Here is a 57,671-nt window from a genome sequence, read left to right on the forward strand (position 1 = left end):
GGAAAATGAAACAGCAGGTGATGCGCGAACTCCCGCCAACCCACCTCGCTCAGGAAAACCTGCGCCCCGCGATTCGGCGGAAAAACGCCGCTGCCCTTCGTTGTCGCCTTCACCGCCGCCCAGATCTGGCGCGGGCCGATGTCCCCGAAATGCAAATGCGCCGACAGCGCCGAGGTCCCCAGCACATCGGGCCGGTTGCGCCGGTCGGCATAGTCATCCATCGCCCCGGCCGTGAATTGCTTCAACCGGGACATCGCCCCCGCTTCACCCGGCGCCGCGGCTGCCGCAAATCCCCCGTCCCACGGGATCTTCGGGAGCAACCCGAGGGCCCCCAGTTCCAAGGAGCGCGGCCATGACATCGGGCTCGGCAGGTCCCCGCCTCGCAGCTTCACGGGTTCCTCCACGGCCAAGGTCAGGCAATGCTTCCAGAAGGGCGTGAAGACCTGGAACGGGGCCCCCGCCTTGTTCCGGATCGTGTGCGGCTCGAACAGCAGGGCCGAGTTGAAACTCAGGGCTTCGACGTCGAGCCCCGCTTTCAAACCCTTGTCCCGCGCAATCACCGCTGGCTCGTACCGCCGGTTCCAGTAAACCGCGTCCGCCCCCGTGGCCTTGATCAAATCGCGCAGCACCGCCCCGCTCTCACCGCGAGCCAGCACCAGGCGCGATCCGCGCGACCGCAGCGCCTGATCCAGCGCTGCCAACGAGTGATGCAACCACCACCGGGACGCGCCACCCATCGGCCACCGCCCCTCGCCGGCGTCATCCAAAATATACACCGGAATCACCGGACGCCCCCGCGTCACCGCCGCCGCCAGCGCTGGGTTGTCCTGCACCCGCAGATCCTGCCGGAACCACACAAGCGTGGCCGGCTGGGGGGTGGACGTTGCAGCGGAGGTCATTGTCTGTAAAACGATTGGGGCAACGCGCCGGACGCAATTAATGTCACGTGAGTGCACCTTCCCCAATTTGTGGGCAGCCCGCTCGCGGGCGCTTGACCGGGACGCGCCTCCCGATCGCCAAACTGTAGGGCGGGGTCGCCGAACCCCGCCTTTGTTCGATCGCGGTATCACCCTCAAGTCGGGGTTCGGCGACCCCACCCTACACCCCGATCACAGCGCGTTCGTGTAAAGCTCCTCGTACGCGGCGACCGCCGTCTTCCACGAAAAATCCCGGCGCATCGCCCGGCGCTGGACGTCCGCATACTTCACCGGATCCGCATAGAGCGCGAGCGCCCGCCGCAACGCCTGGTTGAAGGCTTCCTGCGTGGGCGGGAACATGATACCCGTGCCCGCCTCCGGCGAGGCGTCCACATCCACCACCGTGTCCACCAACCCGCCCACCCGCGACACCAGCGGCACCGTGCCGTAGGTCTGGCTGTACATCTGGTTGAGCCCGCAGGGCTCGAACAGCGAGGGCATCAGGAAAAAATCCGACCCCGCCTCGACCAGGTGGCTCATCGCCTCGTCTAGGCGCACACACACCGCGATCTTGCCGGGATGCCGTGCCGCCAGCGCGCGCACCGCGTCCTCGTAGCGTCGCTCTCCGCCGCCGAGCACCACCAGGCGACAATCCTCCGTGGCAAAAAAATCCTCGGCCCCGAGCAGCAGGTCGAGGCCCTTGCTCACGGTAAAGCGGCAGACCATGCCGAACACCGGCCCCTTGAACCCGCCGTTCGCTGGCGCGGCCACCGGCAGCCCGGGATTCGTGTTGCCGGCGCGGCGCTTGGCCGCCGGCGGCTTCGGACTCCACCCGAATTCCTGCAGCAGCCGCTCCCGGCACAGGGCCTTGCCGGCCATGTTCTCGACGCTGAACTGCGCCGGCAGGCTGGCATCCGTCGCGGGATTCCACACCGCCGTGTCGATGCCATTGATGAAACCGTGCAGGTCCGCGAGGCGCGTGCCGATCACCCCGTCCATGCCGTTGCCAAACTCCGGGGTCTGGATCTCCTGCGCGTAACGCGGGCTCACCGTGGTCACCAGGTCGGCGAAAACGATCCCGGCCTTCATCATACACATCTGGTCGTAGTACTCGAGGCCGTCGATCGACAGCAGCTCCTCCGGCAGGTTGGCCAGCGCGAAGGACTTCCGTGGAAAGATGCCCTGGTACGCGATGTTGTGGATCGTGAACACCGTCTTGAGCGCGAGCGTCGTGCCGTAGCGTTGCTCGGCGTCGCGCAGGAACAGCGGCAGCATGCCCGTCTGCCAGTCATGACAGTGGACGATGTCGGCCTTGAAATCCGTCAGGCGCAGCAGCTCGGTCACGGCTTTCTGGAAGTAAATGAAGCGCGCGTCGTTGTCGTCATAGTCCCGCTCGCCCGTCCAGTACGGCAGCTTGCGGTCGAAGAATTCCTCCCGCCCGATGAAATAGATCGTCAGCCCCGCCCGCGGGCTGAGCGTGTACACATCACCGGGCAGAAACGAGTCGCCCATCTCGATCTTGAGCCGGTGCGACAGCTCGGCCCCCTTGAAATGCGGGCCGTCCAACACCGAGCGGTAACCCGGCATGAAGAGCGCCACCTCATGACCGCGTTCGGCCAGTACTCCGGTCAGCGCCGCCACCATGTCGGCCAGGCCGCCGGTCTTGAGGTAGGGAAACACTTCGCTGGCGGCGTGGGCAATTCGCATGTTGCAACCCTACAACCCCATGCGCACGGTGCGACTAGAAAAATGCTGCTTTTGCTCCCGTCCGTTCATCAGCACGCTTCTGCTCCGGCCGACTGGCCCCGGCTTTTCTTGAGCATCGGCAACCGATGCCGTGCAGTTCGGTCAATGAGGGAGGGGCTTTGCGCCCCGACCCGAACCACGTGCCGGCCGCGCCCTGTCTAACTCACCTTTTTTCCCTTTTACCCACGCCCGCTGGCATCCCTGCCGCCATGAAAAACCATTCCGAAAGACTCTTCGCCCACCTCTCCCGCAAGCAATACGTCCCCGTCCCCGCCGCGGTCATCGCCAAGGAGTGGAAACTCGACAAGAAGCGCCGCGTCGCCTTCTTCGCCGAGATCGCCCAGCTCGTGCGCTCCGGCCAGCTCACGCTCATCAAGAACGACCGCGTCTGCCTGCCCAAGGTCGCCGACCTCGTGACCGGCACGATCAACTTCCGCCAGAAGGGCTCCGCCATGGTCGCCCCCGAGGTCCGCGTCACCGAGCCCCGCAAGCCGGCCATCTACATCGACGCCGCCGACACCGGCACCGCCCTCCAGGGCGACAAGGTCGTCGTCCGCCTCCGCTCCCCGCGCGAGCGCGACTTCCCGTTCTTCCTGAAACCCGGCGAGCAGGCCGGCCGCGTCATCGAGATCATCGAGCGCGGCGCGGCCACCCTCACCGGCACGCTCCACCGCGGCCGCACCTATTTCTACGTCACCCCCGACGATCCCCGCATCCCCCACGACATCATCGTGCCCGACCCCGCCGCCGCCGGTCTCAAGCCGCCCGCCCTGGTCGGCGACAAGGTCGTCGTGAAACTCAACGAGTGGAAGGAGCGCCACCAGGCCCCCGACGGCGAGGTCACCCAGCGTCTCGGCCGCGCCTTCGAGCCCCGCGCGGAACTCGCCGCGATCTACCACAAATACAATCTGGCGACTTCCTTCCCCGATCCCGTCGTCCGCGAAGCCGCCGCCATCCTGCCCGAGGTCCAGCCCTCCGACCTCGCCGGCCGCCGCGACTTCCGCGATATCCCGACGTTCACCATCGACCCCGACGACGCCAAGGATTTCGACGACGCCCTCTCCATCGAATACCTCGACCACGGCGAGATCCGTGTCGGCGTGCACATTGCCGATGTCAGCCACTACGTGAAGCCAGGCACTGCCCTCGACAAGGAGGCCCAGCTCCGCGGCAACTCCACCTACCTCGTCGGCACCGTCGTACCCATGCTGCCGGAGAAACTCTCCAACGGCCTCTGCTCCCTCGTCGAGGCCAAGGACCGCCTGACCAAGGCCGCGATCTTCACGTTCAACCGCCACGGCGCCATCAAGACCGTCGAGTTCGCCAACACCGTCATCCGCAGCCGCAAGCGCCTGACCTACAAGCAGGCCTACGCCCTCATGTTCGAGGACGACCTGAACAAAATCCGCCAACTCCCCCTGCCCGGCGCCCACCAGACCGGCTCCACCGGCCGCGCGCTCAACGAACTTTCCCACACCGAGCTGACCGACCTCCAGACCTGGGTCCGCCAACTCTGGGCCATCGGCTCGAAAATCCGCCAGGCCCGCATGGCCGACGGATCCCTCGACCTCGACATGCCCGAGACCAAGATCTTCGTCGACGCCGAGGGCTACGCCGACCGCATCGAGAAGATCGAGAACGACGAGAGCCACCAGCTCATCGAGGAATACATGCTTCTCGCCAACGAGGCCGTCGCCCGCCTCACCCGCACCAACCGCCTGCCCTCGCTCTACCGCGTGCACGACGACCCCGACGAGGCCCGCCTCGGCGAACTCCGCCAGTTCCTCATGACGTTCAACGTGAAGTCCGGCGACCTCATGAACCGCGACGAGGTCGTGCGCCTGCTCGCCACCCTCAAGCACCACCCGCAGGGCTTCGTCCTCCGCACCCAGCTCCTCCGCTCCATGCGCAAGGCCTGCTACCGGCCCAGCCACGACGGCCACTACGGCCTGAACAAGAAGGACTACACCCACTTCACCTCTCCCATCCGCCGCTATGCCGACCTTGTCGTGCACCGCGTCCTCGGTGCCTGGCTCGCCAAGCAGCCCGGCTACCGCGCCACACACACCGATCAGCTCGCCGAGCACCTCAGCCTCACCGAGATCAATAGCACCGAGGCCGAGCGCGATTCCGTGAAGGTGAAGCTCATGGAGTACTTCGACCGCGAGGCCGAGCGGAAGAAAAAGACCGTCTTCAACGCCATCATCACCGACGTCCGCAACCACGGCTTCTTCATCGAGCTCTCCGACGCCGGCGCCTTTGGCATGGTGCCCATCTCCTCCCTCCGCGACGACTTCTACGTCCTCAACGGCCCCGGCACCGCCTTCATCGGCCGCAAAACCAAGCGCAAGTTCGAGCTCGGCCATACCATCCAGGTCATCGTCGCCAAGGTCGACCGCCAGAAACGCCTCATCGACTTCACGGTCCCGTAAACTCCCTGTGGGCCAGCTCGCTCGCTCGCACTCTTCGCGGTTAACTCCTGCCATGGATGCATTTTGCTCGGGGTGACTCAGGTCCAGCCGAGGTAAAATCCACCACGCCCGGAACCGCCCCCAGTTTTTGTTTGAGCTTCATCCCGGCGGGAGTATTTCGTTCATGGCAACGATGCCTAAGCCTGTTGCCAAAACCACGAGCGATTCGGAGTATTACCTGCCCGCCGAGCGCTTCTTCCCCGCCAATCTGCCGAGCGCGCTGACCTTCGACGACGTCTCGCTCGCCACGCTCTACTCCGAGGTCCTGCCCAAGGATACCGATCTCTCGACATCCCTCTCCGAGCGCCTGCCCCTGCAGATCCCGATCATCTCGTCCGACATGGACACCGTCACCGAGTCGCGCATGGCCATCGCCATGGCCCTCAACGGCGGTCTTGGCCTCATCCACTACAATCTCCCGGCCAAGGAACAGATCAAGGAGGTCGCCCGCGTGAAGCACCACGTCCACGGCCTCATCCAGGACCCGATGACGGTGAAACCCACCGCCACCATCGCCGATGTCCTCGAGATGATCGATCTCCGCCGCTTCGACTTCCGCACCTTCCCCGTCGTCGACGAGGCCGGCAAGCTCGTCGGCCTGCTCCCCGGCAACGTCGTCCGCGAGCGTTACAAGGCCCTCAAGGTCGCCGCCGTGATGACCCCGCGCAAACAGCTCCTCACCGTCGAGGAGAAGCGCATCGCCAACGACCCCATCAAGGTCGCCGACCGCTTCTTCACGGAGAACATCGGCATCCACAAGATCCTCGTCGTCGATGCCGCCGACCGCCTCCGCGGCCTCATCACCAGCTCCGACGTCGAACGCATCACCGGCGAGGCCAAGTCCCGCCGCAAGCCCGCCCGCGACGCCCATTTCCGCCTCGTCGTCGGCGCCGCCATCTCCCCGGTCCGCACGCCCGACGGCAAGCTCGACCGCGACCGCATCATCGCCCACGTCGGCGAGCTCATGCAGGAGGCCGTCGACGCCGTCGCCATCTCCACCGCCCACGGCCACACGGCCGGGGTCGGTGACATGGTGAAACTCATCCGCGGCGAATTCAAGGATCTGACCATCATCGCCGGCAACGTCACCAGCGGCGAGGGCGTGGAGTTCCTCGCCCGCTGTGGCGCCGATGCCATCAAGGTCGGCCAGGGCCCCGGCTCGATCTGCACCACCCGCATCGTCGCGGGCGTCGGCATCCCGCAGCTCACCGCCCTGCACGCCGCCGGCCGCGGCGCGGCGAAGAAGGGAGTCCGCCTCATCGCCGACGGCGGCATCACCAAGTCGGGCGACATCGTCAAGGCCCTCACCCTCGCCGACACCGTCATCCTCGGCGGCCTCCTCGCCGGCTGCCGTGAGGCCCCGGGCGAGATCATGGAAATCTCGGGCAAACTCTACAAACAGTACCGCGGCATGGGCTCCCACGCCGCCATGAAGGCCGGCTCCGCCGCCCGCTACGGCCACGACAAAAATGACGCCGTCCGCAAGGTCGCCGCCGAGGGCATCGAGGCCCTCAAGGAAGTCTCCGGCTCGGTCGACGACGTCCTCGGCGCCCTCATCGGTGGCGTGCAGAGTGGTATGGGCTACCTCGGGGCGAAGAACCTGCCCGAGCTGCGCCAGAAGGCCCGCTACATCCGCGTGACGCCCGCCGGCCAGAAGGAAGCCTCGCCGCACGACGTGATCGAGGTCGCCACCCGCAGCGGCGGCTGAGCCGGGATTGGACGGTAGGGCGGGGTCTCCGCACCCCGCCTGCACGGCGCTGGCCGTCCGCCGCCGGGTTCGCATTTGCCAAACTTGCGCCTTCGCGTTGTTTTAACGCAACCAAGTCCGCGCGCCCTTTTCTCACCTCCCCATGAAGTGTAGCCGATTATCCCTCCTGCTGGTGGTACTCACGCTGCCGGGATTATTTTCCTTGGCCCGGGGCACGACCATCATCGCCCCCGATTTCGACCAGCTCGTCAACTCGGCCGACTACGTGGTCCGCGCCACCGTCAAGTCCGTCACCTCGGAGTGGCGGCAGAACCCCGACAACCCCCGGAAGCCCTACATCGGCACCCAGGTCGAACTCGAGGTCCTGGAGGTCATCAGCGGCACCCCGCCTTCGCCGCTCATCCTCGACCTCGTGGGCGGTCGCATCGGCGACAAGCAGCTCGTGGTCGACGGCGCGCCCCGCTTTGAGCCTGGTCAGGAAAGCATCCTCTTCATCCAGGGCAACGGACGCCAGATTGTGCCGCTGGTCGGCATGAAACACGGCCACTACCCCGTGCGCCGCGATCCGCGCACCGGCGACAACCAGGTCATGCGCAGCGGCGGCAAATTCCTCTACCACGAGGCCGAGGTCGCCCTGCCCACGGCGGCCGCCAGCGCCGCCCCCGCCCGCGACCCGCGCGCCCGGCCGCTCAACACATCCGAGTTCGCCACCCGCATCCGCTCCCATGTCAAGCCGCACGACCGTGAGCGCCATCAGTAACCCACTGCGCCGCGCCGCCCTGCCCCTCTTGCTGCTAAGCGCGGTCTCGGCCGCACTGGCCTTCACCTTTACGCTGAACAAAACCAGCCCGCCCCCCAACGGCACCGGGCTGCCCTTGAAATGGCCCGCCGGCACCATCCGGCTCCGCCTGCTCCTCGGTGACGCCGCCACCCTCGCCGATGGCTCCAGCTACAATCAGAGTGCCCGCGCCGCCGCGCTCACCTGGAACGCGGTACTCGGCTCCGCCCAGTTCCAGACCGAGACCGCCACCGGCAACCCGGTCGCCGACAACGAGGTCAACGAGCTCGCATTCGGCTCCACGATTTACGGACGCGACTTCGGCGGCACCACCCTCGCCGTCACCACCGGCTACAGCACCGGCAACGAGCGCATCGAGGCCGATATCATCTTCAACACCCGCTACTCCTGGGATTCGTACCGCGGCAACGCCCGCTTCAACGGGAACACCCTTCTGCCCGACATCCAGCGCGTCGCCCTGCACGAACTGGGTCATGTGCTTGGCCTCGACCATCCCGATGAGGCCGGCCAGTCCGTCCCCGCGATCATGAACAGCACCATCGACAATCGCGATCAGTTGGCGAGCGACGACACCGAGGGCGCTCAATCCCTCTACGGTCCACCGGGCGCCCCCGCCAACGACAACTTCAGCAACGCCATCGTCCTCCGCCTCGGCAACACGCGCACGCTTGCCGTCAAGGGCTACAACACCAACGCCACCAAGGAAACCGGCGAACCAAGCCATGCCGATGATGGCGGCACGAATCCCAAGCCCAATCCCGGTGGTCGCTCCGTCTGGTGGCGCTGGACCTCGCCCGCCGCTGGCGGGGTCACGCTCGACACCCGCGGCAGCTACTTCGACTCCCTCCTCGGCGTTTACACCGGCACCAGCCTCGGCAGTCTGACCCGCATCGCCAGCAGTGACGACATCAACCCCGGCGTGGTCCAGGCCAGCACCGTCACGTTTAACGCCACCGCGGGCACCACCTACCAGATCGCCGTGGACGGTTTCAACAATGACGACGGCCTCGGCGCGGACAACGCCGGCATCACCCTGAACCTCACCTTTGACGGCGAGCTTGGCTCCGCCCCCGGCATCACCACCCACCCCGCCGACGCCACGGTCACCCGCGGCGGATCCGTGTCGTTTTCCGTCACCGCCACCGGTACCGCCCCGTTGGCCTACCAGTGGTTCTTCGGAGACAGCCCCATCGACGGCGCGACCAGCGCGACCTACTCGCTTTCCAACGTCACCGCGTCCCAGGCTGGAGCCTACCGCGTGACCGTGAGCAACGCCACTGGCCTCGTCACCAGCAACACGGCCACACTCACGGTTAACACCCCCGCACCCGCCCCGGCCCCGCCCGGCGGCGGAGGAGGCGGTGGCGGCGCCCCCAGTCTGGCCTTTATCGCCCTGCTCGCCGCCCTCGGAATCACACGGTTTTGCCTAAGTCGCCATTCGGGACCCTGCCGCTGAGTCCATGTCCGGCTCGCCCGCAAAAACTCCGGTCGCAGAACTCCAGACTCAGGTCCTTCTCCGCCCCGCCACCTTTCTCTTCGCGCTGCTGGCCCTTGTCGTGCAACTCGTGCCCGCCTGGCGGGCCGGCCTGCTGTATGACCGGCCGGCGCTCGCCGCCGGCGAACTCTGGCGGCTTTGGACCGGCCATCTCGTGCATTTCGGCTGGCCCCACTTTCTCGTCGACGCCGGTCTGCTGCTCATCGTCGGCTGGTTTGCGGAGTCGCGCCACCCCGCCTTTACGCGCCTTGGCCTGTGGCTGATGCCCGCCTTCGTCTCCGGCTGCCTGTACGCCTTCGAGCCGGCCATGCTCCGCTACGGTGGACTGAGCGCCTTGAACCTCGGGCTGCTCGTCTACGTGGCCGCGCAGGGCTGGCGCCGCGACTGGACCGACTGGTTCTGGCCCGCCGTCCTGCTCGCCTACGTCGCGGAACTGTTTTTCGAGCATTACCGCGGGGGCACCGGCGGCGGCACCATCCGCTTCGACGACCCTGGCATCCGCGTCGCCACCGGCGCCCACCTCGCCAGCGCCGCCTACGCCCTCCTCGCCCTCGGCGCCTCGCGCCTCCGGCCCCGGCGCACCCTGTAGCCGCGGTCGCTCACCCCGGTCCGGCGCGCCACGCCGCCCTGCCTCACCAACCCAAGGTTAGCAACCCCGGCCGGAAGCGGCCATAGTCATCCCTGCGCCTCCCTGCGCCACCGCATGACTCAATTTGCCGTTGCCGCCCTGTCCTCCGTCCTCTGTTCTGCGATCTCCGACTCCCGAACACCGTAATCCGACCCGATGCCCCTCTCTCCTTTCCGCAGCCAGCTCATCGCCGATGTCGGCATCTCCTTCGGTGACGAAGGCAAAGGCCGCCTCATCCCCGAGGTCATCGAGGAGCTCCGCCCCACCCCGGCCTCGGTCTCCGTCGTCTTCAAGGTCAACGGCGGCTCCAACTCCGGCCACACCGCCGGTGGCCTGAAGCTAAATCTCCTGCCCGCGGGCGTCGTCGCCCAGGCCGTCCCCCACCTCGGCATCGGCGCGGGCGTCGTCGCCGATCCCCGCAAGTTCCTCTGGGAAGGCCGGCCGCTGGAGCAGAAGGGTTACGCCATCTTCTCCCGCCTCGTCATCGACGAGCGCACCCTGGTCACGGACCTCAGCCACCGCCTCCTCGACCTCGCCTGGGAGGATTACCGCGTCAACGTGCTCCAGGAGGAGGCCCGCGGCTCCACCGGCCGCGGCATCACCCCGGCCTACCAGGACGAAACCGGCCAGTGGCAGATCACCTTCGCCGATTTCCTCGGCGGCCCGAATTTCTTCGCCCGCAAGCTCGCCGCCCGCGCCGAGCGCGCCTGCCGCACCATCCAGCACGTCTGCCGCGTCAACGGGGACACGTGGAACAGCTTCTTCGCCAAGCTCACCGCCGCCGAGACCAAGGCTAACGCCGAGGCGGTCCAGCTCGGCCTGTTCGAGGCGGCCGAATTCGACTTTCACCAGTTCATGGGGCCCACCCCGTTCACCCTGAACATCCCCCAGCTGACCGCGGTCTACTGGGAGGCTGGCCAGGCCCTCCGCGCCAATATCGGCGAGCTGCGCGAGCTGGTGCTCCGCGAACTCGCCGCCGGCCACAGCATCATCGGCGAATTCGGCCAGTCCTACTGGCTCGACAAACGCCACGGCTACTCGCCCAACGTCACCGCCTCCCACACGTTCACACCTGAGTTCTTCGAGAGCGCCGGCATCCCCGTGCAGCCGATCCACACCTTCGGCGTCGCCAAGGCCTACGACACCAAGGTCGGCACCCACACCTTCCTCACGCAGATGCCGGACGACCTCCCGCTCTGCCAGAGCCTCAAGAAGCTGGAATTCGGCGTCACCACCGGCCGCCAGCGCATGGTCGGCTGGTACGACGCCGTCGAGAAGGGCGACGCCCTGCGCTACGGCGGCTACCAGGACCTGATGATCAACAAAATCGACGCCCTCTCCGGCGCGACCGAGTTGCAGATCTGCACCGCCTACGCCGACGCCAGCGGCAAACGCTACGGCCACGTCCCCCGCAACGAGGCCCTGCGCAAGACCCTTCATCCCGTCTACTCGAAGCATGCCGGCTGGGCCGAGGACATCTCCGGCGTCCGCCACTTCGCCGACCTGCCCCGGAATGCGCAGCGTTACACCGCCGCCATGGTCCGCAGCCTCATCGCCGTCGCTTATCCGGACAAACTCCCCGCCGTCCTCCCCAACCTCCGCTACCTCGGCGTCGGCCCCGACCCCTCCCAAATCATCAAGGACGTCCCGGCCACCACCGAGCTCCTGTCGTTGGCCTGACCGGTCGCGTCCGGCGACGCAGCTGCCTCATCCCGTGAACGAATACATTGTACTGATCCAGGACAACGAGAAGTCCGCCGCCGTCCCGGAGTCGTGGGATCGTTTCTTTCAGGCCGCCCGGGCCAGCGGCCTGTTTCAGGGCGGTAGCGAAATCGGCCGGCGCGAGATAGTCGGCGACCCGCAGACCGCCCTTTCGACGAAGCACGTCGTGGGGTACATGCGTTTTGACGCCCCGGACAAATCCCGCCTCCTGGATCTGCTCCAGCTTCATCCGGTCGTGCTCGCGGGTGGTTCCATCGAGCTGTGCGAACTGCCCCGTTCATGAAAAATCCCGGGCCCGCCCTTGGCGTGCGGCCACCGCCGGGCTGATGCCGCGACCACCTCGCCCATGCCCCGCATCGAACTTGAGCTCCTGATCCGCGCGCCGATCCAGATCGTGTTCGATCTGGCCCGCAGCATCGACGCCCATCAGGCCAGCCAATCGCAACACGCCGAGCGCGCCGTGGCGGGCCGGACCACCGGCTTGATCCAACTCGGCGAATCCGTCACGTGGGAAGCGGTGCACCTCGGGGTGCGCCAGCGGCTCACCAGCCGGATCGTGGCGATGACGGCCCCGCTTCACTTTCGCGATTCCATGGTGGCCGGGGCGTTTCGACGCTTCGATCATGATCACCTCTTCGCCACCGTGCCGGGTGGCACGCGGATGAGCGATGTCTTCGATTACACTGCCCCGCTCGGGCGGCTCGGGCGCCTCGCCGACCGGCTCTTCCTGCAGCGCTACATGACGCGGCTGCTGGCGGCGCGCAACCAGACCCTGAAGCAACTGGCCGAGAGCGGCGACTTCGCCCGCTACCTCCCGCCGCCGTCCAGCGGCAAAATCTGAAGGGTGGCCCGCTTCATCTTGTAGCCGCTCGGGGAGGCGGACCACCCACCCTCACCCAGTCATCAGGGATTGACTGATAAAGCCTATTAGCCCTCCAACGCCTTCATGGCCGTCCTGACACAAGGGTTGTATGCCGGGGGGCTTCGTTGCAAACTTCCGCCATGTGCCCCGGCCCGCCATGAGCAAACCTGACTCCACCGGCCTCCGGCCCACGGCGGCTTTCAAGTTTCGCCCGCGCTTCCTCGCGCTGCTGCAACAAGGCTACACCCGCCAGCAGGCGGTGACCGATGTGTTCTCCGGCATGACCGTGGGGCTCATTGCCCTGCCCCTCGCGCTCGCCCTGGGGGTGGCCAGCATCCCGGCGGGTGTCCTGACGCCGTTTCCCGCCCCGGCGATCGGTATCTTCACCGCCATCATCGGCGGTTTCATTGTCTCCCTGCTCGGCGGCAGCCGCGTCCAGATATCCGGCCCGACCGCCGCCTTCGTCACCGTCATTCTGCTCGTGGTGGAGAAACATGGCTATGACGGCCTGCTCCTCGCCACCGTTATGGCCGGCATCATCCTCGTCCTCATGGGGGCCAGCGGCCTGGGCACGCTGATCAAATTCATTCCCTACCCGGTCACCAGCGGCTTCACCACCGGCATCGCCGTGGCCATCATGCTCGGCCAGGCGCCCCAGTTTCTCGGCCTGCGCGGCGCGGAGGCCGTCCCGAGCGAGTTCGGGGAAAAAATCCCCTGGATCTTCGCCCATCTCCCGGCGCTCAACCTGCCGACCCTGCTCATCGCCACCAGTTGCGCGCTCTTCATCCACCTCTGGCCCAAATACCGGGCCCGCCTCCACGCCGAGCGCATCCCCGGCGCCATCATTGCCATGGTTGTGTCGGCCGTCGCCGTCCTCTGGCTCGGCTGGGCGCAGTCCGCCGGCGTGGCCACAATCGGCACCCAGTTCGGCCCCGACGCCATCCCGCACGGCCTGCCCCCCTTCGTCTGGCCGGAAATCAGCCTCAGCCGCATCCGCGACCTCATCGGTCCCGCCACCACCATCGCCGTGCTCGGCGCCATCGAGTCGCTGCTCTCCGCCGTCGTCGCCGACGGCCTCATCAACGACCGGCACGATTCCAACACCGAGCTCATCGCCCAGGGTGTGGCCAACATCGTCTGCCCGTTCTTCTGCGGCATGCCCGTCACCGGCGCCATCGCCCGCACTTCCGCCAACGTCAAGGCCGGCGGCCGCACCCCCGTCGCCGGCCTGGTCCACGCCGTCACCCTGCTGCTCATCGTCCTCTTCTTCTCCTCCTACGCCCGGTTTGTCCCGATGGCCGCCATCGCCGCCGTCCTGGTGATCGTCGCCTTCCGCATGGGCGAATGGCACGAACTGCGCCGCCTCCACCGCATGCCCCGTAGCGACGCCCTCGTCCTCCTCACCACCATGGGACTCACCGTGGTCTTCGACCTCGTGATCGCCGTCGAGGTCGGCCTCATCCTCGCCGCCATCCTCTTCATCAAGCGCATGGCCGAGACCACCGAGATCGCCCAGGTGACCGACCGCGACGAGTTGGAAACCACCGAGCAGATCGCCCACGGCAAGGCCATCCCCGAGGGCGTCGTGGTCTTCCGGATCTTTGGCCCGTTCTTTTTCGGCGCGGCCGAGAAGATGGAGGATGCGCTGCAGCGTGTCGGCACCCTGCCGCGCGTGCTCATCCTCCGTATGCAGCTCGTGCCCGCCATGGACGCCACCGCCCTGAATGCACTCGAGAGCATCGTGGAGCGCATGCAGGCCGCCGGCGGCACCGTCATCCTCAGCGGTCCCCACCGCCAACCCCTCGACATGATGGTGCAGGCCGGCTTCATCGAGAAGCTCGGCCGCCGCAATATCCGCGCCCACTTCGACGCCGCCCTCGTCCGGGCCCGCGAGATCCTCGCCTCCCCTGCCTCCCACCCATGATCCGCCATCAAACCCCCGCCTGGGTCTACTTCGGCGGCCTCACGCTCGCCACCATCGCGGGCACGATCAATTCCGTCGGCTTCCTCGGCCAGCACCACCAGGCCCTCAGCCACATGACCGGCACCGTGACCGTGCTGGGCTATGAGCTGGCCCGCGCCGGCTACGGGGTGGCCCTCCACGCGCTCGCCATTCTCACGGCGTTCTTCCTCGGCTGCCTCGTCAGCGGCGCCCTCATCCGCCAGAGCTCACTGCGCCTCGGCCGCCGCTACGGGGTCGCCCTCTCGGTCGAGTCCGTCCTTCTGCTGGCGGCGGTTTATTTCCTGCGCCGGGGCGCCAATGTCGGTGACTACCTGGCCGCCGCGGCCTGCGGCCTCCAGAACGCGATGGTCAGCACCTACAGCGGCTCCACCATGCGCACGACCCACATCACCGGCATGGTCACCGACCTCGGCATCGCCTGCGGTCACTTCCTGCGCCGCGCCGAGGTCGACTGGTTCCGCTTCCGCATCTATGGCGTTCTCCTGCTCGGTTACTTCGCCGGCGCCGTCCTCGGCGGCATCGGCTACGGCCAGTGGGGTTACGACACCCTGCTCTTTCCCGCCGTACTCAGCGGCGTGACCGGGGTCGGCTACACCGCCATCAAGCACTACGAGCGCCGGCGCCACGCGCACGCCAAACATCCCGCCGGCCCGTAGCGGTTAGAGGTGGAACCTGACCTTCATCCTTCGCCCAGCCTTCGGACGACAGGCCGGGCCGGTTGGATCAATTCTGGGTGAGCCCGCCGCGCCGCCGGCTCACTCGCGCCACGTCAACGCATGGCACAGCGCCACGCCCGCGGCGTCGGCTTCATCGTAGGCCAGCGGGCGGCCGTGCCCCAGCATGGCCATGACCGTGCGGGCCATCTGCTCCTTGCTGGCCCGACCCGCCCCCACCACCGCCTGCTTCACCCGCAGCGGGGCGTACTCGAAAACGGCCACGTCGTGCAACGCCGCCGCCGCGATGGCCGCGCCCCGCGCCGCGCCGAGGATCTGCGCGGTCTGGAAATTCTGCACGTAGATCGTCTGCTCCAGCGCCACGTGCCGCGGGGTGAAATCCGCCATGAACGCCGTCACCGCCCGGTGGATCTCCGCCAGGCAACGCGGCATCGCATGCTTCGCCGGGATCTTCAGGGTCTGGCAGCGCAGCAGCACCGCGGGCCGGCCCGGCGTGAACTCCAGCAGCGCCAGGCCCGTCCCGCGCAAACTGGGATCAACCCCGAGCACCCGGCCCTGGAACGCCGGCCGCTGCAGCGTCGGCGCCGCCGGCCACGACGGGGCCGCGAGCTTGCCCTCGAGCTTCGCCTTCCAGAGTTGTCGAACCGATGTGCGTGCCATGATGCGAAACCGGCATACAGGATCGGGGCTAAAGCAGAAGCGGAATATGCGCGCCACCCGGTCTCCATGCTTGTTTCACCGCCGCCCGCCGGTTCACACTGGCGCCCCATGAAGCCGCGCCCGATCCGCTCCCCCGGGAGCAACGAACGCACCCAGCCCCCCTTCCGGCCGGGCCGCTGGCAGCGCTGGCGCGATGCCTGGGACCACTTCCACCTGCGCGACGCCTGGTGGCGTCTGCTGGATTTCTTCGAGGCCAGCCGCGCGGCGCGCCTCGGGCTCTACCTCACGGCGACCGGCCTCGTGCTGGGCGGCGTCCTCTGGTTCGGGTTCTACCCGGCCTGGCAGAAACGCAACGCCGTCAAGATCGCCCGCGACTGGCTCGACGCCGGACAGCTGCGCTACGCCGCGGAGGCCGCCCAACGGGCCGCCGTCATCGATCCGACCAATCCCGAGCCCTGGCTCATCGCCGCCCAACTCGCCCGGATCGGCGGCCAGCAGGACGTGGCCCGTGACTATGCGCGCCGCGCCGCGGCGCTCGCCCCTGACAATCCCGACATCGTCATCGGCTGGGCCGCCGCCGCCCTGCGCGCCGACCAGGCGGATGAGGCGGATGAAGCCCTCGACACCCTCTCCGTGGAAGTGCAGGCGGCCTCACCGCATGTGCAACGCCTCCGTGGCGAGCTGGCCCGCCGGTCGTCGCGGCTGACCGCGGCGCGCAATTTCTTCGAGGCGGCCCGTCGCCTCGAGGGTCCGGGCGCCGTCAACGAGGTGCCCCTCGGGCTTATCCTCCTGCAGTCGACCGACCCGGCCGAACGTCGCCGCGGCGTCGACTTGCTCTCCCCCTGGACCGCCGATGCCGAATGGGGTGCCACCGCCCTCCGGACGCTGCTCGCCCACGCCCTCGATCGCGGCGACCAACCGGCCATGCTCCGCTGGGCCGAGGCCCTGCGCAGCCATCCGGGCTGCACCGTCGCCGACATGACCCAATGCCTGCTGGCCCTCGCCACCGCGGATAGGGCGCGCTACACTGTGGTGTTGGACGGCTTGAAGCGCGACCACGCCGTCACGCCGCAGGCGGCCGCCCAGCTCCTGAGTTGGCTCAATGCCATCGGCCGCGGTGCCGACGCTGTAGCCTGGATGGCCACACTCCCTGCGGCCGGCATGCAGCGGCCGCCGCTCGCCGTGGTCGGGGCCGAGGCCCTGCGCCAGGCGGGCGACTGGGCCGCCCTGCGCACTTGGACCTCCGGGCACGCCTGGGGCGAGGACGCCGATTTCCTCCGCTGGGCCTACGGTCTGGAGGCGGCGCTGCAACTCGGGGACAACCGGCCGGCCGATGAACTGCGCCTCACCCTTTACAGCCATGCCGAACTCAACAGCGCCCACGCCCTGTTCTCCGGTTCACTGCTCTACGGCTGGGGCCGGACCGCGGAGGCGGTCGAACTCTGGTGGCACGCCACCCACCAGGAGGGCCCGTCCGCCATCGATGCCCTGGGTTCGCTCGCGCGGCATTTCCAGGTGCAGCGCGACGCCGAGGGCCAGTACCGCGTTTTCCGCCAGTTGCACCTGCTCCGTCCCGCAGACGCCGCGATCGGCAACAACTACGCCTTTTTCGCCACCCTGACCGGGCGCGACCAACGTCTGGCCGAGCAGATCGCCCGCGCCAACCTCACCGCCGACCCGCGCAACGTGATTTACGTGGCCACCGCCGCCTTCGTTCACTTCCGCCAGAACCGCCTCGCGGAAGCCCGCCGGCTACTCGAGACCGTCGCCAGCGAGGTGCCGCAATCGCCGGCGCTCGCCTTCAGCTACGGCCTGGTGCTGGCGGCTGACGGCGGTTCCACCAAGGGCCGTCAGCTGCTGGATGGATTGCCTCCCGACACGCTCACCACCGCCGAGGTGGAGCTGATCCGCGCCACGCTGAAGCAGACCAAGTGAAAAGGCCGCCGGGAGCGGGCCGCGCCGACGTATTTTGTGCGTCGCAAAAACCAAACCGGGTCACCGACCACGGGATTTCCTAAAATGACTTAGGCCGCCGACGGCGGACCGACGACCGGTGGCTTGCGCCACCGCCGCCAGGCAAAGAGGCCGAGCGCCGCCAGCACCGGCAGCATCGTGCCAGCCTCCGGCACCGGCGTGCCGTCAATCGTGACGCCGGAACCAACCTGATAGACCAACAGGCCGCTGGGATTGAGTGTAGTCGAGCCGTTACTGCCCGTCTGGCTGTTGGTGTTGGCCACGACCACGTAAATGTAGTTCGTGCCGATGCGGAAGGTGGAGTTGTTGACGCCGCCGCCCGTCGTGCTGTTGCCGAGGGCAAAGGAACTCGTGTTGTTCCAAGCCGAGGTGCCACTGGCCGAGGCCGCCGTGCCCCCCGTGCTGATCACGCCGCTGTTGTTGACCGTGGGTGAGTTGGTCGGGTTGACGTAGACGGTATAGGCGTCGTCCGCCGCGATCGTCATCGAGATCTGGATGTTGTTGGTCACCGTGCCCGTGCCGGTGCCGGTGATGGTGAAGGCCAGCCGGTAAACGTAATACGCACTGTTGGTGCCGGTCGTGCCGTTGCCCGGCAGGTAGTCGCCGCCAATGTTGGCTGTGCCGCCGGTCGCGGCGGTGCGCGCCCCAGGCGCCGTGATCCACTGCGCCGTCGAGGTGTTCGCCACATAGGCCGCATCAATGTAGCTGCTGCTCAGGACGTAGGCGCTGCCGGTGTACGTGCTGGTGCCGGTATAATTTGAGCCGTTCACCCGCGCATAGGTGACCGCCCAGTTTGCATCCTGCCCGCCGCCAGCCACCAGGCCGCCCGTGGAATTGGTGCCGGTGTAGTACAGCCCGGCGACATTGGTCGCCGATCCCGCCCACGCCGTCGCACCCATCACCCAGCCGAGGCCGGTGATCAGCAGCAGATTTCGCAGGAGTCGGAAAACGGTCATTAGGGCTAACTTAGGGTGTATTACCTATATTTCAATAGGCATCTTGTCATCTATGCTATGCTTTTCGGGCCGTGGTACTTAAGAATGATTATCGACTAAAAGAACAACAACTTGATCGCCGTTAATGCCGCGAGTCCCAGGGCGATATTTTCGAACCAACGCTGATTGACCCGCTCCACCAAAGGCCGACCCAGCAGAGCCCCCACGGCCACCGCAGGCAGCAACCACAGGTTGAGAATTAAACTGGCCGGCGTGATCAAGCCAAGGTGCACGGCAAAGGGCACCTTGATCCAGTTGATCACCAGGAAAAATGCCGCGCCCGTGCCGAGGAACTCCAGTTTGCTCAGTCGCATCGCCAGCAAGTAAAGCGTCATCACCGGCCCCGCGGCGTTCGCGATCATGGTGGTCACGCCGGCAAACACCCCCATCGCCGGCCCGAACCAGGCCGGGGCCTGGGTAGCGAGCCGTTCCGCGTTTTTCCGCTGCCGCCAGACATGCAGCCCCAGCATCAGCGCGATGATGCCGCCCACCACCTGCGCCGTCTGCTCGTTGTTGATCCGTCCGAGCGCAAACCAACCGGCCACCACGCCGCCCACCGCCCAGGGCAGCAACCGGCCGACCCGGCGCCACTCCAGGTTTTTGCGGTAGATGAAGAACGCGAATCCATCGGCGAAGATGAGCATCGGCAGTACCACGCCCGTCGCCTGCTGCGCCGGCATCAGGTTCGCCAGGATCCCGACCGATACCATCGAGATCCCCGGGATCCCGGTCTTGGAAAGCCCGAAGAACAGCGCCGCCACCGCCAGCAGCACCCATTGCCAGGATTCAAAGTGCATGGAAATGCATCCCTCTTGCCTCGCGCGACCGCCGCGGAGACCGCCACGCCATCCACCGGATCCTTTGCGCCCTTGGCGTCCTCTGCGCGAGGCCATCCGCCTGCCTTGGCCGGACCACCCCTAATCCTCCCGTAAGACCAACGCTCACGAGAGCACCCTCCCGTTTTCCACCTGCAGCACTTGCCACCCGTCCGCGTCCGCCGGGAGGCTCGTTCCCGTCGCGATCACCTGCGGGTCGTGCTCGAGCGAGGCCCAGAAGCGCTCGCGCCGTGAGGGATCGAGTTCGCCGAGCACATCGTCACACAACAGCACCGGCGTGACCCCGCCCTTCGCCTTGAAGTACGCCGCCTGCGCCAGCCGCAACGCGATCACCAGGCAGCGCTGCTGGCCCTCCGAGGCGAACTGCCGCGCCGGCCGGCCGTTGAGCAACAGCTCGATGTCGTCCCGATGCGGTCCCCGCTCCGTGGATTTCAACAGCTGGTCGCGCGGCCGGTTTTTCGCCTGCAACGCGGCAAATTCCGACGCCGTGGCCGCCGTCGTATCCGGCGCGTAGACCAGCCCCGCCGTTTCCGCCTCCGGCACCAGCCGCTGGTGCGCCGCATGAAAGAGCGCGCTGATCGCCTCCACCCCCGCCCGGCGCCCCGCCACCAGCACCGCCGCGTGCACCCCCAGTTCGTGCTCGAAGGCCTCCAGCGTGCCCGCATCGCCGCGGCCTTGCTTGAGCAACATGTTCCGTTCGGCCACGGCTCGCGTGTAGGACTGCAGCGCTTGCAGGTAGACCGGATCCATCGCGGCCAGCGTCAGGTCGAGCCAGCGCCGTCGCAACGCCGGCGCCCCCCGCAGGAATTGGTTGTCCTGCGACCAGAACGCCACCGTGGGAAACCGCCCGATGAAATCCCCCAGCCGGGTCACCCGGCCCTGCTCCCACATCACCTCGCGGGCCGCGGGCTTCAGGGTGATCATGATCCGGCTCGCCCCCAGGGTCTCGTGCTCCAGGCCAAAGGCCAGCCCCGCCTGCGCCTGCCCGTGCCCGATCAGCGCCCGCGTCTCCGCGCCGCGGAACGAACGCAGGGCCGTCACATAACCCAGCGCCTCGAGGAAATTGGTCTTACCCTGCGCGTTAGCCCCACACAGAAACGTCCGCCGGCCGGCGAGTTCCACCTCGCAGAGCGGCAGGTTCCGGAAGCCCTGCAGGGTGACCTTTTGGAAACGCACGCCGCCAGTGAGGCGGGGCCGCCGCGTCCTGTCCATTTGGTTCTTGCAGCCCCCCGGGCGGCTGGGCTTGTTGGCGGATTCCATGAGCACCTCCTCCCCTCTCCCCGAAGTCGCCGTACTCACCACCAGCTATGGCGATCTCGTCATCAGCTTCTGGTCCGACGTGGCCCCGAAGACCGTTGAAAACTTCAAGAAGCTCGCGCGCGACGGCTTCTACGACGGCACCGCCTTCCACCGCATCATCAAGGATTTCATGATCCAGGGCGGCTGCCCCAACACCAAGGCCGGCGAGACGGGCCAGCCCGGCACCGGCAGCCCCGGCTACAAGATCAAGGCCGAGTTCAACGCCAAGTCCCACGTGCGCGGCGTCATCTCCATGGCCCGCTCCTCCCACCCGGACTCCGCCGGCTCCCAGTTCTTCATTTGCCACGGCGACGCCAAGTTCCTCGACCGTCAGTACACCGCCTTCGGCCAGCTGATCGAGGGTGACGACGTCCTCGAGCGCATCGCCAACGTCCCGACCAAGAGCGGTGGCGGCGGCGAGAAAAGCACCCCGATCGACCGCATCGAGCTCGTCAGCGTGAAGATCATGGTGAAGGGCTGAGCCCCGCCCCCGCTTCCAACCGCAACTTTTCGCCCGCGCCTTTCCCGGCGCGGGCTTTTTTTCATCTATCTCGGACGGGCTTACCTTGTGGGCGGCCAGCTTGCTGGCGCCACGAGCGACCCCTGAGAACCGTGGCGTGAGCAAGCTCACCGCCCACAGGAGTTAAATCTGCCCCGCCCCTCACGCCACCGCCACGGCCCGCCCGCCGATCTCCGAAGACACGCTCTGGCACAGGCCGACGAAGGTTTCCTCACCCAACGACAACCGCCGCCCCCGCAGGGAGGCGACGCCCCACCGCCGCTTCAATTTGCGGCGGCCCAAAGGTAGCGACACCAGCGCACCCGACTCGATCTCCGGACGCGCCACCCACGGCGCCAGCATGCCCACGCCGAGGCCGATCTTCACCAGCTCCTTGATGGCCTCCATGCTGCCCAGCTCCAGGATGTTGGTCAGCGGGAGATCCTCGGTCCGGAAATAATCCTGCACCAGGCGGAACGTGTAGCTCGTGTGACTGTACACGATCAGCGTCTCCTCGGCGAAACCCTCCCGCACCACCCGGCCCTCCCGCGCCCACGGATGCCCGGGTGCCACCAGAAATCGCATCTCATCCTCGAACAGCGGCACGAAGTTCAGCTCCTTGTTGCCCTCCGGCTCCAGCATCAGGGCGAGGTCGATGCTCGCCCCCAGCAGCTGCTCCATCTGTCGCGCATGGTCGCCCGGATCGATCGAGATCACGCACTTGGGAAAACTTTGCTTAAACTCCCGCAGCACCGTCGGCAGGATGTACTGGCACGCCGTCGTGCTTGCCCCCAGCCGCAGCCGGCCATGCCCCCAGCGCGACAATTCGTCGAGCCCGCGCCGCGCCGTCTTCATCTCGGCCATGATCTTTTCCACGTGCCGCAAAAACTGCTCGCCGGACTGCGTCAGCGCCACCCGCCGGCCCGCCCGCTCAAACAACCGGCAGCCCGCCTGCTCTTCCAACGCCTTGATGGCGTGACTCACCGCCCCCTGAGTCAGGTAAAGCTCCTGGGCGGCACGGGTGAAGCTGCCCAACCTCGCCAAGGTGGCAAAGGCGAGCAGCTGACGCGTATCAAAAACGTTGTTCTTCATGCGGCGTGGAAACGGCTCGCATGAACCCGGTTCATGCCAGCCATGAATTCTTTGCAGAGCAGTAATCGGGCCAACGGCGCCAGCTGGCATGTCACGGGCTAATTCCCCCCCATGCCCGCCGCCCGTCCGACTTCCGCCACTCCCCGCCCGCTCCGCCTCGGCTTCATCTCCTTGACCGACGCGGCGCCGCTCATCGCGGCCCAGGAACTGGGCTGCTTCGCCCGCCGGGGCCTGGCCGTCGAGCTCTGCCGCGAGGTTGGCTGGGCCACCATCCGGGACAAGGTCACCTATGGCGAACTCGACGGCGCCCATGCGCCGGCCCCCATGCTCTGGGCCACCAAGCTCGGACTCGGCTGCGCCCCCGCCGATGTCTCGACCGGGTTCATCTTCAATCTCCACGGCAACGCGATCACCCTCAGCGTCCGCCTCTGGGAGGCGGGCGTGCGCGACGCCGCCAGCCTGCGCGAGGACGCCCTCCGCCGCCGCGGGGAAAACAAGCTCATGTTCGGCATCGTTTTTCCCCACTCGATGCACCACCTGCTCCTCCTGCATTGGCTCCGCGCGGCGCGGCTCGATCCCGAACGCGACGTCCGCATCGCCGTCGTGCCCCCCGCGCAGATGTTCCGGAACCTCGTGGCCGGGACCCTCGACGGCTACTGCGCCGGTGAACCCTGGAACACCCTCGCCGTCCAGCAGAACCAAGGCTGGTGCCCCGCCTGGAGTTCCTCCCTCGCCCCCGGCCACGTCGAAAAGGTCCTGATGGTGCGCAACGCCTTCGCCGAGCACCGCGCCCCCGAGCACGCCGCGCTGATCGCCGCCCTCGCGGAGGCCGCCGCCTGGTGCGACCAGCCCGCCAACCGCGCCGCCCTCGCCGGCCTGCTCGCCGCCCCGGCTTACCTGAATCTGCCCGCCGCCGTGATCGAACCCGCCCTCGTCGGCCGCTTCTCCCCGCGCGCCGGGGTCACCGAGACCGTCCCGGACTTCCTCGTCTTTAATCGCGGCGACGCCAACGCCCCCACCGCCGAACGCGCCGCCACGCTGCAAAACGACCTCGTCGTCGCCGGCCTCATCCCCCGCTCCCTCCTCAACGCCAGCCTGCCCCGCCGCCTTTTTCGCGAAGACCTCTACCGCGAAGCCACCACCAACCTCGACCCTCATGCCCACCAGCAACTCAAACTACCCGACGGGACATTTGTCTCCGCTTAACCGCCGCCAGTTCATCGCCCAGGGCGCGCGCCTCACCGGCGCCGCCGCCCTCTGGGCTGCCCTCGGCCACCGCAGCTGGGCCGCCACCACCGGCTCGGCCTCCGATGCCCCGGAGACGCCGGACATCAATTTCGGCATGATCGCCCTGACCGACTGCTCGCCCATCGTCATCGCGCACGAGAAGGGCTTCTTCAAGAAATACGGCATCAACTCCACCGTCACGAAGGGCGCCAACTGGGCCGCCATCCGCGACAACCTCTCCACCGGCTCCATCCAAGCCACCCACATGCTCATCGGCATGCCGCTCGCCTCCACCATGGGCCTGGCCGGCTCCCCCAAGAAACCGATGGTCATCCCGTGGATCCTGAACCGCAACGGCCAGGCCATCACCCTCAAGGCCGACTGGAAGGGCAAGGTCGGCGCCGATCCGAAGGCCCTCAAGCCTTTTGTCGACCAAGCCAACAAGCTCGGTGAACCCCTCACCTTTGCCCAGACCTTCCCGCCCGGCACCCACGCCATGTGGATGCGCTACTACCTCGCCGCCGGCGGCATCAACCCCGACAAAGACGTCACCCTCATCACCGTCCCGCCCCCGCAGATGGTCGCCAACATGAAGATCGGCAAAATGGACGGCTACTGCGTCGGGGAACCTTGGAATGCCCGCGCCATCGCTGACGGCATCGGCTTCACCTCCGTCACCACCCAGGACATCTGGAAGGATCATCCCGAGAAGGTCTGCGCCTTCACCGAGGAGTTCGCCGAGAAGAATCCCAAGACCGTCAAGGCTGTCCTCAAGGCCCTGCATGAGGCCAGCGTCTGGCTCGACGTCATGGAAAACCGCGCGGAACAGTGCGAGATCGTCTCCAAGGCCACCTACATCAACTGCAAGAAGGAAGTCATTCTGGGCCGCCTCCTGGGCGAACTCGACTACGGCGACGGCCGCGTGGTGAAAGACGAACTCTACATGCACTACAGCAAGCGGAACTGCAATTACCCGCAGGCCAAGCACGCCAAGTGGTTCCTCTCCCAATACCGCCGCTGGGGCATGGTCACCGGCACGCCGGACTACGAGGGGGTCGCCAAGCGCGTCATGCGCGCCGATCTCTATGTGGAAGCGATGAAGGAGATCGGCTACGCCCACGGCGGCGCCGACGCCTCCCCCGAGACCCTCTTCGACGGTCTCACCTTCGATCCCGCCAACCCTGAGGCCTACGCCACCGGCGCCGCGGTCAAGAATCTCAAGGGCTGACCTTCGTCATGAGCACCACCACGAGCCCGCGCCTGCCCTACTGGCAGGCCTGCCGCCAGCCGGCGGTCTGGGCCCGGGCCACCAAGCTCGGGCTCGTGGTCGGTCTCATCCAGGTCTCCCTCAACCAGGGCGACTACTGGCTCAGCGGCCAGGTCACCCCGCTCATCGTCATCAAATCCATCCTCTCCCCGCTTCTGTCCTTCGGCATCGCCTTCGCCTCCGCCGTCGCGACTCAGGCCGAGCATCTCTCCCGCTCCTCCTCATGAAATCCTTTAAATTCGACTGGCTCGTCCTCCCGCTCGTCGGCTTCGCCGCCGTCCTCGCGCTGTGGTCAATCTCCAGCAAGACGTGGGCGACCAACCTCCCGTCCCCTTCGCAAACTTGGCTCGCCAGCCGGGACTACGTGCTCGAGCCCTTCGCCAAGCGCGGCGAGATGGACCAGGGCATCCTGCGCTTCACCTGGTACTCGCTGATCCTGGTCGCGCAGGGTTACGGCATCGCCCTCGTCATCGGCACCCCGCTCGGCTTCTGCCTCGGGCTCTCGAAGACCTTCACGAAGATCATGGATCCCATCATCCAGATCCTGCGTCCGGTCTCGCCCCTCGCCTGGCTGCCGCTCGGCCTTGTGCTCTTCATGAACACGGGCAAGGAGGCCGGCACCTACGGCGCCCTCTTCACCATCGCCCTCTGCGCCATGTGGCCGACGGTGCTCAACACCGCCGTCGGCGTCCGCGCCGTGCCCCAGGATTTCCTCAACGTCGGCAAGGTCCTCAAGCTCTCCCGCTGGAAGACCCTCACCAAGATTCTCATCCCGGCCACCCTACCCTACATGTTCACCGGCTTCCGCCTTTCGCTCGGCATCGCCTGGCTCGCCATCGTCGCCGCCGAGATGCTCACCGGCCGCCCCGGCGCCGGCGGCTTCCTCTGGCAGGAATACAACGCGCTCATCTACGAGCACATCATCCTCTCGATCATCACCATCGGCCTCGTCGGCTTCGTCCTCGACCGCCTCATGGGTCTCCTCGAACGGCGCTTCAAGAGCGTTTGATTCACGTCAAGGCCGTCGCGTCGCGACTTCCCTCCTCTTCCCCTCATGGCTTTCCTCGAACTCACCAACGTCTGCAAGGCCTTCGGCGGCCCGCCGGTGCTCAGCAACGTCAACCTCACCCTCGAGCGCGGTGAGTTTGTCGCCATCGTCGGCTACTCCGGCTCCGGCAAGACCACCCTGATCTCCCTCATCGCCGGCCTCACCCGCCCCGACACCGGCACGGTGAAACTCAACGACCTCGAGATCACCGCGCCCGGCCCCGACCGCGGCATCGTGTTCCAGAACTACTCGCTGCTGCCCTGGCTCACCGTCACGGAGAACATCGCCCTCGCGGTCGACCAGGTCTTCCCCAACCACGCCGCGGAAAAGCGGCGGCATATCATCGCCACCGCCATCGCCACCGTCAACCTGACCCCCGCCCGCGACAAGTTCCCGCGCGAACTCTCCGGCGGCATGCGCCAGCGCGTGTCCGTGGCCCGCGCCCTCGCCATGGATCCGCAGATCCTCCTGCTCGACGAGCCGCTCTCCGCCCTTGACGCCCTCACCCGCGCCACCCTGCAGGACGAGTTCGAGCGCATCTGGGCGAAGGACAAGAAAACCGTCGTCCTCATCACCAACGACGTGGACGAGGCCCTCCTCCTCGCCGACCGCATCATCCCGCTCACGCCCGGTCCTGGCGCCACCCTCGGGCCTTCGTTCCCGGTCTCGCTCGACCGACCGCGCGACCGCAAGGCCCTGAACCACGACCCGGAATTCAAGCGCCTCCGCGCCCTCATCACCAACGAGCTCCTCGGCTACAACGAGCGCCGCAAGGCCACCGTGAAGCAGAAGCTCATCCTGCCTGACATCCTGCCCGAGAATCTCGACCTCCCCCGCGTCACCCGCCGCCCCCTCCGCCTGAGCGAGATCAAGGAAGAGACTATCGCTGTGGCCAGTAGCCAGTAGCGAGTAGCGAGCATCCCAATAGCTACCGCCTACTCACTACCCGCTACTCACTCCTCGCTACTATCAAAATGTCCTCCTTCCTCGAAATCTCCCAGCTCGGCAAAGTCTACCCCACGCCCAAGGGTCCCGCCGTCATCGTCGAGAACTTCGACCTCCGGATCCGCAAGGGCGAGTTCATCACCCTTATCGGCCACTCCGGCTGCGGCAAGTCCACCGTGCTCTCCATGGTGGCCGGCCTGACCGATGTCACCCAGGGCGGTATCGTGCTCGCCGGCAAGGAGGTCACCGGCGCCGGCCCCGACCGCGGCGTGGTCTTCCAAGCGCCCTGCCTCCTGCCCTGGCTCACCGCCTTTGAGAATGTCCTGCTCGGCGTGGACCAGGTCTATTACACCGCCGACGTCGCGGAACGCCGCCAGATCGTCGAGTATTACCTCACCGTCGTCGGCCTCGGCGACGCCATGCACCAGAAGCCGTCCGAGCTCTCCCAAGGCATGCGCCAGCGCTGCGGCATCGCCCGCGCCTTCGCCCTCTCCCCCAAGATGCTCCTCCTCGACGAGCCCTTCGGCATGCTCGACTCGCTCACCCGCGTCGAGCTCCAGCAGGTCCTCATCGACCTCTGGCAGAAGGACCAGAAGACCGCCCTCATGGTCACCCACGACGTGGATGAGGCCCTCTTCCTTTCCGACCGGATCGTCATGATGACCAGCGGCCCCGCCGCCACCGTTGGCGAGATCCTCGAGATCAAGTTTCCCCGCCCGCGCTCCCGCAAGCAGCTGCTCGAGGATCCCGAATATTACCGCCTCCGCGAGGAGCTCATCGGTTTTCTCAACGAGCGCTCCCACCACCGCCCCGCCCGACCCGCGCCGACCCCATCCGGTCCGCCGCCGCAACGGGGCAACGCCTCCGCCTTTTCGCGTCTGATGACCGCGTTCACCACCGCCTGATATCGCTCCTCCCAACGACCACTGCACCATGAACTCCCTCACTCGAATCGCCGCGCTCCTCGCGCTCACTTGTACCGTCCTCCCGGCGGTCCACGCCCAATACACGCCGCCGCCACCGGCCCGGCCTTTCCCGGGCTTCGCCAATGAACGCCTCCGCGCCGACAATGTCTACGCCAGCGCCTGGGACCTCGGCGTCAACGTCCGCTACCGCTACGAGGCCAAGGCCGGCGCCGGCTTCACCGACGCGGGTTCCAACTGGGATTTCTCCGAGCGCCCGCAGGATGACAACGACAACGCCTACCACCTCACCCGCGTGATGCCGCGCGTCGGCTACACCGCCAAGCTCTGGAACTTCCTCGTCGAGGGCCGATCCAGCTACTCGCTCGCCGACGAGCGCTACGCCCCGGCCGCCGCCGGCCAGGGCCTTGCCGAGCGTGACGGCCCGATCGACCTCCACCAGGCCTTCCTCTTCCTCGGCAACCACAAGGAGTTTCCGGTCTCCCTCAAGCTCGGACGCCAGGAACTCGTCTACGGCGACCAGCGCCTCCTCGGCCACCTGCGCTGGAACAACAACGCCCGCACCTTCGACGCCATCAAGGCCCGTTGGCAAAACAGGTTTTTTGGCGTGGACGCCTTCACCGGCGGCCTCGTCTACAACAACCACCTCAACTTCAACCGGTCCAATTCCAAGGACGTGTTCTCCGGCCTCTACTTCAACTTCCCCACGCTCGCCAAGAACGAGATCGTCGAGGCCTACGTCTTCAACCGTACGGTCGACCGCAGCATCGCCCGCGACAACTGGGCCGGCATCTCCGCCCCCTTCCGCTTCCCCGGCGCGCAGGACCTCTCCACCGCCGGCCTGCGCATCCGCTCCAAGCCGCTCGCCTACAATGCCTGGGATTACGGCGTCGAGCTGATGCACCAGTTCGGCGACCGCACCACCGTCGCGCCCGCCGCCACCGTGGCCGCCGCCCTCGCCGCCCCGCGCCTCGATCAGGACGCCTGGGCCCTCGTGCTGCAGGGCGGCTACACTTGGACCGAACACTCGTGGCAGCCCCGCTTCGGCCTGCTCTACAGCTTCGCCTCGGGCGACAAGAACGCCGCCGACGGCACCAGCCAGACTTTCCAAAATCTCTTCGCCACCACCCATCTGCATTACGGCTACATGGACCTGAACAGCCTGCAGAACCTCCACGATGTGCGCCTCGTGCTCTCGGCCAAGCCCCGCAGCAACATCAGCCTCGCCGCCGAGGTGCACTTCCAGTTCCTCGATGAGACGACCGACTTCTGGTACAACGTCGCCGGCGTGCCCCGCAACTTCACCGGCGCCGCCGTCGGCAGCGGCCGCGGCTACCGCATCAACCCGGCCTACGATAGCACCCTCGGCACCGAGGTCGACCTCGTCGCCGCCTGGACCTTCCGCCCCTACGCCCAGATCGAGGCCTCCGTCGCCCGCTACTTCCGCGGCGACTACATCAAGCAATCCCTCGCCACCGTCGGCTCGAAGGACGCCACCTACTTCTACCTCCAACTGACCCTGAATCTGTAAAGCACGTCCCCTCGACCGCTTCCAACGCCGCCCACCCCCATGGGCGGCGTTTTTCATGTGAATGGAATTAATGACTAGCACGAATTATTTTGCTGCCACTAATACGCCAGCCGCCCGCCGCTGGCACCTGCCTTGCTAAACTCTGGCATGGTTCCCTCCGCCCCGGTTCAGCCGCCCACCGGCCCCTTCTCCTCCGACCAAAAGGAATACCTGCAGGGCTTCATGGCCGGCGTGCTCGCCAGCGGCCAGTACGCCTACGTCGGCGCCACCGCCAGCGGCCAGCTCACCGGCTCGCCCGCCGCCTCCGCCACCGGCAACCTTGCCGCTCCGCCTGCCCTGAGCGAAGTCGAAGGGGGCTTCGGCACCCCGTTCGCCGACCTCTCCAAACCCGAGCGCTGGAAACACGAGCAGAACGGCCTTGATGTCTGGGAAAAACTCGTCGCCCACGCTGCCGCCGACAAGTTCCCCGACGAACCCGACACCTTCCGTTTCAAGTTCCACGGCCTCTTCCACGTCGCGCCCGCCCAGGACAGCTTCATGATGCGCCTGCGCATCCCCGCCGGCGAGATAACCTCCCACCAACTCCGCGGCCTCGCCGGACTCGCCGACGAGATCGGCAACGGCGCCACCGACATCACGACCCGCGCCAACCTCCAGCTCCGCGAGCTGCCGCCGCGCTCGATCGTCCGCGCCCTCACCCGTGTGCAGGAACTCGGCCTGACCTCCCGCGGCTCCGGCGCCGACAACATCCGCAATGTCACCGCCACGCCCACGAGCGGCTTCGACCGCGACGAGCTCATCGACGTCCGCCCCTACGCGCACGGCCTCCACCATTACATCCTCAATCACCGCGACCTCTACGGCCTCCCCCGCAAGTTCAACATCGCCTTCGACTCCGGCGGCGCCGTCTCGTCCGCCGTCGACACCAACGACATCGGCTTCTTCGCCGTCCGGGTAACCGAGAAATCTCTGTCCGACTGTAGGGCGGGGTCGCCGAACCCCGCCTTTCCGGGGATCGAACCCGGCATCTATTTTCGCTGCGAACTCGGCGGCATCACCGGCCACAAGGATTTCGCCCGGGACACCGGCCTCCTCCTCCGGCCCGCCGAGCTCGTCCCCGTCGCCGCCGCCATGGTCCGCGTCTTCCGCGAGCACGGCGACCGCACCGACCGCAAGAAGGCCCGCCTGAAATACCTCCTCGAGAAATGGGGCGGCTTCCCGCGCTTCCTCGAGGAAACGCAGAAGAAACTCGCCTTCCCCCTCCTCTTCGCGCCCCGCACCTGCGCCGAGCCCCGCCGCCCCGTCCTCAAGCACGGCCACCTCGGCGTCTACAAACAGACCCAGCCCGGCCTCAACTACGTCGGCCTCGGCGTCCCCGTCGGCCGCATGAACGCGCAGCAGATGCGCCGCCTGTCCGACCTCGCCGACCACTACGGCCAGGGCGAGCTCCGCCTCACCGTCTGGCAGAGCGTCATCATCCCCCACGTCCCTGACGCCTTCACCGCCACCCTCGTCCGCGCTGTCCACCGCCTGGGCTTCTTCACCGAGGCCCACGCCGCCGCCGGCTGCGTCATCGCCTGCACCGGCAGCAAGGGCTGCAAATACGCCGCCGCCGACACCAAGGGCCACGCCCGCGCCGTCATGGCCCACCTGCGGAAAAACGATCCCGCCCTCGACCAGCCCGTCAATATCCACCTCACCGGCTGCAACCACTCCTGCGCCCAGCACTACTGCGGCGACATCGGCGGCATCGCCACCAAGCTCGCCGACGGACGCGAAGGCTACCACGTCGTCCTCGGCGGCGGCATGGACCACGAGCAGGGCATCGCCCGCGAGATCTTCCGCGGCATCGCCGCCGACGAGCTCCCCGCCCTGACCGAGAAGGTCCTCGTCACCTACCGCACCCGCTGCACCCCCGGCGAATCCTTCGTTCAATGGACCCGCCGCCATAGCGTGAAGGAACTCCAGGAGATGCTCAGCTCCTGATCGTTCTTCTTCTCCTAATCATAATCGTTCTCCCGCAGTGAATCCCGCCCCCCTCATTCCCGACACCGCCCCCTTCACGCCCGAGCAGCGCGCCTGGCTCAACGGCTTCCTCGCCGGTGTCTTCTCCCGCTCCGCCGTTGCCTCCCCTGTGGGAGCGAGCTCGCTCGCGACTCCGGCGCTCGCGCCGCTGACGATCCTCTTCGGCACCCAGACCGGCACCGCCGAGACCCTCGCCAAAAAAGCCGCCAAGGAAGCCGGCAAGCGCGGCTTCGCCCCCATCATCTTCGACCTGGCCCAGACCGACCTCGCCAAACTCGCCCAGGAGAAAAACGTCCTGATCATCACCAGCACCTACGGCGACGGCGAGCCCCCCGACACCGTCAAGGCCCTGCACACCGCCCTAAAATCTGAAATCTCCAATCTGAAATCTCCCATGTGCACGGCGCTCAGCGCCGTGCGCTATTCGGTCTGCGCCCTCGGCGATACCAACTACGCCCAGTTCTGCCAATGCGGCAAGGACCTCGACACCTGGCTCGGGCAACTCGGCGCCACCCGCACCACCCCGCGCACCGACTGCGACCTCGACTACGACGCCCCCTTCACCGCCTGGCTCGACCAGGCGCTCGCGGCTTTGGGTTCCGCCCCTGTGGGAGCGAGCTCGCTCGCGACTGGGTCTCCCGAGGTCACGACCAAGGTCGCTCCCACCCATGAGGAAATCACCTACACCAAACAAAACCCCTTCCCCGCCTCCGTCCTCACCGTCCGCCACCTCAACGGCCCCGGTTCAGGCAAGGAGGTCAACCACGTCGAGTTCTCCCTCGCCGGCTCCGGGTTAACCTACGAGGCCGGCGACGCCCTCGGAGTGCTGCCGCAAAACTGCCCCCAACTCGTCGCGGACATCCTGTCCCTCCTCGGCTGCGACGGCGAGGAAGCCGTCCCGACGCCCGGCGGAGAACTTCCGCTCCGCCGCGCCCTCACCGAGTGTTACGACCTCGGCAAGCCCACGCCCGAGCTCCTTGCGCTGCTGGCCGGCGTGCCCGTCACTGGAGCCGGGGCGCCCCCGCCCCGGGAGACATCAGCGCCCCACCACGTCATCGACGTACTCCTCGCCGCGCCCGCGAAACCCGTTCCCGCCGACTTCATTGCCAAGCTGAAGAAACTCCAGCCGCGCCTCTACTCGATCTCCTCCTCCCCCCGGGCGCACCCCGGCCAGGTCCACCTTACCGTCGGGGCCGTGCGCTACGACCGGGACGGCCGGCCGCGCAAGGGTGTGTGCTCCACCTTCCTCGCCGAGCGCGGGCTTGCCGCCGGCAAGGTCGGCGTGTTCGTCCACGCCAACAAGTCCTTCCGCCCGCCCGCGGCGCCGGACCTGCCGATGATCATGGTCGGCCCCGGCACCGGCATCGCCCCTTTCCGGGCCTTCCTCGAGGAACGCCGCGCTACCGGCGCCAAGGGCCGGAACTGGCTCTTCTTCGGCGACCAGAAGGCCTCCGCCGATTTCCTCTACCGCGAGGAACTGCTCGGCCTGCAGGAATCCGGCGTGCTCACCCGCCTCGACCTCGCCTTCTCCCGCGACCAGGCCGAAAAAATCTACGTCCAGCACCGCATGCTCGAAAATGCTGCCGAACTCTACGCCTGGCTCGAGGCCGGCGCGCACTTCTACGTGTGCGGCGACGCCTCCCGCATGGCCAAGGACGTCGACCTCGCGCTCCACCAGGTCATTGAAAAAGCCGCCGGAAAATCCCCCGACCAAGCTGCCGCCTATGTGCAGGCCCTTAAGTCCGCGAAGCGCTACCAACGCGATGTTTACTGAGCTCTCATCCCATAGGCCCTATAAGTCGTATAGGGCCTATTCCGAATAATGGTCGCCCGACGGAAACAACCTCCGCTGCTCAATTTGGTCGAGGAGTTGCTCGCCGAGCAAAGCCGCCTGCAAACCCCGGTGGCCCGCGCGAGCATCGCCCACGACCAGCTCTCAAGTCTCAGGTCTCAAATCTCAAATTACCAGAGCCTCATCCCGCTCTCTACCCCCGGTCCCGGCGAACAATACGCCTTCGAGGTGGATCTCGATGCCTGCTCCGGCTGCAAGGCCTGCGTCGTCGCCTGCCATTCCCTCAACGGTCTCGATGACGGCGAGGCCTGGCGCGATGTCGGCCTCGTGGCCGGCGGCTCTGGCGCCGCGCCCTACCAGCAGACCATCACCACCGCCTGCCACCACTGCGCCGATCCCGCCTGCCTCAACGGCTGTCCGGTGCTGGCCTACGAGAAGGCCCCCCTCACCGGCATCGTCCGTCACCTCGATGACCAGTGCATCGGCTGCCAGTATTGCATTCTGAAATGTCCCTACGATGTGCCGAAATACAACGAGCGCCTCGGCATCGTGCGGAAATGCGACCTGTGCCACCAGCGCCTCGCCGTCGGCGAGGCCCCCGCCTGCGCCCAAGCCTGCCCCACCCACGCCATCAAGATCGTGACGGTCACCGTTTCCCCCATCGCAAATCTTAAATCTGAGATTTCAAATCCTGATTTCCTCCCCTCCGCCCCCGACCCGTCCTACACCCAACCCACGACGCGTTACGTCACGCAGCGTCCCGTGCCCGCCAACACCCGGGCCGCCGACGCCACCCTGCTGCGCCCGCAACCAGCCCACTGGCCGCTGGTCATCCTGCTCACGCTGCTGCCCTTCGCCATTTGCCTGCAGACTGTCTTGCTCACCCCGCTCGCCGCCGGGGCACCGGCCCTGCTGCGCTGGCTGCCTCTTGCGCTCGGCGCCACCGGCCTCGGCGCCGCCACGCTTCACCTCGGCCAGCCGCTGCGGGCGTGGCGCGTCTTTCTCGGCCTGCGCCGCTCCTGGTTCAGCCGTGAGGCCGTCCTCTTCGGCGCCTGGTTCGGCCTCACCGGGGCGGCGGCCCTGTTGCCTTTCGTACTCCCCCGGCCCGGGCTGACGGATTCCCTCGCCCTCGCGGCCGCAGTCACCGGGCTCCTCGGCCTGGGTTGTTCGGTCATGATCTATGTGGACACCCGTCGGCAATTCTGGCGCCTGAGCCACACGGCCCCCCGCCTGCTCGGCACTGGTCTGGTCCTGGCCCTGGCCACGGTGGCACCGGTGACCGCCGCGCTCGTCCTATTCGCCAAATTAGTCATCGAGTCCCTCAGTCTGCCCGGCGCCAGCACCTCCGCCCGCCTGCTCCGCGGCCCGCTGCGCCGCGCCACGATCCTGCGCTACACCCTCGGCCTGCTCGCCTTCCTCGCCCTGCTCGCCCGATCCACCCCCGAACACGTCACTTATTACGTGACAGTGGCTGGGCTTCTCGCCGGCGAGGGGGTCGAGCGCTCCCTGTTCTTCCGCGCCGTCGACGCCCCCAAGATGCCCGGCCAGCCCGACCCCCGCCGGCCCGGTCACCCATGAACACCCTCGACGATCTCCTGCACGCCCGTACCGGGCCAATGACGAGCGAGCTCGTGCAACGCCCCGGCGACTTCGGCCTCGGCCAGCTCCCCGCTCGACTCGCGCCCGCCGGTACGGCCAAATCCATCTGCGGCTACTGCAGCACCGGGTGCTCGCTGCAGATCCACCTAAACGCCGCGGGCGAAGCCATCAACCTCACCCCGGACCCGGACCACCCGGTCAACCTGGGCATGGCCTGCCCGAAAGGCTGGGAGTCCCTCGCCCCGCTCGCGGCCCCCGACCGCTGCACCACCCCGTTGCTCCGCGACGCCACCGGCGTCCTCCAACCCGTCACCTGGCCCGAGGCCCTCGCCGTTTTCACCGACCGCCTGAAGGCCATCCAAGCCCAACACGGTCCGGGCTCGGTCGCCGTCCTCAGCACCGGCCAGATCATGACCGAGGAAATGGCCCTGCTCGGCGCGCTGACGAAGTTCGGCATGGGCATCGCCGACCTCGACAGCAATACGCGTCAGTGCATGGCCACCTCGCACGTGGCCTACAAGCAGTCCTATGGTTTCGACGCCCCGCCCTTCACCTACGCTGACTTCGAAGAAAGCGATGTCCTGGTCTTTGTCGGCGCCAACCCCTGCATCGCCCACCCGATCATGTGGCAACGCGTGATGCGAAACCGGCGCCAGCCCACCCTCATCGTCGTCGACCCGCGCCGCACGGAAACCGCCATGGCCGCGACCCTGCACCTGCCCGCCTACCCCAAGAGCGACCTCACCCTGCTCTACGGCCTCGCCCGCGAGGTCATCCGCCGGGGCGCCGTGGACGCGGCCTTCGTCGCCGCGCACACCACGGGCTTCGCCGCCTTCGCCACCTTCGTCGAAGCCTTCACCCCGGCCCGCGTCAGCGCCGAAACCGGCCTGTCGACCGCGGATTTAGACCGGGCCGCGGCCGCGATCTGCCGCCCGGGCGCCCGCGTTTCCTACTGGTGGACGATGGGCGTGAACCAAAGCCACCAGGCCACCCGCACCGCCCAGGCCCTCATCAACCTCTCGCTCATGGCCGGACAGATCGGGAAACCCGGCACCGGCGCCAACTCGATCACCGGCCAGTGCAATGCCATGGGCTCGCGTCTCTTTGGCAACGCGACCTCGCTCGTCGGCGGTTACGACTTCGCCAATGCGGCCCATCGCACCCATGTCGCCGGCATCCTCGGGATCGACGCGGCCCTGATCCCCGCGCAACCCAGTCGCGCCTATGACCGCATCCTCGACGCCGTCGAGACCGGCGAGATTCGCGCCCTCTGGATCATCGCCACCAACACCGCGCATTCCTGGATCAACTCAGGCAAATTCGCCCGCCTGCGTGACCAGCTCGATTTCCTCGTGGTGCAAGACATGTACGCCACGACCGAGACCGCCCAGCAGGCCGACCTCGTGCTGCCCGCCGCCGGCTGGGGCGAGAAGCAGGGCGTGTTCATCAACAGCGAGCGCCGCCTCGGCTACGCCCGGAAGGTCGCCCGGGCTCCCGGCCTGGCCCTCAGCGATTTCTCGATCTTCAAGCTCGTGGCCGAGGCTTGGGGCTGCGGCCCGCTGTTCACCCGCTGGTCGTCGCCCGCCGCCGCGCTGCAAATCCTGAAGGACCTCTCCCGCGGCCAGCCCTGCGACTTCACCGGCATCCGCGACCACGACCACATCGAGGAACAAGGAGGCATCCAGTGGCCCTATCCGGATTCTACTTTTTGTAGGGCGGGATCGCCGAATCCCGCCGCGCCCGAGGCGGGGTTCGGCGACCCCGCCGTACCCCCACCCGACCGCGAGCGCCGCCTTTTTGCCGACGGCCAATTCCCCACCCCTGATGGACGCGCCCGGTTCCTCTTCGACGAGCCCGCGCCGCTGCCGGAGCCGGTCGACGCCGCCTACCCGTTCCTCCTGAACACCGGCCGCGGCTCCTCCGCCCAATGGCACACCGGTTCGCGCACGGACAAGAGCGCCGTCCTCCGCCAACTCGCCCCCACCGTGCCGTGGATCGAGATCCATCCCACCGACGCCACCGCCCTCGGCCTCAGCACCGGCCAGACGGTCGCCATCCGCTCCCGTCGCGGTGAGACCACCGCGCTGGCGGTCGTCACTCCCATCGTGCAACCGCGCCAGGTCTTCATGCCAATGCATTTCCCGGAAGTGAACCGCCTCACCTTCCCCGCGTACGATCCCCACTCCCGCCAACCAGCCTACAAAGCCTGCGCGGTATCATTGGCTTCGGTGAATGATAGTTCAGCCTGAAAATCCATGATACTTCCGCTTCGTGCCGTGCCTCAGCGCCGGATTTGTGTCCACTCGTGTACATTCTTGGTTACATCCCCTTAGGACCGCCATGCCCCTGACCCTAACCACCGTGCTGAGCCTGAACCGGATTTTCATTTCCGAGGGACACAGTTTTTTCGGCCGGCATGGCCTGGGTTCACTCAACCATCCCGTCCGGGAGGTGCCACAGATCGAGTGTATCGCCGGCCGCGGCCTTAAGGGCGACCGTTTCTTCGACCACCAACCCGACTACAAGGGTCAGGTCACCCTTTTCTCCACCGAGGTGTTCGCTGAACTTCGCGCCGCCGTGAATCTGCCTGAGGCCAGTCCCGCCGCCCTTCGGCGCAACCTGCTGGTGACCGGCGCCGACCTGAACGAACTCATCGGGGCGGAATTCGAACTGCAGGGCGTGCGGCTCCTCGGCACCGAGGAATGCCGTCCCTGCTATTGGATGGACGAGGCCCTCGGCCCCGGCGCCGAGGCCTGGCTGAGAGGCCGCGGCGGCCTGCGGTGCCGGATCCTGTCCGACGGCTGGCTGCGGGCCCAGCCCGCCCGGTAGGAGCCGGCTTGCAGGCTACCCGGCTGCCGGCTAATCCTCACCGCGCCTGCCCGCAGGCTGCATCCATCCGGCATGATCCCCGCCAATCAACTCACCGGCGCCGTGCTCGCGGGCGGACATTCCCGCCGCATGGGCCGCGACAAGGCCACGCTCGCCCACGAGGGCCGGCCGCTGTGGGAGCGCCAGGCCGCCGTGCTGCGCGACGCCGGGTGCGCGTTCGTCGGGGTCGTCCGTCAGCCGGGCCAGGCGCCGCTCGGTCTGCCCGAACCGGTGTTGCTCTGGCACGATGCGGTCGCCGACGCCGGCCCGCTCGCCGGCTTGCACGCCGCGCTGAGTTCCTCCCGCACGCTCCTCGTCGCCGTGCTCGCGGTCGACATGCCGCGCATCGATGCCTGGTGGTACCACTGGCTGGGCAGCTACTGCGGCAGCAACATCGGGGCCGTGGCCTGCCGGCCCGACGGCAGCTATGAACCGCTCGCGGCGATTTACCCCCGCACCGCGCTCGTCGAGGCCACCGCGCGCTTGGCCGGCCCCGACCGCTCCCTGCAGGCCCTGGCCGGGGCCCTGATGACCCGTCATCTCCTGCGCAGTGTGCCGCTGCCCGAGGGCGAACTCTGGCGCGTGGCCAACTGGAACACGCCCGCCGACCGCGTCAGCGGGCCGGATCCACACCCGGAGTCGTCTCCGTTGGCGTGAGCTGCCGCTTCACCGCCGCCATCAGGTCGCTCATTTCATAGGGCTTGCTCAGCACCTCGCTGAATCCGAGCCGCGCCAATTCTGCCAGGCGATAGCGCTGATCCAAACCGGACACCCCGATGATCCGCACGCCTGGTGACAAGGCGAGCAAGCGTGGCACCAAGGTCGGTCCGTCCATCTCGGGCATCGAAAAATCGGTGATGACCAACGCCACCTCCGCCCGGTGCTGCTTCAGCATTTCGAGTGCTTGCGCCCCGCCCGTCGCCGTGAGCACGGGATGGCCCATGCGCTCCAGCAATCGCCCCGTCACCAATCGCACCGCGGGATCATCGTCCACGATCAGCACGTGCGCTCCGGTCGGGGTCACCGCCTGGATGCTCGGGGTAGCCGCCGGGCTCGAGCCCGGCAGACCCGACCAGACCGGCAGGAACACGCGGAACGTCGTCCCCTGCCCCGGTTGGCTGGCGACGCGGACGAAGCCGTGATGGTCTTTCACGATGCCGTGCACGGTCGCGAGCCCCAGACCGGTGCCCTTGCCCAGGGGCTTGGTTGTGAAGAAGGGATCGAAGATCCGTTCCATGATTTCCGGCGGAATGCCATGGCCGGTGTCGGCGACGCTCAGCACCACGTGCGGCCCGTCTTTGGCTCCGGCGACCCCGCTCACGTCCGCCCGCTCCAAGCCCAGGGTGATCGTCCCGCCCGCGCTGATGGCGTCGCGCGCATTCACACAGAGATTCATGAGCACCTGGTGCAGCTGGTTGGGTTCCGCCTCGATCAGCCCGGCGGTTTCACCCGCCTGTTCCACGATGGAGATTCCCTTGGGCAACGTCGCGCGCATGAGCTGCGCCATGTCCCGCAACAACTGCCGCGGGTCCAGGGGCACGCGTTCCTGGGCCAGGTTCCGGCTGAAGGCCAGCAGCTGGCGCACGATCGCCGCGCCCCGGCGCCCGCCATCGTCGAGCAGGCCCATCAGTTCACGGTCGCGGGCGTCGGCGAGCTTGTCGCGGAGGATGCCGCTCGCCATCAGCATCGGGGTGAGGATGTTGTTCAGATCATGGGCCACGCCGCTGGCGAGCGTCCCCACGGCCTCGAGCCGCTGGCTGTGCAGCAGCTGCGCCTCCAGCTCCTTGCGCTCAGTGATGTCGGTATGCGTGCCCATGACCCGCACCGGCTGGCCGGCGGGATCGCGTTCCACCACCTTCGCGACCGACCGGAACCATTTCCACCCGCCAGCCTTCGTTTTCTGCCGGTATTCTATGGATTCGATTTTCCCCGTCTGCATTCCACCCCGGTATCCTTGCAGCGCGGCATCGCGGTCGGCGGGGTGGAGCCGCTCGATCCATGCCGCCAGGCTGGACTGAAATTCCGCTGGTTCGTAGCCGAGCATCCGGACATATTCCGTGCTGGATATCGTCTCACCGGTCGGCACGTTCACCTCGAACCAACCCTGGTGGCTGGCTTCCATCGCCAGCCGCAGGCGCTCCTCGTTCAAGCGCAGCGCCTCCTGCGCGTCCTTGCGGCCGGAGATATCCCGGATCGCCGCCACCACCCGATCGCCCTCCCCGCCCTGCCAGGCCCGCAGCGCCACCTCCGACCAGAAGAGTTCCCCGGAAGCCCGCTTGCTCCGCCATTCGATCAGCTGCGGCTCGCCACGCAACGCCCGCTGCAGCTTCGCGTGCGCCTCCTGCGCCGAGTACGGGCTCTGGCCCAGGCTGACATCCTCCACCGCCCGCCCGATCAGCCCGGCCCGGTCCGTCCCGAACAGGGCGCAGGCCTGTTCGTTCACATCCAGGATGCGACCATCAGCCCCGTGCACCATGAGCCCGTCACTCGTGGAGTTGAAGATCTCCCGGTAGTTGGCCTCGCTCGCCACCAGGCGCGCGGCGGTCTCGCGCACGCGACGCTGTTCGCGGTTGTAACTGGCCAGGATGAACCACGAGACCGAGCCCAGCGCCAGGAAGCTGCACAGGATGCCGGTCTCCAGATCCACCAGCCGGTCCAGCCGGTTTTGGAACGGCGTGACCCAGTGCGGGAACCGCTGCTCGAGGACGAACAGCAGACCGACGTTCACCCAGACACCCACGGCCAGCACCCAGCGGGTCCAACCGGTGAACAGCGTGATGACAAAAAGCATCACCGGGTAAAAATAATGCGTGACGCTGCCATCGGAGCCGGCGTTTAAAAACCAGATGACATCGAGCAGGACCACCAGCACGAACAGAAAGAGGGCGAAGTGGTGCCGGCCGCGCCGCGAACGCCAATAGCAGATGGCTCCGGCCAAACCGAGCACCACATTGCCCAGATGCACGCCCCACGGCAGGTTCTGCAGTGCATTCAGCGGCGCGACTACCAGCAGGCAGAGCACGGCAGTCAGGCCGCAGGTCAGCTGAAAAATACGTATCCGCAGTAGCGTCGCGCCGTCGCTGGCGGGATTTTCCGCGAGGCCCGTGGTCGGCGGCGCAGTCATGCACTAAATAAAATAGCCGCCCCGGTGGTCGGGGCAAGCCCCCAGAGTCCGGCCGGTGACGGCCGGGTTTACGCTTCGAAGCCCAGCGCCAGTGCCACCGCGTCGTAGGTGATGCGGCCGCCGCGCGTGTTCACGCCCCGGCCCAGGCCCGGATGCTCGACGAGCGCGCGTTCCACCCCTTTCTGCACCATCAACGCGATGAACGGCTCGGTCGCCTGCGTCAGCCCCATGGTCGAGGTCCGCCCGACGAGCGCGGGCATGTTGGGCACGGCATAATGAATCACCCCGTGCTCCTCGTAGGTCGGCTCCTCGTGCGAGGTCGGGCGGATCGTCTCCACGCAACCACCCTGGTCGATCGCGATGTCCACGATCACGCTGCCCGGGCGCATCTGCCGCACCACCTTCCGGCTCACCACGATCGGTGCCCGCGCGGCGGGAATCAGCACCGCACCGATCAGGAGGTCGGCATCCGCCACTTCCGAGGCGATGTTGGCGGGATTGGACATGAGCGTCACGACGCGGCCGCGATATTCCTGGTCAAGGGCCTCCAGCTTGCGCGTGTCGAGGTCGAGCACGGTGACCCGCGCCCCCATGCCGACCGCCATTTGCACCGCATGCGCACCGGAGTTGCCCGCCCCGATCACCACCACGTGACCAGGCATCGAGCCCGGGATGCCGCCGAGCAGCACCCCCGAGCCCCCAAGTTGCGACTGCAACCGGTAGGCACCGATCTGGATCGAGAGCCGGCCCGCCACCTGTGACATGGGCTTGAGCAGCGGGAAAGATCCATCCGCGCCCTCGACCGTCTCATACGCAATGCCCAGGATGTTTTTCCGGCACAGCTCCTTCGCCAGCTCCGGGCACGCCGCGAGATGAAGGTAGGTGAACAGCGTCTGTCCCTCCTGCATCAGCGCAAACTCGCCAGCCTGCGGCTCCTTCACCTTGAGGATGAAGTCCGACTCCTTCCACACGCGCGCGGCCGAGGCCACGACGGTGGCGCCGGCGGCCTTGTATTCGTCATCCGTGAAGCCGGCGCTGCGGCCCGCCCCTTTTTCGAACAGTACGTCGCCCCCGAGCGCGATCACGCGGCGGCAGAGATTGGGCGTCAGGGAGACGCGGGTTTCACCGATTTTGATTTCTTTGGGTACGCCGATAGTCATTTGCGCGTTATGACACGGGCAAAGTCGGCGGCTGGCAATGCCGGAAGCGCCGGCCGGCGACCACTCCAGCCTAGTTCGAAAACGAGGTTTGCCTGCCACGCCTCACCTTGGAATGTCTTCCTCCGTCCCCCGTCATGCCCCATCCCATCGAACTGATCGTCGCCTGTGCCGAAAACCGCATCATCGGCCGCGCCGGCCGCCTCCCGTTCGACATCCCGGAGGACAAGCAGTGGTTCCACGACCAGACGGCCAACCATACCGTGGTCCTGGGCCGCATCTGCTACGAGACCTGGCCCCACGTGCGGGCCGACGGCCGCCAGCCGGTCGTGATCACCTCCGACCGGTCCCTGGCCCGTCCCGGGGTCCTGGTCGCGGCGAACGTGCCGGAAGCCCTGGCCCTCGCCCAAAAACTGCCCGGACGCCTGCTGGTGTGCGGCGGCCAGCGGATCTATGAGGAAACCCTGCCGCTCGCCGACCGCCTGATCCTCACCCAGGTCCATGCCCCGGTGGAAGGAGACACGTGGTTTCCCGAATGGCGGCACCTGTCCTGGCGGGAAACCTGGAAACGCGAGGGCGCGGACCGGAATTTCCGCTACACCTTCTCCGTTCTGGAACGGGTGCGTTAGCCCACCCGGGGCCGCGTCACGCCCGCGGCGCTCCGGCCCGGTCCTCGGCCGGCCTCAATGGTCGCAAGCCGTGGTGTCGATATGCAGGATCGCATAGAGCGGACAATACCCGCATACGGCGGTCAGGATTGGCGGCAGGGCGATCAGTCCCCACAGGTTTTCCGCCGAGACTCCCCAGAGGGCGATGATGCAGCCCCCGACAAAACGCAGCCCGATATCATATGATCCGATGTTGGTTTTCATGGCAGCTCCTTTGATGCCACCAGTGTACCCCACCGGTCTCAGGCCGGCTCCGCATATCTTGGCCAAAGTCCGTGCGAATCGGACCGGCTAGCCCAGCCGCGCCGCATGTGCCTTGGCCACTTCGACGTATTTCTCCGCCCAAGCCCGCAGGCCCTGCAGCTCCGTCTCCTTCAGCGGCCGGACCACCTTGGCGGGTGAGCCCAGGATCATGGAGCCCGCGGGGGCGACGAAACGCTGCGTCACGAGGGCATTCGCCCCGACGATGCAATGGTCCCCGATGACCGCCCCGTCGAGGATCGTGGCCCCCATGCCAATCAGGCATTCGTCGCCAATCGTGCAGGCATGGATGATGGCGCTGTGTCCGATGGTGGTGTAGTTGCCCACTTTAACCCCATAGTCATCCGCCAGGTGGACCATCGCCAGGTCCTGGATGTTCGAGCCCTCGCCGATCTCAATCGTGTTGATATCGCCGCGCAGCACACAGCCGTACCACACACTGCTGAGCGCGCCGAGCTTCACGTCGCCATGCACGGTGGCGTTGGGTGCCACGAAAGCCGCCGCGCTGATGTTGGGGGTTTTGCCCAGGTGCCGGGCGAGTCTTTCCTTGATGTCCATGCCCGCAGCCTAGGACTTTCGGCTGGCAGGGCAAACCTCACTTGCCCGCTTTTCCGGGCCGCCCGCGAACCAGACCACCAGGCAGACCACGCCCCCCGCCATCACCGCGGCCGCAGCAGTCATGCCGGCCACCAGCAGGATTAGGTCGAGGGCATTCATGCGAGTAAGTGACCGCTTAGACGCGCCGAAGTGCCGGGAGTTTCCTGCCGGAAAACTTTCTCGCCGCAGGCCTTCTTCCTGCTCACCCTCGCGTTCCGTAGCTTCCCCCCCCGCTCATCCCCTTCTTCTTCCATGGAGCAACTCACCCACATTCTGCGCGGCTTGTTAGGCATCACTGTTTTCGTGGGCCTCGCCGTCCTCTTCAGCGAAAACCGCCGGGCCATCAACTGGCGCGTGGTCACGATTGGCCTGCTGCTGCAGTTCGTCTTCGCCGGGCTGGTCATCTACGCGCCACCGGTGCGCTATGCCGTCGAGTTGGTGGGCAACTTCTTCGTCAAGCTCCTCGCCTTCACCAACGAGGGCACGAAATTCGTCTTCGGCTCGCTGGTGGACCAGGAAAAGCACGGCGTGGTCTTCGGCCTGAGCATCCTCCCGTCCATCATTTTCTTCTCTGCCTTCACCTCGGCGCTCTACTACCTCGGCATCCTCCAGAAGATCGTCTGGGTCTTCGCCTGGGTGATGACCAAGACCATGCGCCTCTCCGGCCCGGAGACCCTCAGCGCCTCCGCCAATATCTTTCTCGGCCAGACCGAGGCGCCGCTCCTGATCAAGCCCTACCTCAACACCATGACGCGCTCGGAAATCCTTTGCGTCATGATCGGCGGCATGGCCACGGTCGCCGGCGCCGTGATGATCGCCTACATCAGCTTCCTCGGCGGCACCGACCCGGCGCAGCAGGTGATCTTCGCCACCCACCTGATCACCAAGTCCGTCATCTCCGCCCCCGCCGCCCTGCTCATTGCCAAGATCCTCGTGCCGCAGACGGAGGCCGTCAGCACCGAACTCGCGGTCAACAAGGAGAAGATCGGCTCCAACCTGCTCGACGCCATCTGCCTCGGCACGACCGACGGCCTCAAGCTCTGCGTCAACGTCGGCGCCATGCTGATCGTCTTCACCGCCCTCGTCGCGTTGGTGAACTATGTGCTCAGCGGCTGGCTCGGTGATCCGCTCGGGCTGAACACCTGGGTCGCCACCGCCACCGGCGGCGTGTTCAAGTCCTTCTCGCTCGATTTCCTGCTCGGCATGCTCTTCGCCCCTGTCGCCTGGCTGATGGGCATCAGCAACGACGCCCTGCTCCAGTCCGGCGCCCTCCTCGGCACCCGCACCGTGCTCAACGAATTCGTCGCCTTCATCGATCTCGCCCGCCTCAAGGACACCGGCCTCTACACCGACAGCCGCAATCTCATGATCATGACCTACGCGCTCTGCGGCTTTGCCAACATCGTCTCCATCGGCATTCAGATCGGCGGCATCGGCGCCATCGCCCCGGCCCAACGCGAAAACCTCGCCAAGCTCGGCGTGAAGGCCCTCCTCGGCGGCAGCCTCGCCTGCTTCATGGCCGCCGCGATCGCCGGCATGCTCGTCTAAGCCACCACCTCCGCCCGGGGCATCCCACAATCGGGACCGGGTGATGTCATTTTCAGGGCAAATCCGAGGGAAGACAGAGGGTCGGCATTCCTTAGCCGTTGTTCCCGTTGACTTAACAACTGTGGCGAACGTTGGCATGCACCATGCAAATGCCCGCACATGCCGCTCGCCACGCACACGCTTTCCTTCCGGGATCACTCGCGTGTTTTCCTAACCCTCGGAGTTGCGCTCGCCGTTGCCGCAACCTTCCTCGTTTCGCTGCTCGGCCTTCTCCCCTGATCCGCCATGGCCGGCACCGCGCACCCTTGGATTTTCCGTAGTTCGCTGGCCCGCGCCAGCCAGCTCACGCTCCTGGTCGTCGCCCTGGGCCTCGCCACCGTCTCCTGGCCTCATCCCGGCCTCCCCGCCTCCCTCGCCCTCGCGCTCAACCCGCCTGTGCCCGCGGTCACGGCCGACGCGGCGCCGTCCGGCGAGTGGCCGCGCGCCGCCCTCCGCCTCTGGTTCCTCCTGCCCCAAATCCTTCCACGCCCATGATCATTGAAACCTTTCTCCAGGACCTGCGCATCGGTCTCCGCGTCCTCATCAAGGAAAAATCCTTCTGCGCGCTCGCCATCTTCGTCCTCTCGCTCGGCATCTGCGCCGTCACCACCCAGTTCAGCGTGGTCAACGGCGTGATGCTGCGCGGCTTCTCGTTCCCGAACGCCAGCCGCCTCGTGAGCGTCCAGCTTATCGACCCGACCTCCGTGAATTTCTTCGGCGTGAACAGCCAGATGTTCTCCCAGGACTTTCTCGACCTTGAGGCCGAGCAAAAGTCGCTCGAGCACCTGGGGGCCTACATCAACGGCTCCACCGTCAACATGACCATCGGCGCCGACGCCCAGCGCTTCACCGGCGCCTACGTCTCCGACGGTTTCATGCCGGCCCTCGGCGTCACCCCGGTCATGGGCCGCGGCTTCACGCGCGAGGACAACACCCCCGGCGCCCCCAAGGTCACCATCATCGGCTACGAGCTCTGGCAGCGGCATTTCGGCGGCGCGCCCGATATCCTCGGCCGCAGCGTCCGCCTCAACGGCAAGCCGGCCACCGTGATCGGGGTCATGGCCCCGGGCTTCGCCTTCCCGCAAAACGAACAGCTCTGGATCCCCGTCTTCAACGAGTTCCCGCCGCAGGACCGCAACAACCAGAACGCCGCCGGCAACGGCGTGCAACTCCTCGCGTCCCTCAAGCCCGGCGTCTCCGTCGACCAGGCCCAGCTGGAGTTCTCCGCCTTCGCCCGCCGCTTCGCCGAGACCTACCCCGACACCAACAAGGTCTTCAACACCGCCCTGGTCGAGCCGCTCATCAAGGCCTTCACGCCCGCCGCCCTCAGCGGCCAGCTCCTCGTCATGCTCGCCTTCTGCTTCGGCGTCCTCCTCCTCGCCTGCGTCAACGTGATGAACATGCAGTTCGCCCGCGCCACCCTGCGCGCCAAGGAACTCGCCATCCGCTCCTCCCTGGGCGCCACGCGGGTCCGCCTCATCCGGCAGATGCTGACCGAGAGCCTGCTCGTGGCCGTCCTCGGCGCCATCCTCGGCGTCGGCCTCTCCTACTGGGCCGTCGACCTCCTCACGGCGACGGTCAAGAACCTCGCCAACCCCATCCCGGCCTACATCACCTTCGACATCGACGGCCGCGTCCTCGCCTTCACCGTCGGCGCCACCCTCGTCGCCGCGCTCGTCTCCGGCCTCATCCCGGCCTGGATGTCCTCCCGCGCCAGCGCCGCCGAGGCCCTCAAGGACAGCGGCCGCGGCACCACCAGCCGCGCCGTCAACCTCATCACCCGCGGCCTCGTCGTCGGCCAGCTGTTCGTCACCTGCATCCTGCTCATCGGGTCGCTGCTCCAGCTGCGCTCCATCCTCAACCAGCAGTCCCTCGACTACGGTTACGACACGTCCGCCGTGCTCGCCGGCCGCATGGGCCTGATGGACGGCGACTACCCGACCAATGAGGCGCGCCAGCTCTTCTACGAGCGCCTGCTCGCCCAGGTCCGCACCAACCCCGCCGTCGAGGCGGTCGCCCTCACCAACCGCTTCCGCATGGTTTTCTCCGGCGCCACCGCCATCGAGATCGAGGGCCGCGCCTACAAGGAGGAAAAAGACCGCCCCAACGCCAGCTTCGAGCAGGTCTCCGACGGCTACTTTGGCGTCACCGCCCAAAAGCTGCTCGAGGGCCGGGATTTCAACGGCGACGACACCGATGCCCGGCTCCCCGTCGCCATCGTCAACGCGGCCTTCGCCCGGAAACACTACGGCCTCGAGAGCGCCCTCGGCCGCCGCTTCCGCCTCAGTCTCAACAACGGCGCGTCGTTCACCCCCTGGCGCACGATCGTCGGGGTCGTGTCCGACGTCCGCATGGTCGGCCCCTTCCCCAACGCCAATGTCGACGATTCCGGCTTCTACGTGCCCTTCTTTGCCACGCTGTTCAGCCCGGTCGCGGCGGCGGAACCGTCGGCGCCGCAATTCGGCACCATCGCCCTCCGGGCCCGCGGCGGCCAGCGCGGCACCGCCCTCCTGGAGGTCCTCCGCAGCGAGGCCCGCAAGGCCGACCCCAACCTGCCGCTGTACTTTGTCGGCACCCCCAAGGACAGCATCGAGGTCTTCACCGGCGCCAACAAGGTTATCGCCACCATGTTCACCCTTTTCGGTGCCGTCGCCATGGTGCTCGCCTCGGTCGGGCTGTACGGCGTGACGTCCTTCTCGGTCAACCAGCGCACGCAGGAGTTCGGCGTCCGCATGGCCCTCGGCGCGGACCAAGGCCGCATCCTCGGCATGGTGATGAAACAGGGCTCCTGGCAGCTCGGCCTCGGCCTGGGCATCGGTCTCTTGCTCTCCGCCGGCCTGGCCGTCGCTTTTGGCGCCCAGATCCAGAACTTCCTCATCGGGATCACCGCCCTCGACCCGCTCACCTACCTCGCCGTCACCGTCGTCCTCTCCGTCGTCTCCCTCATCGCCACGCTCATCCCCGCCCGCCGTGCCACCCGCGTCGACCCCATGGTCGCCCTCCGCTCCGAGTAAGGAAGAAGGATGAATTATGCATTAAGAAGTTCCCAGCCCGCCAACCTCACCGCCGTTTTCTTAATTCTTCCTGCTTAATTCTTAGTTCCCCATGAACGACCTCCGCTTCGCCCTGCGCCAGCTCGCCAAGGCCCCCGGCTACACCTTCGTGATGGTCGCCACCCTGGCCCTCGGCATCGGCCTGAACACCTCGATGTTCAGCATCCTGAACCTGCTGCTGCTGCGGCCGCTCCCCTACCCGGAAAAGGACAACCTCGTCCGCGTCTACCGCACGACCAAGCAGGATCCGCGCGGCGGCCACAGCGCGGCGTCCTTCCTGGATCTCCGGCGCGAAACGGCCGGCTTCGCCCGCCTCATTGGCTTCCGCCAGTGGGGTTACACGCTCACGCAGCCGGGCCGCAGCCCCGAGAATCTCAACGGCGTGCGCGTCTCCACCGATTTCTTCAGCGTGCTCGGCCTGCCCCCGGCGCTCGGCCGCAGCTTCTCGGCCGCGGAGGACCACGCCGGCAATCAGGTGATGATCATCAGCCACAAGGCCTGGCTCGCCCATTTCGGCGGCGACCCCGCCATCGTCGGCCAGAGCGTTTTACTGGACAGCCAGCCGGTCACCATCATCGGCGTCCTGCCCGCGGAGTTCGCCAACCTCTTCCTGTGGGGTCCAGGCGACGTCTTCCGCCCGATGGGGCTCAACGAGCAGGAGAAGGCCACCCACGACGACAACTCCCTCCAGCTCATCACGCGTCTCGAGGGGGGCCTTTCCCTCGACCAGCTCAACACCCGGCTCGCCTCCGTGGCCGTCAACCTCGCGCCCACCCGGCCTCGCGAGCAGAGTGAGGACGGCCTCCGCGCCCACCCGCTCCAGTCCACGCTCATGCCGCCGGGCACCGCCGCCGGCCCCATCTTCCTCCTCGGCCTGGCCGGTATCGTCCTCCTCATCATCTGCGACAATCTCGCCAGCCTGCAGCTGGCCCGCGCCACCTCCCGCACCCGCGAGTTCGCCATCCGGGCCGCCCTCGGCGCCTCCCGCAGCCATCTGCTCAAACCGCTGCTGCTGGAAAGCCTCCTGCTCGCCGGCGTCGGCGGACTCCTCGGCATCCTCGTCACCGTCTGGGGCAACGCCTGGATCGCCCATACCATGTCGGCTACTTTCCCGATCGAGCTGGATATCAGCATCGACGGCCGCGTGCTGGCCTTCGCGCTCGTCGTCTCCGTGCTCACCGGGATCATGTTCGGCCTCGCTCCCGCGTGGCTCTCCGCCCGCGTCAACGTCAACGACACCCTCAAGAGCGGCGCCCGCGGCGCCACCGGTGATCGCTCGCACCTCCGCTTCCGCAATCTGCTCATCGTTTTCCAGTTTGCCGCCGTCCTCGTCCAGCTCAGCTGCACCGGTTTCTTCATCCGCGGCATGCAGACCCTCCAGCAGCGCGACATCGGCTGGAACACCGCCGGCCTCACCCAGGGCATTGTGAACCTGCCGCAGGCCCGCTACGCATCGGAAGAACAGGTGCGCGGCTTCTATCACGAGCTCGAACAGCGCCTGCGCGCGCTGCCCGGCGTGGAAAATGTCGCGATCGGCTGGACCGCCCCGCTCTACCAGCTGCTCACCACCCGTACCTACGTCGTCGAGGGCCGGGAACCGCCCGTGCCGGGCCAGGAACCCATCGCCTTCCTCAATGCGGTTTCGCCGTCCTTCCTCGACACCCTGCAGATCCGCCTGCTCGCCGGCCGTTCGTTCACCGCGGCGGATCGCGCCGGCGCGCCGCCCGTCGTTCTGATCAACGAGGCCATGGCCCGCGCCCTCTTCCCGGGCCAGGAACCCGTTGGCCAGCGCCTGCGCACGGGCTCCGGTGAGACCGCCGTCGTCGCCGAGATCGTCGGCGTCTTCAAGGACGTCGGCCTGGCCGGCAACCCCGCCCCCCAGTCCACGCCCTATCAGGTCTTCAAACCGCTCGCCCAGGAAACCTGGAACTATGTCACCATCGTCGTGCGCGCCGGCGCCACGCCCATGACCGAGCCGCTGCGCCGCACCGTCGCGGAGCTCGATCCCAACGTCCCCGTCCAGCTCCTCAACACCATGGACGAACTCGCCAAGACCAGCACTCGCACCATGGAACTCATCACCACGATTTTCGCCGGCTTCAGCGTGCTCAGCCTGCTGCTCGCCGCCATGGGCCTGTACGGCGTCATCGCCCGCCTCGTCGCCCAGCGCACGGCCGAGATCGGGGTGCGCCTCGCCCTCGGCGCCCAGCTGCGTGATATCCTCCGCCTGGTCATGGGCGCCGGCTTCCGCCTCGCCCTGCTCGGAGCCGGCCTTGGCCTGCTCGGCGCCATTCTGGCCAATCTCGCCATCGCCCAGATCTTCAACGGCAAACCCTCCCTCGACCTCGTCATCCTGCCGGCCATGACCGTCACGCTGGTGTTGGTCGCGCTCCTCGCCAGCTACCTGCCGGCCCGGCGCGCCACCCGCATCGACCCCATGACGGCGCTCCGCGCCGACTGAAGCCGCCATGCCGCCCCTCCTTCGTTTCGCCCTGCGCCAGCTGCTCAAGAACCCCGGCTTCACCGCCACGGTCACCCTCGTGCTGGCCCTCGGCATCGGCGCCACGACGGCGATCTTCAGCGTCGTTCACGCCGTCCTCCTCAACCCCTTCCCCTACCAGGACGGCAACCAGATCCTCTTCGTCGGTTCCAGCCGGCTCGACCAGCCCGGCAGCCAGATGCCGGTTGCCTACCCGGACTACCTCGAGTGGCGCCAGCAGGTGAAGACCGTCGAGCACCTTGGCTTCGCCAGCGGCAGCGCCGTCACCCTCACCGGCATCCCCGAACCGGCCGTCTTGCGCAACGGTGCCATCTCCGCCGCCGTATGGCCCCTGCTCGGCCTCCCGCCCGTGCTGGGCCGCGTGTTCACCGAGGCCGAGGACGCGGTCGGCGCCGCCCCGGTCGCCGTGCTCAGTCACGCCACCTGGCAGCGGCGCTTCCAGGGTGACCCGGGCGTCCTCGGCCGGCTTATCATCCTCGATGGCAAATCCTACACCGTCATCGGCGTGATGCCCCCCGTCTTCAAGTTCTGGGCGGCCGACGTCTGGACCCCCGTCGGGCTCCAAGCCGACACCGACATCATGCGCAGCCGGCTCATGCGCATGGACACCTGGGTCGTCACCCGCGCCCGGCCCGGCCTGGGCAAGGACGATGTGCAGACGGAACTCGACCTGCTCGCCCGCCAGCTGGCGCTGCAGTTCCCCGAAACCAACAAGGATGTCGGCGTGGCCATCCGCTTCCTCGCGGAGTCCGTCGCCGGCCCGTTCCGCGACCCACTGCTGGGGCTGCTCTTTGCCGTGGCCTGCGTGCTTCTCATCGCGTGCGCCAACGTTGCCAACCTGCTGCTGGCGCGCACCAGCGCCCGCCGCCGCGAGTACGCGGTGCGCGCCGCCTTGGGCGCCAGCCGAGGCCAGCTCCTCCGGCAGACCCTCGTCGAGAGCCTGCCCCTCGCTCTGCTCGGCGGGGGCGCCGGCCTCGTCGTCGCCGTCTGGGGCCTCGACGGCCTGCTCGCCATCCTGCCTCAGGACGCTGTGCCGGCCGAGGCGCAGATCCGCGTCAACGGCCCGGTCATGCTCTTTTCCCTCGCCGTCACCCTTGGGACGCTGCTGCTCTTCGCCCTCTTCCCGGCGCTGGAAGGCTCCCGCGCCGCCGTCAGCCCCGCCCTCTCCGAGGGCAGCCGCGGCACGGCCAGCCGGGCCACGGGTCGGATCCGCGCCGGCCTCATCATCGCGGAGGTTGCCCTCTCCCTCATGCTGCTGGTCGGGGCCGGCCTGCTTATCCGCAGCCTGCAGCAAATCAGCGCGGTCGATGTCGGCTTCGACCGGCACAACCTCCTCGCCATCCCCCTCCAGCTCCCCGAGGCGCGTTACGCCGGCAGCGAGCAGGCCACGACCTTCTTCGAGGACGCCGTGACCCGCCTGCAGGACCTGCCCGCAATCGCCGCGGTCGCCGCGACCACAAACGCACCCTTTATCGGCGGCTCGGGCATGCCGCTGGCCGTCGAGGGCCGGGCCTACCAGGACCTCAACGAGATCCGCGGCGTTCAGTTCTCGCTCGTGACCCGCGACTACTTCCGCGCCCAGGGCCTGCCGCTGCGCCGCGGCCGCGTGTTCGATGACACCGACCGGGCCGGCTCCCAGCCGGTGATCATCCTCAACGAGGCCGCCGCGAAGGAATTCCTCCCCGGGGTCGACCCCCTCGGCAAGCGCGTGATGCTCGGCGCCCCCGAGCATCTGCTCACGCCTGGCATGCTCCCGCCCGGATTCGATACTTTCCAATGGGCCACCGTCGTCGGCGTTGTGCGCGACGCCCGTCATTTCGGCCAAGCCGGCGATCCGCCGCCCGCCGCCTTCATCCCCGTGCGGCAGGGCTGGGACTACCCGCAGATGCGCCGCTTCATGATCTTGCTCATCCGCACCCACGGCGAGCCCACCGCCGCCGTGCCCGTCCTGCGCGAGATTCTCAAGTCCCTCGATCGCAATCTGCCCGTCGAGCGCATCTCGCCCATGGACTCGCTCATCTCCGACACCCTCCAGGGCACCCGCTTCAACACCGTGCTCCTTGGCCTCTTCGCCGGCGTGGCCCTCGCCCTCTCCGCCGTTGGCATCTACGGCGTGGTCGCTTGGAACGTCACCCAGCGCACCCGCGAGATCGGTGTGCGTCTCGCGCTCGGCGCCAACCGCGGCAACGTGCTCCGCCTCGTTGTCGGCCAGTCCATGCGCGTGGTCGGAGTCGGTATCGTCCTCGGCGTGGCCGGCGCCATCGCCGTCGCCCATGTGATGCGGAGCACGCTCTTCGGTATCAGTACCTTCGACCCGGTGACCTTCTGCGCCGTGGTCAGCCTCCTCGCGGCCGCCGCCCTGCTCGCCTGCTGGCTCCCCGCCCGCCGGGCCACCAAGGTCGACCCCATGGTCGCCCTGCGCTCGGAGTAAGCCGCCCGGCCCCTACCCACCCGCTCCCGCATGATCTCGGAATTGAAATTCGCCGTCCGCCAGCTCCTCAAGTCCCCGGGCTTCACCGCCATCGCCCTCCTGACCCTCACCCTCGGCATCGGCGTGAACACGGCCATGTTCACCGTGGTCAACACGCTACTCTTCCAGCCGGCGCCGTATCCGGATTCCGCCCAGGTGGTCCGGGTCTACGGGACCAACGCCCAAGGTGATGCCTGGCCGCACTCGCTGCCCGACTTGCGTGACCTCGGCACACAGGGCCAGACCTTCGCCTCGGTCACGCCTTACCAGTGGTGGATCTTCAGCCTCGCCGAACCCGGCCAGCCGGCCGAGGCGCTCAACGGCGTCGTCGCCGCCGCCAACCTCTTTGACACCCTCGGGCTCCAACCCGTGCTCGGCCGCGCGTTCACAGCCGAGGAACAGCAGGCCGGCCGCGACACCGTCGCGGTGCTCAGCGACGCTTGCTGGCGCCGCAAGTTCGGCGCCGATCCCGGCATCATCGGACGCTCGCTGCGGATCGGCGGCGAAAGCGTCACCATCATCGGCGTCATGCCCGCTCAGGCCGAGTATCCGACGTTCTGGGGTCCGATCGACGTGTGGCGCCCCCTGCCGCTGGCGGAGGGTTGGCGCGAGGACCGTTCCGTGTCCTGGCTGCAGGCCGTGGCCCGGCTCAAACCGGGTGTGTCGCGGACCGAGGCCCAGGCTGAATCCACGGTCATTGCCGGCCGTCTGGCCCTCCAATATCCCGGCTCCAATGCCGGCAAGGGCGTGCGGCTGGTCCCGCTGGTCGGCTCCGAGGTCGCGGTCGTGCACCGCCGGCTCATCTGGCTGACGCTGGGGCTCGCCGGTTTCGTGCTGCTCATCGCCTGCGCCAATCTCGGCAACCTGCAGTTGGCGCGCAGCGCGGGCCGCGCCCGGGACTTCGCCATTCGGGCCGCCCTCGGCGCCTCCCGGCCGGCCCTGATGCGCCGGCTGCTCGTGGAAAACCTGCTCCTGGGCCTGGCCGGCGGCGGACTCGGCCTCCTGGCCGCGCAGTTCCTCACCTCCTTCCTCGCCCCGCACCTGTTTGCCGGCAAGACGGCGAACGCCGTTTTCCAGACCGACGGTCGGGTGTTCGCCTTCGCCCTCGGGGTGGCGGTCCTCGCTGGCCTCCTGTCCGGTGGCATCCCGGCGTGGCTGGCCAGCCGGACCGACGTGAATCTGGCGCTCAAGCAGCAGTCTCGCGGCGCCACCGGTGACCGCGGTCGCCAACGCGGCCGCCAGGCCCTGATCGTCAGTCAGATCGCATTCTCCGTCGTGCTGCTCGCCGGCTCGGCCTTTTTTCTCCGTGGCCTGCAGCGCTACCTGACGCAGGATCCGGGCTGGCGTGTCGAAGGCCTGGTTCGCGGCACCATGACCCTGACCGAGCTGAAATATCCGACCGAAGCATCCCGCCGCCTCTTCCACCAACGGCTGATGGAGCGGGTGGCCCGCCTGCCCGGCGTCGAGGGGGCGGCGCTCACCGTCTCGTTGCCGTTACGCGACTACACCACCCCGATGGGCTTCGTACCCGAGGGCCGGGAGGAGCCGCGGCCCGGGCACGAGCCCTTCGCCTTCCACAACATCGTAAGCGCGGACTACTTTTCGCTGCTGGGCATCCGCCTCGTCGAGGGCCGCGCCTTCGCTCCCGCCGAGCCGCCCGCGGGCAGCCCGCACCAGATTATCATCAGCGAGTCGATCGCACGCCAGTTCTGGCCGGGCGAGAGCGCGATCGGACGCCGGATCCGGGAGGTTGATCCCCAGGGCCGGCCCCACTGGGAGGTCATCGGCGTGGTGCGGGACGTCGGCCTGGCCGGCAACGTGGACACCCCGGCAACCCACTACCAGATCTACCATAACATGGCGCAGAATCCCTGGGGTTATTTCACGCTCGTGGCGCGCAGCCGGAACCCCGCCACGCTGGCGGATCCCCTGCGCCGGGCGGTCGCCGAACTCGACCCCGACCTACCCGTTGTGGAACTGCGCACCGTTCAGGAGACCGTGGCCGGCGCCCTGCACGATCTCCAGGTGACCAACAAGCTGCTCGCCGCGTTCGCCGGGCTCGGACTCTGCCTCGCGGCGCTCGGCATCTATGGCGTGATCTCCGGGCTCGTCGCGATGCGCATCCAGGAATTCGGCATCCGCCTCGCGTTGGGTGCGCAGCCGGAGCATGTGCTTCGCATCGTGCTGGGCAACGGCGTCCGCCTCGCTGGACTGGGCACGGCCCTGGGTCTGGGCCTGGCCGCTCTCCTCCTGCCCTCCCTGAGCGCCGCGTTTCCCGGCCTGCCCGGTCTCGACGTACCCGCCTTCCTCGCCGTCGTCGCCCTCCTGCTGGCCGTGACCCTCGTCGCCTGCTGGCTCCCCGCCCGCCGTGCCACCAAGGTCGACCCCATGGTCGCCCTGCGCGCGGAGTGACTGGCCGGTTCCGACACGAGTCACCCCACCCCAACAAGCCTGCCTGATGCCACCCGAATTCAAGTCCGCCGTCCGCCACCTCTGGCGCCAGCCCGGCTTCACGCTCCTGGCGGTGCTCTCCCTGGGCACGGCGATCGGCGTCAACTCCGCCATGTTCTCCATCGTGAACGGGTTCCTCCTCCGTGAGACGACCACGCACGAACCGGAAAATTACGTGGCCGTATTTCACGCGACGCGCGACGCGCGGCGGGACTACCGCCCTTTCTCCCACGCTGAGTTTGCCGCCTTGCGGGCGGATCAGGCGGTCTTCGCCGATGTGTCGGCCGCCGCCTACAGCCAGGTCGCGCTCGGTGATCCCGGCGAAATCCGCCGGGCGTTCGCCTTCCTGGTTTCCGACAACTTCTTCGCCCTCGCCGCCGCCCGGCCCGCCCTCGGCCGGTTTTTCACCGCGGCAGAAACCTCCCCCGGTGCGGGGCAGGCCGTCGTCGTTGCCAGTCACGCCCTTTGGCAAAGACTCGGCGGTCGCGCGGATTTCGTGGGCTCAGCCCTGCGGATCAATGGCCGCTTCTGCACCGTCATCGGCATCGCCCCGCCCGGCTTCAGCGGGGCCAGCCCCCTGCTCGCCCCGGAGGTCTGGCTGCCGCTTGGTTTCTTCTCCGCCTCGGCCCCGGCTTTTGCCGAAACACGGCGGAGCCCGGACCTCTCGGACCCGCGCAACCATGTGCTCAACCTCTTTGCGCGACTCGACCCCGGCCTCACGCGCGCCACGGCTGCCACCCGGCTCCCGGCGGTGGCCGGCCGCCTGGCCCGACTCGACCCTGATCCCGGCACCGAACGCGAGATCGTCCTCGCGCGGCCCTTCGGCATCGCCCCGCAGCCGGTTCGCGACAACGCCTTCGCCTCCCTGACCACCCTGACCCTCGGGCTATCCGCCGTGGTGCTTATCATCGCGTGCCTCAACCTGAGCAATCTGCTGCTGGCCCGCGGCGTCGGCCGCGCGCCCGAGATCGCGACCCGGCTCGCCTTGGGCGCGTCCCGCGGTCGGATCCTCGGACAATTGCTGCTGGAAGGTCTCCTGCTGGCCGTCACGGGCGGCGCCCTCGGCGTCCTTATCAGTTCCTGGGCCGGTTCCTTTCTGGCCCAGGTTCTTGCGGATCGCGTGGCGGATTTCGGCTTCCAAGTCACCACCTCGTTCCAAGCCGACCTCCCGGTGCTCGGCTTTACCCTTCTGGTCTCCCTGGTTGCCAGCCTGGCCTTCAGTCTGGGTCCGGCCTTGGTCCTGTCCCGGCGTGATCTCACCAACGACCTGAAGGGGGCCGCGCGCGGCACCCTCGCCGGAGAGGGGCGCACGCTCTGGGGTGGGCGGAACATCCTGCTCATGCTGCAGATGGGCTTCTCCCTCGTCTCCCTCTTCGCCGCCGGCTTGTTCCTGCGCGCGGCCTTCGCCGCCCTCGAGCCGCCCACCGGCTTTGATCCTAGGGGCCGCCTCGTCGCTGAGATCGATTTTGCCCTGTCGGCCGACGACCCGCTCACCGTCCGCCGCCGCGCGACCGCTGCGCTGGCCGCAGCCCGCCGGCAGCCCGGAGTGGCGCAGGCTAGTCTGGCCTCCCTGGTGCCGTACGCCAACGACGTGCAACTCGCGCGCGTCAGCCTGCCCGGGAGCGCCCCTGAAACCGGACGCTCAACCGGCATCCCGGCCGCCTTCTCTGCCATCAGTGACGGTTACTTTTCCGCCTTGGGCGTGCGGCTGCTGCTTGGTCGCGACTTCACCCCTCAGGAATCACTGGCCGCCGGAGCTGCCCCGGTGTGTGTCGTCGACGAAACCCTGGCGCGCCGCTTGTTTCCCACCGGGAACTGGGTGGGGCAGATCCTCACCCTGCAGGGCGGTCCCGCCCAGCAGGTGCAAGGCGAGCACACGATTGTGGGGGTGGTCTCCGCCCACAGTCAGGATGTAGTCGACCGCAGCCGGCCCCTGCCCCGCGTTTTCGTACCCTTCGCCCGCATCGATCATCCGGTTTGGTTCCTCGTCGCCTACGCACCGGACGACAACAGTGCCTCCCTGCTCCATCGCACCCTGCTGGCCTCCGATGCCACGTTGCCCCTGGTCATGGTCACTCCACTCGAATCCTTTCTTGCCGCCAATTTCGGCCGCTGGCAGGCCGGCTTGGCCGCCTCCCTCTTCGGCCTGTTCGGACTGATCGCCGTCGTGCTGGCCGCCATCGGCATCTACGGCGTGACCGCGTACAACCTCAGCCGGCGGGCGCGGGAACTCGGCCT

The 57,671-nt window shown here is 67.5% G+C and carries 45 protein-coding genes (2 of these 45 running past the window's edge); 33 read left to right on the forward strand and 12 right to left on the reverse strand.

Annotation, left to right across the window (positions count from 1 at the left end):
- Positions 1 to 899 carry the 5' portion of a cryptochrome/photolyase family protein gene (locus Verru16B_RS16015; protein ID WP_069963228.1) on the reverse strand. 568 nt of this gene lie to the left of the window's left edge, so the window shows 899 of its 1,467 coding nt (coding positions 1-899); its start codon is at positions 897 to 899; the stop codon falls past the left edge of the window.
- A gap of 210 nt (positions 900 to 1,109) precedes the next feature.
- Positions 1,110 to 2,624: a glycogen synthase gene (locus Verru16B_RS16020; protein ID WP_069963229.1), complete on the reverse strand. Its 1,515-nt coding sequence runs from the start codon at positions 2,622 to 2,624 to the stop codon at positions 1,110 to 1,112.
- Between the two features lie 248 nt (positions 2,625 to 2,872).
- Here Verru16B_RS16020 and Verru16B_RS16025 point away from each other — a divergent pair, with 248 nt between their 5' ends.
- From Verru16B_RS16025 to Verru16B_RS16070, 10 genes are all read left to right on the forward strand, one after another.
- Entirely contained in the window at positions 2,873 to 5,095 is a 2,223-nt protein-coding gene (locus Verru16B_RS16025) for a ribonuclease R family protein (protein ID WP_069963230.1), read from the forward strand.
- Positions 5,096 to 5,267: 172 nt separating this feature from the next.
- Positions 5,268 to 6,842 (forward strand): IMP dehydrogenase, encoded by a 1,575-nt coding sequence (guaB, locus tag Verru16B_RS16030; protein ID WP_069963231.1) that lies wholly within the window; start codon positions 5,268 to 5,270, stop codon positions 6,840 to 6,842.
- 142 nt (positions 6,843 to 6,984) lie between these two features.
- Positions 6,985 to 7,602 (forward strand): hypothetical protein, encoded by a 618-nt coding sequence (locus Verru16B_RS16035; RefSeq protein ID WP_157772495.1) that lies wholly within the window; start codon positions 6,985 to 6,987, stop codon positions 7,600 to 7,602.
- Positions 7,586 to 9,097, forward strand: coding sequence for a matrixin family metalloprotease (locus Verru16B_RS16040; RefSeq protein ID WP_157772497.1), 1,512 nt, complete (start codon positions 7,586 to 7,588; stop codon positions 9,095 to 9,097). The genes Verru16B_RS16035 and Verru16B_RS16040 overlap by 17 nt, the downstream gene beginning before the upstream one ends.
- 4 nt (positions 9,098 to 9,101) lie before the next feature.
- Positions 9,102 to 9,725, forward strand: coding sequence for a rhombosortase (gene rrtA, locus Verru16B_RS16045; RefSeq protein WP_069963234.1), 624 nt, complete (start codon positions 9,102 to 9,104; stop codon positions 9,723 to 9,725).
- A 195-nt stretch (positions 9,726 to 9,920) separates the two neighbouring features.
- On the forward strand, positions 9,921 to 11,444 hold the full coding sequence (locus tag Verru16B_RS16050; RefSeq protein WP_069963235.1) for an adenylosuccinate synthetase: 1,524 nt from the start codon (positions 9,921 to 9,923) through the stop codon (positions 11,442 to 11,444).
- 34 nt (positions 11,445 to 11,478) lie between these two features.
- Positions 11,479 to 11,769, forward strand: coding sequence for a YciI family protein (locus tag Verru16B_RS16055; protein ID WP_069963236.1), 291 nt, complete (start codon positions 11,479 to 11,481; stop codon positions 11,767 to 11,769).
- Between the two features lie 63 nt (positions 11,770 to 11,832).
- Positions 11,833 to 12,327 carry an SRPBCC family protein gene (locus tag Verru16B_RS16060; protein ID WP_069963237.1) on the forward strand — a complete coding sequence of 165 codons (495 nt, stop codon included), beginning with the start codon at positions 11,833 to 11,835 and terminating at the stop codon, positions 12,325 to 12,327.
- Positions 12,328 to 12,505: 178 nt separating this feature from the next.
- Positions 12,506 to 14,272, forward strand: coding sequence for a SulP family inorganic anion transporter (locus Verru16B_RS16065; protein WP_069963238.1), 1,767 nt, complete (start codon positions 12,506 to 12,508; stop codon positions 14,270 to 14,272).
- Positions 14,269 to 14,967 carry a YoaK family protein gene (locus Verru16B_RS16070; RefSeq protein WP_069963239.1) on the forward strand — a complete coding sequence of 233 codons (699 nt, stop codon included), beginning with the start codon at positions 14,269 to 14,271 and terminating at the stop codon, positions 14,965 to 14,967. Before Verru16B_RS16065 ends, Verru16B_RS16070 begins: the two co-directional genes overlap by 4 nt.
- Before the next feature lie 99 nt (positions 14,968 to 15,066).
- On the opposite strand, the gene Verru16B_RS16075 is transcribed toward Verru16B_RS16070, so the two are convergent.
- On the reverse strand, positions 15,067 to 15,645 hold the full coding sequence (locus tag Verru16B_RS16075) for a crossover junction endodeoxyribonuclease RuvC (RefSeq protein WP_069963240.1): 579 nt from the start codon (positions 15,643 to 15,645) through the stop codon (positions 15,067 to 15,069).
- 108 nt (positions 15,646 to 15,753) lie between these two features.
- Between Verru16B_RS16075 and Verru16B_RS16080 the strand changes: the two genes are divergently transcribed.
- Positions 15,754 to 17,580, forward strand: coding sequence for a tetratricopeptide repeat protein (locus tag Verru16B_RS16080; RefSeq protein ID WP_069963241.1), 1,827 nt, complete (start codon positions 15,754 to 15,756; stop codon positions 17,578 to 17,580).
- An 89-nt stretch (positions 17,581 to 17,669) separates the two neighbouring features.
- Here the strand turns inward: Verru16B_RS16080 and Verru16B_RS16085 are convergent, their stop codons facing one another.
- The 3 genes from Verru16B_RS16085 to recF form a co-directional block, all read right to left on the reverse strand.
- Positions 17,670 to 18,575, reverse strand: a complete 906-nt coding sequence (locus Verru16B_RS16085) for a hypothetical protein (RefSeq protein ID WP_069963242.1) — start codon at positions 18,573 to 18,575, stop codon at positions 17,670 to 17,672.
- A gap of 95 nt (positions 18,576 to 18,670) precedes the next feature.
- Positions 18,671 to 19,411, reverse strand: a complete 741-nt coding sequence (locus Verru16B_RS16090) for a sulfite exporter TauE/SafE family protein (RefSeq protein ID WP_069963243.1) — start codon at positions 19,409 to 19,411, stop codon at positions 18,671 to 18,673.
- A 144-nt stretch (positions 19,412 to 19,555) separates the two neighbouring features.
- Positions 19,556 to 20,626 (reverse strand): DNA replication/repair protein RecF, encoded by a 1,071-nt coding sequence (recF, locus tag Verru16B_RS16095; protein ID WP_069963786.1) that lies wholly within the window; start codon positions 20,624 to 20,626, stop codon positions 19,556 to 19,558.
- A gap of 82 nt (positions 20,627 to 20,708) precedes the next feature.
- On the opposite strand from recF, the gene Verru16B_RS16100 reads away from it, so the two are divergent.
- The gene (locus Verru16B_RS16100; protein ID WP_069963244.1) at positions 20,709 to 21,230 is read left to right on the forward strand and encodes a peptidylprolyl isomerase; all 522 of its coding nucleotides are present in this window, start codon (positions 20,709 to 20,711) and stop codon (positions 21,228 to 21,230) included.
- A 180-nt stretch (positions 21,231 to 21,410) separates the two neighbouring features.
- On the opposite strand, the gene Verru16B_RS16105 is transcribed toward Verru16B_RS16100, so the two are convergent.
- Positions 21,411 to 22,340, reverse strand: coding sequence for a LysR family transcriptional regulator (locus Verru16B_RS16105; RefSeq protein WP_069963245.1), 930 nt, complete (start codon positions 22,338 to 22,340; stop codon positions 21,411 to 21,413).
- Positions 22,341 to 22,451: 111 nt separating this feature from the next.
- On the opposite strand from Verru16B_RS16105, the gene Verru16B_RS16110 reads away from it, so the two are divergent.
- From Verru16B_RS16110 to mobA, 13 genes are all read left to right on the forward strand, one after another.
- Positions 22,452 to 23,546, forward strand: a complete 1,095-nt coding sequence (locus tag Verru16B_RS16110; RefSeq protein ID WP_069963246.1) for a CmpA/NrtA family ABC transporter substrate-binding protein — start codon at positions 22,452 to 22,454, stop codon at positions 23,544 to 23,546.
- Positions 23,497 to 24,795: a CmpA/NrtA family ABC transporter substrate-binding protein gene (locus Verru16B_RS16115; protein WP_069963247.1), complete on the forward strand. Its 1,299-nt coding sequence runs from the start codon at positions 23,497 to 23,499 to the stop codon at positions 24,793 to 24,795. Before Verru16B_RS16110 ends, Verru16B_RS16115 begins: the two co-directional genes overlap by 50 nt.
- An 8-nt stretch (positions 24,796 to 24,803) precedes the next feature.
- Positions 24,804 to 25,061 (forward strand): hypothetical protein, encoded by a 258-nt coding sequence (locus tag Verru16B_RS16120; protein WP_069963248.1) that lies wholly within the window; start codon positions 24,804 to 24,806, stop codon positions 25,059 to 25,061.
- Positions 25,058 to 25,843, forward strand: coding sequence for a nitrate ABC transporter permease (gene ntrB, locus Verru16B_RS16125; RefSeq protein ID WP_069963249.1), 786 nt, complete (start codon positions 25,058 to 25,060; stop codon positions 25,841 to 25,843). Before Verru16B_RS16120 ends, ntrB begins: the two co-directional genes overlap by 4 nt.
- A 45-nt stretch (positions 25,844 to 25,888) precedes the next feature.
- Positions 25,889 to 26,788 (forward strand): ABC transporter ATP-binding protein, encoded by a 900-nt coding sequence (locus Verru16B_RS19310; protein ID WP_069963250.1) that lies wholly within the window; start codon positions 25,889 to 25,891, stop codon positions 26,786 to 26,788.
- Between the two features lie 68 nt (positions 26,789 to 26,856).
- A complete protein-coding gene (locus tag Verru16B_RS19315) occupies positions 26,857 to 27,732 on the forward strand; it encodes an ABC transporter ATP-binding protein (RefSeq protein WP_083270426.1) in 876 nt (291 codons plus the stop codon).
- A 28-nt stretch (positions 27,733 to 27,760) separates the two neighbouring features.
- Positions 27,761 to 29,281 (forward strand): alginate export family protein, encoded by a 1,521-nt coding sequence (locus Verru16B_RS16140; protein WP_069963251.1) that lies wholly within the window; start codon positions 27,761 to 27,763, stop codon positions 29,279 to 29,281.
- Between the two features lie 147 nt (positions 29,282 to 29,428).
- Positions 29,429 to 31,267, forward strand: a complete 1,839-nt coding sequence (locus Verru16B_RS16145; protein ID WP_069963252.1) for a NirA family protein — start codon at positions 29,429 to 29,431, stop codon at positions 31,265 to 31,267.
- Between the two features lie 37 nt (positions 31,268 to 31,304).
- Positions 31,305 to 33,080, forward strand: a complete 1,776-nt coding sequence (locus Verru16B_RS16150; RefSeq protein ID WP_069963253.1) for a sulfite reductase subunit alpha — start codon at positions 31,305 to 31,307, stop codon at positions 33,078 to 33,080.
- Positions 33,081 to 33,128: 48 nt separating this feature from the next.
- Positions 33,129 to 34,676, forward strand: coding sequence for a DmsC/YnfH family molybdoenzyme membrane anchor subunit (locus Verru16B_RS16155; protein WP_069963254.1), 1,548 nt, complete (start codon positions 33,129 to 33,131; stop codon positions 34,674 to 34,676).
- On the forward strand, positions 34,673 to 36,946 hold the full coding sequence (locus tag Verru16B_RS16160; protein WP_069963255.1) for a molybdopterin oxidoreductase family protein: 2,274 nt from the start codon (positions 34,673 to 34,675) through the stop codon (positions 36,944 to 36,946). The genes Verru16B_RS16155 and Verru16B_RS16160 overlap by 4 nt, the downstream gene beginning before the upstream one ends.
- A 91-nt stretch (positions 36,947 to 37,037) precedes the next feature.
- The gene (locus Verru16B_RS16165) at positions 37,038 to 37,526 is read left to right on the forward strand and encodes an MOSC domain-containing protein (RefSeq protein WP_069963256.1); all 489 of its coding nucleotides are present in this window, start codon (positions 37,038 to 37,040) and stop codon (positions 37,524 to 37,526) included.
- A gap of 72 nt (positions 37,527 to 37,598) precedes the next feature.
- A complete protein-coding gene (gene mobA / locus Verru16B_RS16170; protein WP_069963257.1) occupies positions 37,599 to 38,222 on the forward strand; it encodes a molybdenum cofactor guanylyltransferase in 624 nt (207 codons plus the stop codon).
- Here the strand turns inward: mobA and Verru16B_RS19145 are convergent.
- Positions 38,179 to 40,689, reverse strand: a complete 2,511-nt coding sequence (locus Verru16B_RS19145; protein ID WP_069963258.1) for a PAS domain S-box protein — start codon at positions 40,687 to 40,689, stop codon at positions 38,179 to 38,181. The genes mobA and Verru16B_RS19145 overlap by 44 nt on opposite strands.
- A 68-nt stretch (positions 40,690 to 40,757) precedes the next feature.
- Positions 40,758 to 41,849, reverse strand: a complete 1,092-nt coding sequence (ald, locus tag Verru16B_RS16180; protein ID WP_069963259.1) for an alanine dehydrogenase — start codon at positions 41,847 to 41,849, stop codon at positions 40,758 to 40,760.
- A 134-nt stretch (positions 41,850 to 41,983) separates the two neighbouring features.
- On the opposite strand from ald, the gene Verru16B_RS16185 reads away from it, so the two are divergent.
- Positions 41,984 to 42,475, forward strand: a complete 492-nt coding sequence (locus Verru16B_RS16185) for a dihydrofolate reductase (RefSeq protein WP_069963260.1) — start codon at positions 41,984 to 41,986, stop codon at positions 42,473 to 42,475.
- Positions 42,476 to 42,529: 54 nt separating this feature from the next.
- On the opposite strand, the gene Verru16B_RS16190 is transcribed toward Verru16B_RS16185, so the two are convergent.
- The 3 genes from Verru16B_RS16190 to Verru16B_RS18465 form a co-directional block, all read right to left on the reverse strand.
- Entirely contained in the window at positions 42,530 to 42,718 is a 189-nt protein-coding gene (locus Verru16B_RS16190) for a YgaP family membrane protein (protein ID WP_069963261.1), read from the reverse strand.
- 87 nt (positions 42,719 to 42,805) lie between these two features.
- Positions 42,806 to 43,333, reverse strand: coding sequence for a gamma carbonic anhydrase family protein (locus Verru16B_RS16195; RefSeq protein WP_069963262.1), 528 nt, complete (start codon positions 43,331 to 43,333; stop codon positions 42,806 to 42,808).
- 9 nt (positions 43,334 to 43,342) lie between these two features.
- On the reverse strand, positions 43,343 to 43,492 hold the full coding sequence (locus tag Verru16B_RS18465; RefSeq protein ID WP_157772499.1) for a hypothetical protein: 150 nt from the start codon (positions 43,490 to 43,492) through the stop codon (positions 43,343 to 43,345).
- Positions 43,493 to 43,624: 132 nt separating this feature from the next.
- On the opposite strand from Verru16B_RS18465, the gene Verru16B_RS16200 reads away from it, so the two are divergent.
- The 7 genes from Verru16B_RS16200 to Verru16B_RS16230 form a co-directional block, all read left to right on the forward strand.
- Positions 43,625 to 44,920 carry a NupC/NupG family nucleoside CNT transporter gene (locus Verru16B_RS16200; RefSeq protein WP_069963263.1) on the forward strand — a complete coding sequence of 432 codons (1,296 nt, stop codon included), beginning with the start codon at positions 43,625 to 43,627 and terminating at the stop codon, positions 44,918 to 44,920.
- Positions 44,921 to 45,205: 285 nt separating this feature from the next.
- Positions 45,206 to 45,454: a Rossmann-fold NAD(P)-binding domain-containing protein gene (locus Verru16B_RS16205; RefSeq protein WP_069963264.1), complete on the forward strand. Its 249-nt coding sequence runs from the start codon at positions 45,206 to 45,208 to the stop codon at positions 45,452 to 45,454.
- Positions 45,451 to 47,973, forward strand: coding sequence for an ABC transporter permease (locus Verru16B_RS16210; protein WP_069963265.1), 2,523 nt, complete (start codon positions 45,451 to 45,453; stop codon positions 47,971 to 47,973). The genes Verru16B_RS16205 and Verru16B_RS16210 overlap by 4 nt, the downstream gene beginning before the upstream one ends.
- Positions 47,974 to 48,064: 91 nt before the next feature.
- Complete coding sequence (locus tag Verru16B_RS16215; protein WP_069963266.1) at positions 48,065 to 50,473, forward strand: ABC transporter permease; 2,409 nt, start codon at positions 48,065 to 48,067, stop codon at positions 50,471 to 50,473.
- Positions 50,474 to 50,480: 7 nt separating this feature from the next.
- Positions 50,481 to 52,943 (forward strand): ABC transporter permease, encoded by a 2,463-nt coding sequence (locus Verru16B_RS16220; RefSeq protein ID WP_069963267.1) that lies wholly within the window; start codon positions 50,481 to 50,483, stop codon positions 52,941 to 52,943.
- Between the two features lie 42 nt (positions 52,944 to 52,985).
- Positions 52,986 to 55,394 carry an ABC transporter permease gene (locus Verru16B_RS16225; RefSeq protein ID WP_157772501.1) on the forward strand — a complete coding sequence of 803 codons (2,409 nt, stop codon included), beginning with the start codon at positions 52,986 to 52,988 and terminating at the stop codon, positions 55,392 to 55,394.
- 46 nt (positions 55,395 to 55,440) lie between these two features.
- On the forward strand, positions 55,441 to 57,671 hold the 5' portion of the coding sequence (locus tag Verru16B_RS16230; RefSeq protein ID WP_069963269.1) for an ABC transporter permease. It continues 274 nt past the right edge of the window; only the first 2,231 of its 2,505 coding nucleotides appear in the window; it begins with the start codon at positions 55,441 to 55,443; the stop codon falls past the right edge of the window.

The organism is Lacunisphaera limnophila (assembly GCF_001746835.1).
GTDB lineage: Bacteria > Verrucomicrobiota > Verrucomicrobiia > Opitutales > Opitutaceae > Lacunisphaera > Lacunisphaera limnophila.

Bases quoted from the DNA above. Each gene is read 5' to 3' on its own strand.
- Verru16B_RS16020 (WP_069963229.1), bottom strand. From the start codon at position 2,624: ATGCGAATTGCCCACGCCGCCAGCGAAGTGTTTCCCTACCTCAAGACC.
- Verru16B_RS16025 (WP_069963230.1), top strand. From the start codon at position 2,873: ATGAAAAACCATTCCGAAAGACTCTTCGCCCACCTCTCCCGCAAGCAA.
- guaB (WP_069963231.1), top strand. From the start codon at position 5,268: ATGCCTAAGCCTGTTGCCAAAACCACGAGCGATTCGGAGTATTACCTG.
- Verru16B_RS16035 (WP_157772495.1), top strand. From the start codon at position 6,985: ATGAAGTGTAGCCGATTATCCCTCCTGCTGGTGGTACTCACGCTGCCG.
- rrtA (WP_069963234.1), top strand. From the start codon at position 9,102: ATGTCCGGCTCGCCCGCAAAAACTCCGGTCGCAGAACTCCAGACTCAG.
- Verru16B_RS16050 (WP_069963235.1), top strand. From the start codon at position 9,921: ATGCCCCTCTCTCCTTTCCGCAGCCAGCTCATCGCCGATGTCGGCATC.
- Verru16B_RS16060 (WP_069963237.1), top strand. From the start codon at position 11,833: ATGCCCCGCATCGAACTTGAGCTCCTGATCCGCGCGCCGATCCAGATC.
- Verru16B_RS16065 (WP_069963238.1), top strand. From the start codon at position 12,506: ATGAGCAAACCTGACTCCACCGGCCTCCGGCCCACGGCGGCTTTCAAG.
- Verru16B_RS16070 (WP_069963239.1), top strand. From the start codon at position 14,269: ATGATCCGCCATCAAACCCCCGCCTGGGTCTACTTCGGCGGCCTCACG.
- Verru16B_RS16075 (WP_069963240.1), bottom strand. From the start codon at position 15,645: ATGGCACGCACATCGGTTCGACAACTCTGGAAGGCGAAGCTCGAGGGC.
- Verru16B_RS16080 (WP_069963241.1), top strand. From the start codon at position 15,754: ATGAAGCCGCGCCCGATCCGCTCCCCCGGGAGCAACGAACGCACCCAG.
- Verru16B_RS16085 (WP_069963242.1), bottom strand. From the start codon at position 18,575: ATGACCGTTTTCCGACTCCTGCGAAATCTGCTGCTGATCACCGGCCTC.
- Verru16B_RS16090 (WP_069963243.1), bottom strand. From the start codon at position 19,411: ATGCACTTTGAATCCTGGCAATGGGTGCTGCTGGCGGTGGCGGCGCTG.
- Verru16B_RS16100 (WP_069963244.1), top strand. From the start codon at position 20,709: ATGAGCACCTCCTCCCCTCTCCCCGAAGTCGCCGTACTCACCACCAGC.
- Verru16B_RS16105 (WP_069963245.1), bottom strand. From the start codon at position 22,340: ATGAAGAACAACGTTTTTGATACGCGTCAGCTGCTCGCCTTTGCCACC.
- Verru16B_RS16110 (WP_069963246.1), top strand. From the start codon at position 22,452: ATGCCCGCCGCCCGTCCGACTTCCGCCACTCCCCGCCCGCTCCGCCTC.
- Verru16B_RS16115 (WP_069963247.1), top strand. From the start codon at position 23,497: ATGCCCACCAGCAACTCAAACTACCCGACGGGACATTTGTCTCCGCTT.
- Verru16B_RS16120 (WP_069963248.1), top strand. From the start codon at position 24,804: ATGAGCACCACCACGAGCCCGCGCCTGCCCTACTGGCAGGCCTGCCGC.
- ntrB (WP_069963249.1), top strand. From the start codon at position 25,058: ATGAAATCCTTTAAATTCGACTGGCTCGTCCTCCCGCTCGTCGGCTTC.
- Verru16B_RS19310 (WP_069963250.1), top strand. From the start codon at position 25,889: ATGGCTTTCCTCGAACTCACCAACGTCTGCAAGGCCTTCGGCGGCCCG.
- Verru16B_RS19315 (WP_083270426.1), top strand. From the start codon at position 26,857: ATGTCCTCCTTCCTCGAAATCTCCCAGCTCGGCAAAGTCTACCCCACG.
- Verru16B_RS16140 (WP_069963251.1), top strand. From the start codon at position 27,761: ATGAACTCCCTCACTCGAATCGCCGCGCTCCTCGCGCTCACTTGTACC.
- Verru16B_RS16145 (WP_069963252.1), top strand. From the start codon at position 29,429: ATGGTTCCCTCCGCCCCGGTTCAGCCGCCCACCGGCCCCTTCTCCTCC.
- Verru16B_RS16155 (WP_069963254.1), top strand. From the start codon at position 33,129: ATGGTCGCCCGACGGAAACAACCTCCGCTGCTCAATTTGGTCGAGGAG.
- Verru16B_RS16160 (WP_069963255.1), top strand. From the start codon at position 34,673: ATGAACACCCTCGACGATCTCCTGCACGCCCGTACCGGGCCAATGACG.
- Verru16B_RS16165 (WP_069963256.1), top strand. From the start codon at position 37,038: ATGCCCCTGACCCTAACCACCGTGCTGAGCCTGAACCGGATTTTCATT.
- mobA (WP_069963257.1), top strand. From the start codon at position 37,599: ATGATCCCCGCCAATCAACTCACCGGCGCCGTGCTCGCGGGCGGACAT.
- Verru16B_RS19145 (WP_069963258.1), bottom strand. From the start codon at position 40,689: ATGACTGCGCCGCCGACCACGGGCCTCGCGGAAAATCCCGCCAGCGAC.
- ald (WP_069963259.1), bottom strand. From the start codon at position 41,849: ATGACTATCGGCGTACCCAAAGAAATCAAAATCGGTGAAACCCGCGTC.
- Verru16B_RS16185 (WP_069963260.1), top strand. From the start codon at position 41,984: ATGCCCCATCCCATCGAACTGATCGTCGCCTGTGCCGAAAACCGCATC.
- Verru16B_RS16190 (WP_069963261.1), bottom strand. From the start codon at position 42,718: ATGAAAACCAACATCGGATCATATGATATCGGGCTGCGTTTTGTCGGG.
- Verru16B_RS16195 (WP_069963262.1), bottom strand. From the start codon at position 43,333: ATGGACATCAAGGAAAGACTCGCCCGGCACCTGGGCAAAACCCCCAAC.
- Verru16B_RS18465 (WP_157772499.1), bottom strand. From the start codon at position 43,492: ATGAATGCCCTCGACCTAATCCTGCTGGTGGCCGGCATGACTGCTGCG.
- Verru16B_RS16200 (WP_069963263.1), top strand. From the start codon at position 43,625: ATGGAGCAACTCACCCACATTCTGCGCGGCTTGTTAGGCATCACTGTT.
- Verru16B_RS16205 (WP_069963264.1), top strand. From the start codon at position 45,206: ATGGCCGGCACCGCGCACCCTTGGATTTTCCGTAGTTCGCTGGCCCGC.
- Verru16B_RS16210 (WP_069963265.1), top strand. From the start codon at position 45,451: ATGATCATTGAAACCTTTCTCCAGGACCTGCGCATCGGTCTCCGCGTC.
- Verru16B_RS16215 (WP_069963266.1), top strand. From the start codon at position 48,065: ATGAACGACCTCCGCTTCGCCCTGCGCCAGCTCGCCAAGGCCCCCGGC.
- Verru16B_RS16220 (WP_069963267.1), top strand. From the start codon at position 50,481: ATGCCGCCCCTCCTTCGTTTCGCCCTGCGCCAGCTGCTCAAGAACCCC.